The following is a 56315-nucleotide window of genomic DNA, read 5'->3' on the forward strand; positions in this document are numbered from 1 at the left end:
AAAATGCCAGCGCCGGATAACGCTCAATAACGCCATGTCGATCACTCCATAGCCCCCGCTGAAAACATGCGAGGGAAGGTTGGAACATGGGTCAATTCTCAATGGAAATATCAGGCCACGCCGGGTCAGTTCTCAGTGGCAATCAACAATTTAAGGGTTCCCAGGTCCTGACCTGCACGCATCAGAAAGTAAGCCAGCTTCTGCACCTCAATCTGACTCAATGGGTACATCATCTGCCGATAGATCGAGAGTACCTTGATAACCGCTGCCCGACCTGCGGTCATCTTCGGTTTAGCGGCTTCCGGAACCAATTCGCGCACGTTTTCGGCTGCGCTGGGTTCGAAAAGCTTGACCTCAACGTTCGGCACTTCTGCGAACGCCCCGAGAATCAGAGGCTTTACCGCACTCCACTCAAGTCCACCGTTGCCACATCCGAGTGGCGGCAGTGCGATGGATCTGATTTTCAGCCTCCGGATCTGCGGCCGCCTCGATCTGACGGAGGTAGGTGCGCGGGAAATGATACCGCTGTTCCGGGAGATCGTCATAGGTCGGATCGACCTTGGTGGTCAGTACGGCCTTCGCCATGTGATGGACGTGCTCTCTCGCTGGAAATCAGGCTCTCTTGAGCCTTGCTACCAGGCGGCAGGCTGACGCGAAACAGCCCGAGAGTGTCCTTTTACAGCCTCGTTTGCGTGGCATGAATGCACGTATTAATTGCACGAATTACTCGGCTCTCCGGTAAGCAAGATTCCTCATTTGTGCGGCATTGGCACCGTTTTTCTAAGTAATATAAGTATTTAATTTTGGTATTTACTTGGTTATATTTGTTTACCAAAACCATAGATTGGTTGTTTTGGGAGTTATTGCTTGAGATAATCGAGAGGTAAAGGCTGATGTGCTTTTACAATCATCAATCTTACATGGAGATACCCGTGACCGACACTCCCAACGCATCCGCTCTCCCTTCCGCCGCCCGCACGTTCTATGAAACCAACGCTGTCGCCGAAGACATCAAGAACCAGCTCGAAGAGACGGCCATCTTCCTCATCAGCGCTTCGCGCCGTTCGACCGAAGAGACCTTCAAGCTCGGCGAGCATCTTGAACGCGCAGCCGGGCTGCTCCCGGAAGGGACCTTGGAAAAGTGGGCGGTCGAGCGCTGCGGCTATAGCGCGCGTCACGTGCGGACCCAGCGCGCAGTGTTTCGCAACCTGGCTCCCTACAAGGACCTTCTGGTGGAGTTGGCCGTTGGTCCGACGGTCCTTGGAAAGTTGAGCGCTGCTGAACCCGAGCAAATCGAACAGGCCATCGGCTTCGCCGCCCAGAACGGCAAGCTCAGGGTGCAGGACGTCGCAGCGATTGTGGCCGGGTCGAAAAACGAGGCAGAGGCACTGCCGCAGATCGATCCGTACGATGTCGGCGGCCTTGACGGGCTCAAAGCGATCATTGCGATCAAGGTCCGGGAAGGCATCAAATCCTTCGTCGGACACCTGGAGGAGATCCGCACGCACGTCAGTGAGGCGTTGCCGAAGAAGAACATCGTCAAGAAGACGCTCTCTGGAAAGACACATCTGACGGCGCGCCTTGCCCATGAGGAACTGAAAAGTCTGGCGCAGTTCGTCAGACCCTATCCAACCGCGGCATACGTGATCTCGCCCACCTCCCTTCCGGGCAAGACGGGTTGGGCGGCGGTCAGCGCGCTGCTCTACAAGATGGGCAGCGAAACGACCTGGCCGGACAAAGGCGAGCTTCGGACCTGGTTGGAAACGGAAGTCCTGCCGATCCTGGAATGGACCACTTCCAAATCAAGCGCCCCGGCTTGGCTTGGCGCTGAAACCCGTGAGGCGCCGAGCGCGAGTGTTCCGGTCGAGGTTGGTGCGGACGAGCCAGTTCCTGCGGATGTCAGCGGCAGCCCCGACACGGTACTCACGCGTATCCCCTCGGTCGAAGAAAGGATGGAGTCTATCGCTGCGGCGTTTGGAGCCACTGCCACGATCGAGGCGCCCAAGTCCAAGCTCACACTGGGGGATGACGTTCCTTCCGTCGCTGAAGCACTGGCCAAGCCTGAAAAGCGCCCGACGCGAGCGGAACTCGTCGGCCGGATCAAGTCCGAGTCGGGCATCGTTACGAAATCTGTAACGCCACCAAACGCCGCCGCGTGATCGATTGACCCAAGACCGGGCGGCCGGAATCCCGGCCTTCCCACCAAATTCGAAGGGGCCGCACGTCGGCCCTTTTCTTTTTGCATTCGATGGCCAGTGGACACGCGCCGGCGAATGTGACGATCGCCGGAAGCGTTCATCGGTCCCGGACCTCGTGAGCCCGCCGTTAACTATGTACCGGCTTTGTTCTTTTTTGCTCTTCCGGGTCCTTGAGCCCGGCTCCCGGTCCTGCCAGGGTAAGGCCGTTCGGAAGACCGGACACAAAACGGCCCAAGCCGATGCTGGTAACATCGACAAGGGCCTGACCCTCAGCCTTCTTGCGAAAGGAAATGCTGCTGCCTGCCGGGCGGTGATATCCTCGAACTTCAACTGGATGGAGAACGATGTGGCGCCGCGACTGAAATCGCGGTCCTGAATCCGTATCCACTCCCCGGAATTCACGGAAAGCGCATAGCGCAGGGCATCAAGAAGCGCTGTCTTCCCGCTATTGTTCTCGCCGACGATCAAGTTGATGCTAGGATTCAATCGCACCCTGAAATCCGTAAGGGCGCGAAAATTTTTTATTGAAACGTCCGATAGATACATTCTGATTCCCCTTAGCAAATATTAGTTCCAGAGGGTTGGGCAATGCAATCGGAGGCTTCAGGATGCGGCGAAGCACTGCCAATGGCGAGAAGGATAATAAGCAACGCTGCAAAAGGCAGTAGTGCGTTCGCCGCCTTGTACCTTGGCTGAAGCCGGACCGCAGGCGTGTCGATTTTCTTAGTCCTAGCAGGAGCAGTACATAAAATCGCTGCCGTCACACGGGGGGATCATGAGTATGTTCGAGGACCGGCGGGGCTGACTCACGATGTCGCACTTGTCGGAAATTCGGGTGAAGGTCGGCCGCAATGCAGTCTGCAGGTTGTGTTCCGCAGAACCCCGACACGCTCAGACGACCGGTGCTCGGTCGACGGCGAACGGCAGTCTTTCGCGGGCCGATGCCTCCACGTCGCGATCGAATTCGGACTGGCTGTAGTCTCGTGGATAATAGGAAAAGCTCTTCAGCGTGAAATAGTTAGCCATGCTCATGAAACGTCTCGACACCTCGAGGCTCGCAAGCTCCGCCGCCTCCGCGTCGAACTCGTCGCTGAGATGCATGCGCGTGATGCCGGTCTCGATCGCGCTAGTAGGATCGACCGGACGAGCACCCGTATGCGACCACTCTTCCAGCAGGATATCGGCAGTCGCAGGCGGACCATAGGCGATGACAGGACCGACGGAGACGCCAGCGATGCAAGACGCGTGGGCATCCAACCATTGCGTGGTCTCCTCCAAGGTCCTTCGTGACTCGCCCGCGTACAGCAGCACATTGACCTTGGCCAGTACGCCGTTGTCGCTACAGGCCTGAAGCAGCGCGGACGCTTTGCTGAGATACCGCTCGGGATTGTTCGACTTCTTCATCGCTAGGATCTGGGTCGGCGACGCGGTTTCCAGGCCCAGATCAAGTACCTTTAGTCCGGCACCTGCCAGATAGGGTATAGCCTCCGGCAGCAGTGCGTCGACGCGGCTCTCCGTTCGCCACCGAATGTCGAGATTCTGCTCGTAAATCGCTGCCGCTAGTCGTGCACTCCAGCGGGGATTGGGCACGAACATAGATGCCTGCATGTAGGGATGTATCTCCGATCCGCCATATTGGTCCCGCACAAGGGCCATCGAGCGTGCGATCTCCTCGGGCTCCCTCAGCTTTTCCAGAGGGATATCGCGCTCCTCGCAGAACTTGCATCCCATGCCGCAGCCCCTGGATGCCTCGATGCTCGGCTGGAAGCGCAGGTGATCGACCACCAGCAAGTGGTTGAGGGTAAATGCCGGGGTCGGGGCTGCGAGACGACGCAGGTCCGGTTGATCGGTCAGGAGGCTCCCGATGGTGGGCTCGCCCAGGCCGGGGACGAGCACGTCTGCTTCGGGCAGCTTGCTTCTCAACCAGGCCACGTCGGGACCGACCACCCATCGGCCGCCGACGACGATGCGTGCGTCCGGGTCCGTTCCCTTCACGATCCGACAGAAGGCTTGTGCCCAGGGCAACGCGTAGAAACTCGGGACGGAGAGCATCACCGGGTGCGTCGTTGGGAAGGCACCCATCCCTGTCAGTCGTTCCAAGACGGCGTCGGGCGTTTCATGGTCGCCGTGGATTAGAAGGGTGCGCTGCCCGCCGAGGTCCAGCATGGTGGCCAGGGACAACGCGCCATAGTTCAGATAGAGTTGGCGACGGGCCAAAGGATGGTCCCGTTTCTTGGGGGCAAGTAAACCCGCCGAAACGAATGGAATTACATCCGATCTTTTCATATAAGGTGTTCTCCTGCCCCGGAGTGGGGAAGTCATATAGGAGCGATGATTGCCTTTTATAAGTATCGAGGGGATCGATGGTAGCGGAAAGACCGAACAGACCAGCCTTTTGGTAAACCGGCTGGCGGCTGCCGGCAAGCGCGTAATCCGCACCAAGGAACCGGATGGAGGTCACCTTGGAAGCGAGGTCAGGGCCATGATGGTTGTGCCCGATCGCACGCTTTCCCCCGTCGAGCAGATGCTTCTGGTGAGCGCCTCCCGATACGGACATGTCAGAACGGTGATCCGGCCCGCTCTGGCTGCCGGGGACTGGGTCGTTTCCGACCGATACGTCGATTCCACCTTCGCTTTCCAGGTGTATGGGCAAGAACACAGTCTCGTAGCGATGTTCGAGGCGATGAGGGAAGTGGTGGTCGCGGGCACGATGCCAGATATTACCATCATCCTCGACTTGCCCGCCGAAGTCGCCCTAGAAAGACGCTCCAAAAGGCAGGGCGACAAGGTTGACCCTGCGGAAGTCCACAGGAACTTTGGCGAGATTAGGCAAGGTCTCCTGGTGGCCGCCGCTCGTGCGCCCGGCCGTTGTAAGGTCGTTGACGCCGACGCGCCGTTGGATGAGGTCGCCGACCGGGTCTGGCGAGAGGTTGCGACCCCGTTTCGGCTCGAATGACTTCCGAGCCGCACCTACTTCCAGCTTCGACGGGACCCGGCCGCAGAGAGAAAGGCCCTTGCTACCTTGAATCCGCAGACCCGCAACCTTCTGGTGAAACACATTGCAGAGGCGGTGGAGGCCATGGGGCCCGCGCCGTTGTTCGAACGTTTCGCGGTGCTGCTGGTGGAGCACCTCCTCAACGTCGAACTTTTCCAAAGTGGGTCGTCCATATCCGGGAACCCCGTCGCTGGCACGCTCGACGCGACCTCGGCGGACCAGCGCGTGGTGGTCGAGGCTTCGGCGCTACAGACCTATTTCGGGCAGCAAATGGCGAAGGCGCGCAACGACCTCCGACATGCCTTGGAGCTCGCCCCAGGTGCCGAGCGCATTCTCTTGGTGTCGTCGCAGCGAGCGCCTGTCGGAACGATCGAGCATTTCGTTCAGGATGCGGCGCGCGATCCTGCCACGGCCGACCGAGAAATCGCCGTCTTCGACAGCCGCCGAATTGCAGAAGCGATAGTCGACGAGTTGGTGGTCAAGGACAATGCGATGGATGCCCTGTCCGAGCTGCTCCCGGCGTTGGACGAGGTCCGGGATCTGCATCCCTACAATCTCGCCGCGCCGGTGCTGGACAGCCGCTTTGTTCCTCGGCATGACGTCGACCGAGAATTGAGCCGCCGGGTGGCCGACAGCACTTGCGTGGAAGTCGCGGGCCTCGGTGGCCTGGGCAAATCGATGGCCGCAGCGGCGTTTCTGCGTCGGCATGGTGGCGAATTCGAATACCCATTCTGGGTTGATGCTCGCACCATCCGAGGTGTCGAGCAACTATCTGCCATACCGTTGCGCCGGGGTGGGGCCGACCGCAACGTGCTCGGATTACTGAAAAGGCACCGATGCCTGGTCGTGCTGGACGATGCCAACGAGGATTTGACCTTGGAAGCGCTGTTGGACGTATGCGGCCCAGAATCAAAGATCCTCGTCACGCGGCGAAGGCGGACGCCGGGATGCTACAATCTTCCCTTGATGGAGAGCGAGGAGGCACGCCTCGTTATCGATGCGGGTCTCAAGTCGCCGATTCCCGACCTTGCCTTCGCGGCCATCACCGCCGCCATCGGCGGGCATCCATTGAGCCTGCGGCTGGTGAACGCCGCCGTGCGATTCGGCGCCTCGTGGGACGAGATGATCGAGGATTGTCCCCGCGTGGGCAGCATGGCCGATGGCGAAGTGCTTCTTGCAGAAAGGGTCCTTGGGCGCTTGAGACCGATCCTCTCCCAAGAGCTGTCCGTGTTCGTATGGGCAGGACAACCCAACTGCGATCGCGAATTCCTCAAATTGGTCGTCGGTGCATTGGGCATACGAAAGCTCCAGGAGTTTGGGCTGACCGCACCCGACAGTCCCTCATCGGTTCGCCTGCATGACATCGTGTATTCGTCGTTGCGCACCTGCGACTGGCTCTCTCCGCAGCAGTCCAAGGAGCTCGACAATGCGCTCGAGCGATACCTGACAACTCAGATGCGAGGCGATGGGCATGGTCTGCAAACCACGGCGGCGCAGCTCCGCAACCGGGTCCTGAAGCTGGCGGTGGCGGGCGACCGGAGGCCGGCATTCCTGCATGCACTGCTCGCTGCCTGGTCACCTCACGAGATCGATCCTGCGTTGCTGCCTGTGCCTGCCGCCAAGGCGGCCGAGATCGCGGGCCGGGGCGCCACCGATTCCGACGCGGAGATCCTTCTTGTTCTCGAGACCATCGAGGCCTTGAATCGACACGAGAAGCACGTCAACGGATACGCGAGCGCGCAAGCGATGCTCCGAGAAGCACTGCCGGTCTACGCGATGCTAGGCGGCACTTCCGGCTTAAGCCCCCGTCAGTCGGCGGAGATCAAGCATCACCTTGCCAAGACGCTCAAGCTTCTCAGACGGGAGGACGAGGCGTTGGCGCTGTTCGAGGAAGTGGTGGCAAACTTCCCGCTGAACGAGGCCAAGCTGCAGCTTGTCCGCCTGCACGCCAAGCCCGGCGGTTACGAACGAGCCACCACGCTGGCGCTGGAGATAATAGAGGCGCATCGATCGGGAATGGGGGTCACGGCCTCCGTGCTCATGGGGCTGTCGGACACCCTGAATGGAGGTCGCGACCGATGGTCAGGCGAGATTCTCTCCGTGCATGACGAACACCTCATGTCGCAGGCCCTGTTCAGCGCCGCGTCGGGGGTCGCCCAAGGATACGATGCGCTTTCCGCATTCGCCCGGTCCTGGGCCTGGAATGCTCCGGAGCGCCTTCAGCAGCTGCTTTCGCAGTTGCCGGAACCCACGCCGTTCATGCTGAGCGACGAGAGGAGTCGTGCAGGCTATGCAGAGATCCTCTATCACGCGGCGCTGATGGAGACCGGCAGCGGCGGCGCGGACCGCGCCCTCGAGGCCTACGAGAGCCTGCGCTCCCCCGACGCATTTCAGCGGCGTCGTTGGGGAGAGGTCCTGAACATGCTGGGTAGATTCGAGGAATCCGAGATCCTGTTGCAGGGCATCGACGATCCAGATGGCCGCATATGGATTGCTAACAGCCTTTCGCAGACCAAACTGGGCTTGGGCAAGACCCAAGAGGCCCTCGCGCTTGCCGACGAAGCCATCGCCGGGGCCACGGGTCGCAACGAGATCTATCGGGGGAGTTTCCTGCTGCAACGGGCCAAGGCGCTCCTAGCGCTTGGGAAGGATCCGACTGCCGAACTCGAGGTGGCGCTCGCAGGAGGAATCAACCCCCGCCAGCGGACAGAGTTGCTCGACATGCAGGCCGCGCTGCGGAGCGACCACCCTCTGGCCGCTCGATAGTCGCGCGGCCCGCAAGCTGGTTTGTCGAGGCGGCGAGCTAATTTCTCTGCCAAGGCCGGGTACGTGCGTCATGTTACGGTGCTATACGTTTACGGCCGCCCGAGAACGGTGATTCTGCTTCCGGCCCCTTTCTGCCAGCAACGCGCCCCCAATTTTCCCGTTCTCTGCGTGGAGGGGCGATTCTGAAACCGGTCATTCCGTTGGGGCTCCCCCCGATCCCATTTGCCCTTGGGAATCATTGTCGTCAGTTCGAGGTCCCCAGCCACATTTTTTCTCTGCACGGACTGCAAGGTCCGTAACGACGTCGATTACGTCCAGAAGGCGGACATAGACGTATTCCAAGAGCAGTCGCATTTCAGTGAGTTCGAGGTTCTTGGAAGTCGTATAGAAGCTCGTTGGCGTTGCGTGGAGCAGGCGCGAGGTATACCGGTATATGTACTGATACTCCGGCTCCATCCCGACTGCCCTCGCGGAATCGAACCAATTCCATTTCGATACGCCACCCGCCTCGTCGATCAGCGTTTGACTAAAACGACTGACGAAGTCCAAGCGTACCTGTCGCTTGGCTTCGAGATCCGCCTGAGCGGCAGCCACCGCTTTCTTCCTGATCAAATGAGCTTGGAACCCATAGCCGCTGACCTTGGCATCTGCCGCGTAGGCGACAAAATGGCGTCGAGCCTCAAAATCGATCGCGTCCATCCGAGCCTTCTCAGCGTTCCGGACGATTTCCGCTGTCAGGTTTTCGCCATGCTCTTCCACGAGCGCCTTCATCCCCGGTACAGGATTGTCGCGCTCTGCCATCTCGTCGAGGAACTGAGCTTCGGCCTCCAGGTGGGCGATGTGCTGCGAGGTGTGATCCTCTCCGTCCTTCAGCGACAGCATAAGAAAACGAAGAGATTTCAGGGGTACTTGATGGATAGTCCTGAGCCATACAAGCAACTCGAAGACGTACCGAGTTAGAGAGATGACGCCGAGCGTTTCCAAGACGACAACGTTGTTTGCGACCAAGATCTGACAGCGACCAAGGGCTTCCGCTCCGATTTCGCAAGGTAGGAGGGTCTCCGCTCGCTCCCGTCCTTCTAGGGTGGCTATCTGCGGTTCGGCTGTCACCGCCCTGACTCGCCGCATTAGTTGCGCGATGTTCGGGGCAAGACCCTGAATCTCAGCGGCGACTGCTGCCACTCCGCTTTCGGCGTTTCCCGTCACTCCAGATTCTGCTGCCGTTGCTTGCATCATCTTCGTTCAATTTCCCAGTCTTTGCATCGGAGGTGCCGGCAAGCATTGATCGCGCAACTGTTGCTCCTTATGAGGTCGGGATAGCGCTGGAACAGGAAATATTCCAGGAGCACACCACAACCTCGCCTACTGCTGGTGATCAATCCCGTCCTGCAAAGCATGACGCTGGGTAGTATAGTTCCAGTCTCTTACGCCCGAATTGGTCCGGCAGGTATTTTGCGAGGCGGAATTCGACAATCAGATCTTTGAAGCTACCGGAGATGGCGGCGAGGCCATTGTAACAGCAGAGGGACACCTCATGGCTTGTCAGCTGGCTCCTGAGGAGATTTCCATAACGGTACTTCTGAGGTTGAGTCAAAACTGGATCCTCCTTGATTCGGAGAAGCAGAGTATAAAGTAGACGGTAGTATGGAGCGAAAGTGCTCTCATAGCGAGAGTGGACGTGATTAAGGTAGAGCTTCGCAGCAGTTTCGGCGGAGACCTCACCATCTGCCTGATTAGCTCGGCCAATCCAGTGTCGCATTTCCGTACTCGCACGTTTGAAGGCCTCAGTTCCTTCCACTCGTTCGCCAGAGTTTCGTTCCGTCGAAGCTCCATCTTGTAGATAATCTCTGCTGTATCGAAATTCGACGTCATTCCGCGCCTCACGGAGGAGGCGGAGAAGTTCGTAGAACGTCTGCTCAAATCGCTGAATGTGTTGATCCCTCTCAGTTCGAAATATCTGCTCCTGCTGCCGATTAAGGTCGTCCCGTTGCTGTTTCAGGGTGAAAAGAACTGCAATGAACGCGAGGGCGGAAAATAGAGCGTTCAACGCGCCGAACGTATCCCCTAATTGGCCGAGCAGTTCGCTCTTCCATGGGACGTCAAGCCACTGAAATATAAGCTCTTGGCTTATCCAAGCTGCCCACAAGGTCGCGACCGCAAAACTTGCGGCAATGATCGATCTTAACGCCAAGCCATCCCCCAGACGAACTGCACGAGTGCAACGTATAGGATATCCTTAGTTATGCATTCACGGGCGCTTTAAACGTCGCGGCCACGCGCTGCGGGGATGACGGTTGCGGTGCGGTAGGCCGATATGTCGTTCTTCGTGTTCGGATGTATATCAGCGAACTACCAGACGGAGGCGTCTTTACATTGGCAGTCCCAAGGCTCCGTCGGTCGATCCCTAGGATCGCTGCCGTTCCCCGCCTCGGGGCCGCGGACTAGTTCCAGAATTGTGATAGGTTTGCGCCGAGCGGGCAGACAACGTGCTCCCAACCGGTTAACTGCCAAGGTGAGGACGTTGGAGGACAAGTGCGGGAAGCGTACTCGTCGGGTCAGGCCGGGCTGCAAGTCGCTGAAAGCCGGCGACCTTGTGGCGAGAGGGTATGAGCGCCATGGCGCGCTTAGGCAGTCCGAGGCTGACAAGAAAGCTGCTCCAGGCCCTGCGACGAAGACGGAGGCTGAACAGTAGACTGCCCGTTCTGGGAGGCACCTAGGGCGCTTACTCCCTCGGCTTTCGAGCGCCATTCGCACCAGCGTGCATCTGATGTCGATGAATTTCCGCGCAGTCTTGACGAGCATGCGCGTCGTGGCATTGTTGGACGGCACGAGCGACGCCCAATGCTCCATTTAGAGGGTGTCTGGCACTGTCTTGGTACCGAGAGCCATCGCCATCTTCTTACAGTGTTGGACACATGGCTGCGCAAAGAGCTGCGCAGCCGCAGCCGTTAAGCCGAGAGGGCACTAATTCAGGAGGGCGCTCGCGACGACCACGATCCCGATCCCTACCAGTCCGTAAATCACGAAGAAGATGCCCGATGCGGCCCAACGCTCCCAGCCAACTTGGCCTTGTGTGAATGCTTCTCCGGCAACAAAGACCGCGGCTAGGGCAAGAGTTAGTGCAAGGAACCCGAAGAATAACATGACCGGCCATGCCAGCCACACAACCCAATCCTGGGGACTGGCGCCGATATACGCGGTCAACGCACCGGAAAAGATTGCGGCAGACCAAGCGGAATTGTTGAGAAGGCCCGCCCAATCGCCAAAATTGGTGGCGGCGTCGCGTTTCTGCTCGTAGCTGGATGTCGTGCTTAAAAATAGGTTGATGAATTCATCTATCGGATTACGGCGCATAGGTGCTCCAAAGGTTGTAACGACGCCCGCATTACCCGTCTAAACTTGACAACAGGTGAATGGACCCTATTCAACCTCATCCGACAGCATGGATGATTAAAGCGCCATCGTTGGCTTATTTCACGAAAAGACCCGAACGGGACGATTGATTGCAGAAACGTTGGGCAAGGACGCAAATGCCTCGGTCGGGACTCTCAAGAGGCTGAGAGGCGAAGGCGCTGATGGAGAAGATATCTAATCACTAGCTAACGGCCTGCGAGATCCGGAAAAGTGATGCGGAAAACTGTTCCGGTTGCCTTCGGCAAGGTTCGTCTAAGTGCTTGAAAAGTATGAAAAAAGAGAGATTGGCTGGGGAACCTGGATTCGAACCAAGATTAACGGAGTCAGAGTCCGTCGTTCTACCGTTGAACTATTCCCCAGCATGGCTGGTTCCGGTATGGCCGGGGCCTGTGAGGCGGGCTTATAAACAAACGGCGGCGAGATGCAAATGGTTTTTTTGAGAAAATTGCATCAGGTCCTGCATGCCGCTTGCGTCGCGGTTTCGTCATAAAAAGAATTTGGCGAACGGGCCGGGCGCTGGTAATGTCGCGCCAACGAAGATCGAGAGAGCGCCTGCTTGCAGCCCAAGGGCTTTGCGCGGCGCCATAGGCAGTAACGTGAACGACCCCGACAGCGGCGAAAAGCCGTCCGTTTCCGGGGCGCGAGTTGCGGACGATACGGGACGACCGAAGCGGTCGCGCCGTCGCAAGGGAAAACAGAAGGGCGCAAGCTCCGCTGCCGTTTCCCCGTCCGCAGGCCAGGCGGCCGGTTCAACCGCAGCCGCCGAGCGCCCCCAGTCCGCCCCGAGCGGCACCCATGCGCGCAGAAACAAGCGTCGCAAGCACGGCAAGAGCGCCGGCGGCGAAAATGTGCGTCCGCTTGCGCCCGTCGGTCAGCGTGAGGGCGCTCAACAGAATCAGCATTCGGCAGATGGCCACAAGGGCCGGCGCAAGCATCGCGGCCGCAAATCCGCAGCGCGCGCGACTCAGCCTGCCGCCGACGCGGCGATGGTGTCGCTCGTCGCGGAAACGATCACCGAACCGCGGCCCGTTTCCCATGAGCCGCGCCGCGAGGCTGCATCGCCGCGTGCTGTCGAGCGTGATGGTTACGATGCTCCGCTCTATGCCGCGCTCGATCTCGGCACCAACAATTGCCGCCTCCTCATCGCCCAGCCGACCCGGCCGGGGCAGTTCCGCGTCGTCGATGCCTTTTCGCGCATCGTGCGGCTTGGCGAGGGGCTTGCGGCAAGCGGCCGTCTTTCCGACGAGGCGATGGACCGCTCGGTCGAGGCCCTGAAAATCTGCGCGGCCAAACTGAAGAGCCGCAACATCCGTCGCGCCCGCCTGATCGCCACCGAGGCCTGCCGCGCGGCGACGAACGGCGAAAGCTTCCTCGAGCGGGTGAAGCTGGAGACGGGACTCGATCTCGAAATCATCAACCGGGAAACGGAAGCACGGCTTGCCGTGTCCGGCTGCTCGTCGCTGGTCGGGCGCGAGGCGAAATCCGTCGTGCTGTTCGATATCGGCGGCGGCTCCTCGGAAATCGCGGTCATCCGCATCGGCGACAACCGCTCCAGCCGGCTCGCCAACCACATCACGCACTGGACCTCGCTGCCGGTCGGCGTCGTCACGCTGTCGGAGCGCCACGGCGGGCGGGATGTCACGCCGGAGAGCTTCCAGGGCATGGTCTCGGAAGTCGAGGGCATGCTGGCGAATTTCGATTGCCCCGCCGAAAGCGCCTATGCGCCGGAGGATTTCCACCTCATCGGCACCTCGGGCACGGTCACGACGCTTGCCGGCGTGCATCTCGACCTGCCGCGCTATGATCGCCGCCGCGTCGATGGCGTGTGGCTGTCGGACGACGAGGTCACGGCCATGCAGGCGCGGCTGCTGTCCTGGGATTTCTCCGCCCGTGCGGCCAATCCCTGCATCGGGCCTGATCGGGCCGATCTCGTGCTGGCCGGCTGCGCCATTCTGGAGGCGATCCGCAAGCGCTGGCCCTCGCGCCGCATGCGCGTCGCCGACCGCGGCTTGCGGGAAGGCCTGCTCACCGACATGATGGCCGATGACGGCGTCTGGCGCCGTGGCCGCCACCGCCGCAACCATCGCGGCGGGCACCGCAACCCGGCAAAGCCCGAAGGACAGGCGTCATGACCAAGCCCCCCATCGGCCGCAAGCTCGGCCAGAAGGTCAAGAAGGGCAAGCTGAAGGCCTCCTCCCGCCGCTGGCTGGAGCGCCATATCAACGATCCCTATGTGCAGCGCGCCAAGCTGGAAGGCTACCGCGCCCGCGCGGCCTTCAAGCTGCTGGAAATCGACGAGAAGCACCACATTCTCGATGGCGCCCGGCGCATCATCGACCTGGGGGCCGCGCCGGGAAGCTGGTCGCAGATCGCCGCCAAGGTGACGAACTCGACCGATGCCGATCCGCGCGTTGCGGCCATCGATTTCCTGGAAATCGATCCGCTGCCGGGCGTGCGCATCCTGCAGATGGACTTTCTCGAGCCGGATGCGCCGGAAAAGCTGATCGAGGCCGTCGGCGGCACGCCGAACCTCGTCATATCGGACATGGCGGCGCCGACGACCGGCCATCGCCAGACGGACCACATCCGCACCATGCATCTGTGCGAAGTCGCGGCGCATTTCGCGATCGAGGTTCTGGCGGAGGGCGGCCATTTCCTGGCGAAAACCTTCCAGGGCGGCACGGAGCGGGAGCTGCTCAACCTGCTCAAGCAGAATTTCAAGCAGGTCATCCATGTGAAGCCGGGCGCCTCGCGCGCCGAATCGGTGGAGATGTTCCTGCTCGCCAAGGGCTTCAAGGGCCGCAAGGCGCGCGACGAGGCGACTGAAGCCGAGGAGGAGGCGTGATGCTGCTCTACACCACCGTCGGTACCAACGATCTCGAACGCGCCGGCCGCTTCTACGATTCCGTCCTGCCGCTCATCGGCTATATCAGGCAGAAACAGGGACCCGATGAAATCGGTTATGGTGCGGATGGGGACGTGCGCTGCCGCTTCTGGGTGGTGGAGCCGTTCAACCGCGAGCCCGCCACCTTCGGCAACGGCGTGACCATCGCCTTCGACGCGCCGACCCGCGCCTCCGTCGATGCGTTTCATGCGGCAGCGCTTGCGCAGGGCGGCACGGATGAGGGCGCGCCGGGCATCCGGCCGTTCCACGCCAATTTCTATGCGGCCTTCGTGCGCGACCACGACGGCAACAAGCTCGTCGCCATCTGCGAAAAGCCGGAATAGCTTCAGACGCTGCCCCTCATCCCCCTGCCGGGACCTTCTCCCCGTAAACGGGGCGAAGGGGCAGAACGGTGCGATCCCCGTTCCTCGCCCCGCTTGCGGGGAGAGGATGCCGGCAGGCAGGTGAGGGCGTTCCGTCCTACTTCACCGTGATCGTTTCCTCGTCCTCTCCCGCCATGCGATGGCCGGAGACGGAGGCGCCTGCGTTTTTCGCCATGGTGAGGAAGGGCAGCGCCGCAAGCAGGGTGATGGCGGAGATCACCATGAAGGCGATCTGGAAATCACGCAATTCGAGCGGGGAACCGGTCAGCGAGGTCTCGACTTCGAGGATGGCGCCAGCCACCGCCACGCCCATGGCAAGGCTGATCTGTTGAAGCACGGCGCTCATCGACGTGGCCTTGCTGGCATCCGCATCCGGAATGTCGGCGAAGGACAGCGCGTTGACGCTGGTGAAGAAGAACGAGCGCACGAAGCCCGCGATCAAAAGCACGCCCGCGATGAACCAGAAGGGCGTGGTGGGCGCGAAAAGCCCGTTCACGAAGGTCAGCGCCGCGCCGAAAATGCTGGCGACGATCAGCGTCGTGCGGAAGCCGGCGAACGTCAGGACCCGCTTGGCGATGACCTTGGTGGTGATCGCGCCGATCGCGCCGGTGAAGGTGACGAGGCCGGACTGGAAGGGCGTGAGGCCGAAGCCGACCTGCAGCATCAGCGGCATCAGGAAGGGCACCGCGCCGACCGAGATGCGAAACAGCGTACCGCCGATCGAGGCGGCACGGAACGCGCTGTCGCGGAAGAGTTTGAGGTCGAGCAGCGGCGTCGGATGGCGCTTTGCGTGGCGCACATAGAGCACGCCGCAGGCAAGGCCGACCACGGTGGAGACGATCCCGATGACAGGCGGAAGCGCCGGCAGGCTGATGACGGAAAGGCCGAACATCGTGCCGGAGGCCGCCACCGCGCTGAGGAAGAAGCCCGTCCAGTCGAGCGGCGGCGGGGCGGCGGCGCGGATTTCCGGCAGGTAGATGCCCGAGAGGACATAGCCGACGATGCCGACGGGCACGTTGATCAGGAAGATCCAGTGCCAGGAGAAATAGGTGGTGATGAAGCCGCCGAGCGGCGGGCCGGCGAGCGGACCCACGAGGGCGGGGATGGTCAGCAGCGCCATGGCCGAGACGAGTTCCGAGCGCGAGGTGGAGCGCACCAGCACGAGACGGGCGACGGGCGTCATCATCGCGCCGCCCATGCCCTGCAGGAAGCGTGAGACGACGAAGGCGACGAGGCTGTCGGCAACCGCGCACAAGATGGAACCGGCGACGAAGACCAGGATGGCGAGGCGGAAGATGCGCTTGGCGCCGAAGCGGTCGGCCATCCAGCCGGAAAGCGGAATGAAGGTGGCGAGCGATACCATATAGGCGGTCAGCGCCAGCTTCAGCGTGATCGGCCCTACGCCGAGATCGGCGGCGATGGCCGGCAGCGAGGTGGCGATGACGGTGGAATCCATCTGCTCCATGAAGAGCGCGACGGCGAGGATGAGCGGGACGATACGGTTCATCGGCAAATCGGAGTAGGAGGCCCTCGTGCAGGCCCACCCGTCTTCTGCGCCCCGCTTTGCCATCTGTCAAATCGCCGGGATCACAAGGCCGTGATGCGGCGGGACGGGATCGTGACAGCGCCCTAGATCGTCGCGTGTCATCCTCACGTCGATGCCGGTGCCTATAACGGCGACACGTTTTTCAGAAGGGAAGATCCATGGCAGACCATCCGACAATCTCGCGCCGGTCCTTGTTTCTCGCGGCGGGCGTGACGACATTGGCGGCACCGCTGCTGATGAACCGCGCGGGCGCCCTTGCACAAGCCGAAAGCGATGCCACCGATATGCGCGTAAGCCCCCTCGAAGCCCGCAGTTTCAAGCTCGGCAGTTTTCGCGTGCTCGCCATCCGCGACGGCATGCGCGCCTCCGACAAGCCGAACGAGACATTTGGTATCAACCAGTCCGCCGAGGCCGTCGCGGCACTTCTGGCGGAAAATTTCCTGCCGGCGGACAAGTTCGTCAACAGCTTCACGCCGACGCTTGTCGATACGGGGTCGGAAGTCGTGCTGTTCGATACCGGCATGGGCGAGGGCGGGCGCGACGCCGGCATGGGCCGTCTTCTCGAAGGTCTGAAATATGCCGGCTACACGGCCGACCAGATTTCCGTCGTCGTCATCACCCACATGCATGGCGATCATATCGGCGGTCTGATGGAGGGCGGCAAGCCGGCCTTCCCGAATGCCCGTTACGTCACCGGCCGCACGGAATACGATTTCTGGGTCAATCCGGAGCGCATGGGCACGCCCGCCGAGCAGGGCCATCAGGGCGTATTGGCCAAGGTGCAGCCGCTCGCCGAAAAGCTCACCTTCATCGAGGACGAGGGTCAGGTCGTGCCCGGCATTACCGGCCTCAACGCCTTCGGCCATTCGCCCGGTCACATGATCTTCCGCGTCGAATCGGAAGGCAAGGCGCTCATCCTGACGGCCGATACCGCCAATCACTTTGTGCTCTCCCTTCAGCGTCCGGACTGGGAGGTGCGCTTCGACATGGACAAGGCGCAGGCGGCGGCAACGCGTAAAAAGGTCTTCGACATGATCGCGACGGACAGGCTCGCCTTTCTCGGCTACCACATGCCGTTCCCGGCGGCGGGGTTCGTGGAAAAGGCCGGCGAGGGCTATCGCTTCGTGCCGGTGAGCTATCAGTTCGATCTTTGAAGCCACCGTTTTGGCTGAAGAGATCCCTCATCCCGCTACCGCGACCTTCTCCCCGCAAGCAGGGAGAAGGGATTTGTGGCAACGCCTTGCTCCATCCTCCTTCGCCCCGCTTGCGGGGAGAAGGTGCCGGCAGGCGGATGAGGGGCAGGCCTCCGCACTCGCTTGTCGACAAATCCCGCCCGGGCGGCATTCCGGGCGTTTTGCTATTTCCAAGCCGTCATGAACGTGTTACCAGCCCTCGCCAACTTCCAAGAATTTCTTGCAAGCGACCGAGGCGGACATCTCCCAATGTTCCCCTTGGTGCGTAAGCTTTACCCTGAAGGAACTTGGCCCCATGGCGCGCATCATTGAAACGGCAACCGGTCTCGAAGCTCTGACCTTCGACGACGTTCTCCTGCAACCCGGTCACTCCGAGGTTATGCCGGGCCAAACGAACATCGCGACCCGCATCGCCCACGATTTCGAACTCAACCTGCCGATCCTCTCTTCCGCCATGGACACGGTGACGGAAAGCCGTCTTGCCATCGCGATGGCGCAGGCCGGCGGCCTCGGCGTCATTCACCGCAACCTGACGCCCGCCGAGCAGGCCGAGGAAGTCCGCCAGGTCAAGAAATTCGAAAGCGGCATGGTCGTCAACCCGGTCACGATCGGCCCGGACGCCACGCTCGCCGATGCGCTGGCGCTGATGAAGTTCCACGGGATTTCCGGCATTCCGGTCGTTGAAAACGGCGGCAACGGCAAGGCCGGTCGCCTCGTCGGCATCCTGACCAACCGCGACGTGCGCTTCGCCTCCGACCAGAGCCAGAAGATCTACGAACTGATGACCCGTGAGAACCTCATCACGGTGAAGGAAAGCGTCGACCAGCAGGAAGCCAAGCGCCTGCTGCACACGCACCGCATTGAAAAGCTGCTGGTGGTCGACGGCGACGGCCGCTGCGTCGGCCTCATCACGGTCAAGGACATGGAGAAGTCGCAGCTGAACCCCAACGCGTCGAAGGATGCGCAGGGCCGGCTTCGCGCCGCCGCAGCCATCTCCGTCGGCGATGACGGCTTCGAGCGCGCCGAGCGCCTGATCGATGCCGGCATCGACCTGATCGTCGTCGATACCGCGCATGGCCATTCCCAGCGCGTTCTCGATGCCGTCGCCCGCGTCAAGAAGCTCTCCAACTCCGTTCGCATCATGGCCGGCAATGTCGCCACCGCAGACGGCACGAAGGCGCTGATCGATGTCGGTGCGGATGCCGTCAAGGTCGGCATCGGTCCGGGCTCGATCTGCACCACGCGCATCGTCGCCGGCGTCGGCGTGCCGCAGCTTGCGGCTATCATGTCGTCGGTCGAGGCCGCCCAGGCCCAGGACATCCCTGTCATCGCCGATGGCGGCATCAAGTTCTCCGGCGACCTAGCCAAGGCGATCGCCGCCGGCGCCTCGGCCGTCATGGTCGGCTCGCTGCTGGCCGGCACGGATGAAAGCCCGGGCGAAGTGTTCCTCTACCAGGGCCGTTCCTTCAAGGCCTATCGCGGTATGGGCTCCGTCGGCGCCATGGCGCGCGGCTCCGCTGACCGCTACTTCCAGGCGGAAGTGCGCGACACGCTGAAGCTCGTGCCGGAGGGTATCGAAGGCCAGGTGCCGTACAAGGGCCCGGTCTCGGGCGTGCTGCACCAGCTCGCCGGCGGCCTCAAGGCTTCCATGGGCTATGTTGGCGGCAAGGACCTCAAGGAATATCAGGAGCGCGCCACCTTCGTGCGCATCTCCGGCGCGGGCCTGCGCGAAAGCCACGCGCATGATGTGACGATCACCCGCGAGAGCCCCAACTATCCGGGCGCCGTCTGATCGCCTCGTCAAAAATGGATGTTTCGAAATGCCCGGTTCTGCCGGGCATTTTCATTTTAAACGCTTTATCCCTGTTCCGTTTTTTCAAGCATGCGCTAAGATTACCGTACCGGCAATTTCGCCGGTTATCTGGGGGATATCATGAAGAAGTTTTTGGCTGGCGCCCTTCTGGGCTTGGGGCTGGTCACGTCCGCGCACGCACAGACGGTCACCGCCGGCACCTACGCCGTAGAGGGCACGAATCTCGATGGTTCCGCCTATGAGGGCACAGCGACGATCGAACTGACCAGCGAGACGACCTGCTCGATCGAGTGGCATACCGGCTCGACCACCTCGAACGGCATCTGCATGCTCTATGGCGATGCTTTTGCGGCCGGCTACGTGCTGGAAGATGCCGTCGGCCTCATCGTCTACCACGTCAAGGGTGACGGCGTGCTGGAAGGCGCCTGGACGCTCAGCGGCAAGGACGGCTCGGGTACCGAGAACCTGACGCTGCAGCAGTAAGCCTCTTTCCTTCGGCTTGCGGCAAGGGCCATTTCCGGTTGAGCCTTCGACCGGAAACCCCTATCAAGGGGCCCGAAACGACAAGCCGAAGGATAAACATGTCTCCCACGGAAGCCACGATCTGGCCTGTCATCGCGCATGTCGCGCTGGTCTTCGCCCTCTATTTCCTTTTGTCTTCGCGCCGCATGGGCGCGGTGAAATCGGGGCGGGCAAAACCCGAGCAGTTCCGCGAGAACCGCGACGAGCCGGCGGAAAGCGTGACCGTCAAGAACGCCATCGCCAACCAGTTCGAACTGCCGGTTCTGTTCTATGTGGTCAGCGTCTTTCTCTATCTCGTCGATGCCGACAATCCGGTGACCGTTGCCGGCGGCTGGGTGTTCGTGGCGCTGCGCTACGCTCACGCCTATGTCCATGTCACCAGCAACCGCCTGCGCTATCGCCGGCCGCTGTTCATCGCGGGGCTCGCGGTCGTCGGCCTCCTGTGGGTCTGGCTTGGCGTCTGGCTTGCCTTCACCTGAAATTTATTGACGCTGAATAAAGCAAGACACTGATCCGTTTGAGAAAACGGGGCCGGGTTCTGACGGATCCGGCCCCGTTCTTTTAGGGGCAACAGCACCATCGCAATCCGAAGGCCAAGCAAAACATTGCGGCTTCAGGCGCGCGATATCATCACTCATTACGGGATCATTTTCGTGACATCTCTCGCGACCAGAACGTTCGCCGCCCTTGCCGCGGCGGCCATGCTCACCTGCGTGCCTGCCGCTTACGCTGCCGGCCAGAAATTCGATATCAAGAACGACTCCGAATACATCATCGACGGTTTCTATACCGGCGAGGGCGGCGAATGGAGCGCCAACTGGATGAACTTCAAGCTGAACGGCGGCGAAAGCGCCAATATGGAGTTTAACTACGACGGCCCGTGCGACGTCGAATTCTACGTCACCTGGGAAGGTGAGGACGGCTCGAGCATCAAGGGCGACGAGACGACGATCAATATCTGCGAAGCCAACACGATCTATTTCGACGGCAAGCAGGCGACCTACGACTGATCTGTCACTGACGGAATGGAAATGGAGGGCCCCGGCGTGGCAACATGCCGGGGTTTTCTATGGCGCGGTGATGTCGAGCCGCATGGCGCAGCGCGTGTCGCGCCGCAGCCCGTGGCTGTCCTCAAGGTCGAGCAGCTCCCGCAGGCGCGGGGAAAGCGCGTCCTCGTCCAGCACGCGAAACCCGAGCCGTTCGTAAAACGGGCAGTTCCAGGGAATGGTGCGGAAGGTGGTGAGCGTCACGGCGTCGAGACCGCGCGCCGTTGCGATGTCCACGGCGTGCTCAATGAGCTTGCGGCCGATGCCGAACCCCTGGTGCAGGTGATCGACGGAGATTTCGCAGATATGCAGCTCCCGGCCGCAAACCTCCGCGCTGAGGAAGCCGAGCGGATGATCGCCGTCATCGACGGCCACCCAGTTCGTCCCGGCCGCAAGGAGCGCGGTATGCACCTCCGCACTCTGCCCCTCGCCGACCGACAGCCAGGAAAAGGCCTCGATTAGCCGGAAAGCCTGCGCGGCCGAGCGCTCGATCTGACGCAACGTTTCCACGTCATCGTCACGCACAGGGCGGATCGTCACGCCGGAGGGGCCGGTCTTGACGAGGGGAACGCCGTCGAGCGGCAGCTGCGTCACCATCCCGGCAGGATATTCGCGGTCCGCAGGCGTGCTACACGCGGGAAGACTTTTACATCCGCCTCAGGCAGATCATCGGCCGCCGTCAGCGGCGTGATGTTGTCGAGGCAGGCGGTGATGTGGCTGGTGATGGCGTTCGAGAGCGAGGGCGAAAGGCCGGGCCGGCGCATGATGCCGATCTGCACGGGGGCGAGCGGCGGGAAGCCGTCGGCCTGCGTCAGCACCTTCATGCCGGGGCGCAGCGCGGATTCCGGCAGCACCGAGACGGCCATGCCGGCCATGACGGCGGCGGCGACGACGGTGGAGGACCAGCTGGTGAACAGCACTTGATAGTCGCGCCCGACGGAATCGAGCGCGGCGCAGGCGATCTGCCGCCACTGGCAATCCCGACGGCCCACGGCAAGCGGCACCGGTGCGTTTTCCGGCAGCGGATGGTTGGCTGACATGACCCAGCACAGCGGCTCCGTGCGCACCACGTCCGACTGGCGCTGGCGCGGATTGTGCGTCACGAGCGCGATGTCGAGTTCGCCCTTGGCCATCTTCTCTGCGAGATCCACCGAGGGCTCGCAGACGATGTAGAGCTCGACATTCGGGTGCGTCTTGGCAAACCGCATGATGATCTCGGGCATGTAGCGGTCGGCGTAATCGTCCGGCGTGCCGATGCGCAGCATGCCTTCTAGGCGATTGTCGTCGAAGGCGGCGATGGCCTCGTTGTTCAGGCGCAGCATGCGGCGGGCATAGTTGAGCAGGCGCTCGCCCTCGGCCGTCAGCCGGTTACCGCGGCCGTCCTTCATGAAGAGCTGCTTGCCGATGCGCTCCTCGAGGCGGCGCATCTGCATGGAAACGGCCGACTGGGTCTTGAACACCCGCTCGGCCGCGCGCGTGAAACTCCCGGTATCGGCAATCGCGACGAAGGTCTGCAGCTGGTCGATGTCTAGCGGAGCGGACATAAAGTCACCCATAAGATTGTTTGATTGATACTATTAGAAACATTCGTTGGACTGATCAATGAGATTCTGCGAAAAAGCAATTGTTGAACGATAGGTCTTACGTTGATCCCTCGCTCGACGGGATCTGCCGTTTTGCTTCGACCTCCGCAGGCGGCTCTTCTTCAACTCTTACTTTTTGAACCGCCGCTCGAACCCTGTGAGCGGCGAACGATCACGGGCGTCGTGCGAAACCCCATCGAAGGACGATGGATCGCCGAGCCGGAAAGGAGAAATGCCATGCGCATGATCGACCGCAAGATGGAAATCGATATCCTCGCAACGCGCCGTCCGGCCCCGAACCTCTTTGCCCGCGTCAGCACTGCCGCCGCCAAATTTGTCCGCGCATGGCAGAACCGTCGCGTGATCAACCGCCTGAACGAACTCGACGACCATCAGCTCTATGACATGGGGCTGTGCCGCAACGATGTTCAGGACGTCCGCGCCGCATCCTTTTTCGCGGATGCCGGCCTGCATCTGACGATCGCCTCGCGCGAGCGTGCCCGTCGTCACCTGCGCAGCGGCCGTCTGGATTGATTTTCGAGGGTGCCGGCCTGCCTCCCGGGGCGGCACCGCAGCATTGACGCAATTCCGGACGCAAAACCGCCTCGCGCGTTTGCTGGAATTGTCTGCCTTCCCCGCAGGGTGAGAGCCAATAACCCTGCCGCTTGCCCGGCGTGCGACTCCCAAGGTCCGCGTCGGGCATTTTTCATTCATTTCTCGCCAGATCCGCTTTACCTAAGGTAAACCACCCTCGGCTACCTTGCCGCTGGCAGCCGCGAACACGACGTTCGCGGGCATGACGCTGTCTGCCGTTCCGGATGAGCCGGACCAACACCTTGTTGCTGGACGGATCGCCATGCGGATTTCGCGTAAACTGCCCATTGCTGCTGCCGTGCTCACGCTTCTTTCCATTGGTGCCGCCAGTGCCGTGTCGCTGGTCGTGTCGGGTGAAACCGTCACCGAGCAGGTGATGCAGAAGCTGGAGGCGACGGCTGATGGCCGGCGCAACGAGGCGCGCGCCTATCTCGACGGCATGAAGCTCGATCTGATCAGCCTCGCCTCGGCCATGCCGACGACGCAGGCCTTCTACGGCTTTGCTGGCGCCTGGGGCGCTCTCGGCAAGGACCCGGCCGGCGAACTGCATGACCGCTACATCAAGAACAATCCGAACCCACCAGGCGAGCGCGCGCTGCTCGATACCGCAAAGAAGGACAATTTCGACCGCTCGCACAAGCAGTATCACGTCAGCTTCCGCAAGCACTTGGAATCCCAGGGCTATGCCGATCTCTACATGATCGATCCCAAGGGCAACGTGCTCTATTCCGTGTCGAAGGCCGAGGATTTCGGCACCAATGTGCTGACCGGCCCCTACAAGGACAGCGGCCTGACGGCTGCCTTCAACGATGCCATGGCGCTGAAGGAGCCGGGCATGATCGTCTTCTCGGACTTCGCGGAGTACGCCGCGCTTGGCGGCGCACCGGCTGCCTTCGCCGCAGCACCGATCACCATGAACGGCCGCACGCTCGGCATCATGGCGATCCGCGTGCCGAACGCCAAGATCGACGCCATCTTCGGCAACAGTAAGGGCCTCGGCGAGACGGGTGAAACGGTGCTGGTGCGCGGCGACGGCACGGTGCTCACCGATTCCGTCCGCACGCCGGAAGCCGATGCGCTGAAAACCCGTCTCGATATTGCCGGACTGCCGGTGGGCAGTGAGACCTACGGCGTCATCAGGGATGCCGCCGGCACGGATCTCTATGCCGCAGCCTCGCCGCTATCCTTCGGCGGCGCTGAATGGTCTGTCATCGCCAAGATATCGAAGACGGAGGCGACGGCCGGCCTGATGCGCGGCACGTTTATCGTGCTGGGGCTCACCGCCGCGATCATCGGCCTTGCCATCCTGGCGGCCATTCTCTTCTCCCGCGCCTTGACGCGGCCGATCCACCAGCTGGTGAAGGCGATGACGGAGCTGGCTGCCGGCAACACCGATATTGCCCTGCCGAAGGAAAACCGCGCCGACGAGATCGGCGACATGGTGCGCTCCGTCGCCGTCTTCCGCGCCGCCGTGCTGGAAAAGGAGGCGCTGGAACGCGCAACCGCCGAAAACCGCGACCGGACCGTGCGCGAGCAGCAGGCGCAGGAAGCGGCCAAGACCGAGCAGCAGAGGCAGGTGCAGGATGCCGTCGAAACGCTGGGAGCCGCGTTGGAGCGTCTCTCCGCCGGCGATCTCTCAACCGTCATCCAGCACGAATTCGCCGAAGGGCTGGACGAGCTGCGCGTCGATTTCAACACCTCGGTCCGCCGCCTTGCCGAAACCATCGCCGCCGTCTCGTCCAATGCCCGCTCGATCGACGGCAAGGTGGCGTATGTCGATGCCGCTACGCGCGACATTGCCGACCGCACGGAAAGCCAGGTCGAGGCGCTGGAGCGCACGACGGCAGCGGTCGGCCAGATGATGCAGGCGATCCGCAGCTCCACGGAACGCGCGGATCAGGCCTCGCGCATGGCGACGGAGGCCAAGGGCAGCACGGATCTCTCGAGCCGCGTCGTCTCGGATGCAGTTTCCGCCATGGAGCGCATCGAAGGCGCGTCCCGCGAAATCTCCAGCATCATCAACGTCATCGACGAGATCGCCTTCCAGACGAACCTTCTGGCGCTGAATGCCGGCGTCGAAGCCGCGCGTGCGGGCGAGGCCGGCAAGGGCTTCGCCGTCGTTGCGCAGGAAGTGCGCGAACTGGCGCAGCGTTCGGCCAGCGCCGCCAAGGACATCAAGGCGCTGATTACCAAGTCGGGCGTCGAGGTGGCCAAGGGCGTGGACCTCGTGCAGCAGACCGGTGCGGCGCTGTCGGGCATCGCCGAGCAGGTGACGCGCATCAACGACCACATCCATTCGATTGCCGCCGCCGCCAACCAGCAATCGTCCAGCCTCGGCGATATCAGCCGCTCGATGAACGCAATGGAGCAGGTGACGGCGCAGAATCGTCAGGCGGTCTCGCAAACCGCAGCCGGCATGTCAGGTCTCGCGGGAGACACACGGTCGCTCGCCGCCATCGTCGCACGGTTCAACGTGCCGGAGGAGGCCGGGACCACACGGGCTGCGGCGTAAGTTTCAGCTTTTGTTGCCGGCGGTGTCCATGCCGCCGCGCATCGTCTCGAAGATCGATTCGATATTGCGCTGATAGTCTTTCTGCATGTCGAGGCCGGTGTCGAACATCGTATTGACAAGGGTCTTCAGCGAATCCGCCGGTGTCGCTTCGGGGGCAGCAGCTTTTTCGCTCGCCGCCGGCTGGCCGGCCATGCTGCCCATCATGTCCTGAAACGCCTTGGCGAAGGGATTATCGGTGAAGGGATTGGCGGGGGCTTCGTCCTTCTTCTTGCCGAAGAATTCCTGTGCGGCCTGCGTGAACGGATTGTCGGTGAAAGGGTTCACCGGCTCGGGTTTCTTGGCAAAACCCGTCGCTTGCGCCCATTGCTGCATCATATCGGCAAAGGGATTGGCCTGCGCGAGGCCAGCCGCACCGCCGGGAAAAAACGGCGCAAACGACTGCTTGAAGATGCCGCCCATCAGCGTGCTCGCCATGACCGGCAGCATCTGCTTGTAGATTTCCTGGCCGATACCGGTCATCTGCGCCGCCTGGTCGGCGATGGCGCGGGAGACATCCTTGTTGCCGAAGAGATGGCCGAGAATGCCGTTGCCTTCGGCCAGGCCCTGCGGGGTGAAGGCCTTCGAGACGTCCTCGAAATATTGGGCGTGCCCGCCCGTGGTCAGCGCCTTCATGAAGGCGGCCATGTCATAGGGATTGGCGGCGTTGCGCTTGAAACCCTCGGAAAAGGCCGGCATCAGCGCGGCGACGGCCTTCGCGGCCTGTTCCTGCGCAAGGCCGAACTGGCGCGCCATGGTCTCCACGGCATTGCCGTTCTGCGCCTGCATCATCATGTCGTAAAGCGAAAGCATTTTGTGTCCTTCCCCCAGAGCATTTCCGCGGCCCGCGGAAATGCTCTAATTTTTGTTATCGCATTGTCCGACGCCGAAGCGGTAACGCTTCGGCTGGAAATGCTCTGCAGGCACATGCATGTGCCTGCACTATAACGGGAATTTCATCCACGCAAACCGCTTTTTGACGGCGTTCTCAGTACTGGTAATCGGTGAACACCGGCTCGACGGAACCGTTCCAGCGGCCGTTGTAGAGCGCCAGCATGTCCTCGGCGAGCGTCGCCTTCTTGGCCAGAACCTCGTCGAGCGGGGCCAGGAAGATCGTTTCGTCGACGCCGTCGCCATTGAGGCGGGCGCGGGCGGCGAGGCCCTGGCGCGAGATCGACACCACTTCGCGGGCGGCATCAAGCAGCGGCTTGCCGCGGAAATCGGCCTTGAGGCCCTGCGCGGGCACCGCATCGCGCAGCGCCGAGACTTCCTCGACCGTCCAGTCGCGCGTCAGGCTTTCGGCGGCATCGAGCGCGCCGTCGTCATAGAGCAAGCCGACCCAGAAGGCCGGCAGCGCACAGATGCGGCGCCACGGGCCGCCATCGGCGCCGCGCATTTCGAGGAAGCGCTTCAGGCGCACATCCGGGAAGAGCGTCGAGAGGTGGTTGGTCCAGTCACCGATATTGGGCTCGTAGTCGGCGATCTCGCCCTTCAGCGCGCCGTTCATGAACTGGCGGAAGGTGACATGGGTGCAGTCGTGATACTTTCCGTCGCGCACGACGAAATACATCGGCACGTCGAGCGCCCATTCGACATAGTCGGTGAAGCCGAAATCCGGCTTGAAGGCGAAGGGAATGAGGCCGGCGCGGTTGTTGTCGGTATCGCGCCAGATATCGCCGCGCCAGGAGAGCAGGCCGTTCGGCTTGCCGTCGGTAAAGGGCGAGGAGGCGAAGAGCGCGGTCGCCATGGACTGCAGCTTCAGCGACACCTGCATCTTGCGACGCATGTCCTCTTCCGAGGAGAAGTCGAGGTTCACCTGGATGGTGCAGGTGCGGTACATCATATCGAGACCCTGACTGCCGACCTTCGGCATGTAGCGGGTCATGATGTCGTAGCGGCTTTTCGGCATGCGCGGGGTTTCGGCCAGCGTCCATTTCGGGCTGCCGCCCATGCCGAGGAAACGGATGCCGAGCGGCTCGGCGATCTCCCGCAGGGTGGCGAGATGCTGGTTGGATTCCTTGCAGGTCTGGTGCAGCGTCTCGAGCGGCGCACCCGAAAGCTCGAACTGGCCGCCGGGCTCCAGCGAGATCGCGCCCATGCCCGAGGGCTCGGCAAGACCGATGATGTTGCCGGCATCCATGATCGGCTCCCAGCCGGTCTTTTTCTGCATGCCGTTCAAGAGCGCGGAAATGCTGGCATCGCCGAAATAGGGGACGGGACTGTTGTCGGCCGTAAAGAAGACGAATTTTTCGTGCTCGGTGCCGATGCGGAACCTTTCCTTCGGCTTGTTGCCGTCGGCGAGGTACTCCGCCATGTCCGCGACAGTGCGGATCGGCGTCTGGTCGGTGGTATCACGGGCCATGGGCGTCTTCTTCTGAACGGATGGCGCTCGGCTGAACGCCGGGCATGGGAGGGTGCTTGGACCGGAAATAGATGCGGTGCAAGCGAATTCCTTTCAAGGCAGATTCAAAAAATCCCATTCGACTTTTCAGGAAAAATCTTCCTTGTGCGTCGGCCCCGAAGCAAAATGGCTAATGCCAATCGCCGATCGCCGCCTGGATGACTGCCATGGCCGCGACCGCCGCCGTATCGGCGCGCAGGATGCGCGGGCCGAGCGGAATGGGCGTGACGAAATCGAGATTGCGCAGAAGCGTGCGCTCCTCATCGGAAAACCCGCCTTCCGGCCCGACGAGCAGCGCCAGCTTGCGCTCCGTAATCCCTTGCAGCACCGGCAACGGGTTCTGGCTGCCATGGCCCTCGTCGCAGAAGATGATACGGCGCTCACGCGGCCAATCGGCAAGCAGGTCCTCCAGCTTGCGGGGTGCTGATACGGTCGGGATGGCGAGGATGCCGCATTGTTCGGCCGCCTCGGTGGCGTTGGCCTCCAGCCGCTCGATGCTGGTTATCTTGCCCTGGACATGCTGGGTCATGACGGGTTGCAGCACGCCGGCGCCCATCTCCACGGCCTTCTGCACGAGATAATCGAGCCGGCCGACCTTCAGGGGCGCGAAGAGATAGTGCAGGTCCGAGGGCGCCGGCTGCGGCCGGGTCTGCTCGGTGGGCGTCAAGAGCAGCCGCTTGCGGGTCGGCAGCGACAGCGTGGCATGCCACTCGCCGTCACGCCCGTTGAACAGCAGCACCGCGTCGCCGTCGCCCATGCGCAGCACGTTGGTGAGGTAATGGAAGTGGTCCTTGGAAGCCTCGAAGGCCAGGCCCTCGGCAAGAGCGTCGCCGACGAACAGGCGCTGCATCCGGTAATTGGCACGCATGATCTGGATCTCAGGTGAAGAGCGCATTGAGCGCGAGGAAGATGAGGGCCGAGAGCATGGCCGAGACGGGCAGCGTCACGATCCAGGCCGAGATGATCGTCATGAAATGCGAGCGGCGCACGAGATAGCGCCGGCGCGTCTCGTCAAGATTGGCCGGCGGCTCCTCCGGCGCGATACCGTTGCCGCGGCTGCGGATATAGTCGATGCGGCGCTGTGAATTGCGCGTGTACCACTCGCGGAACAGCCCGACACCAAAGACGGCACCGACGGCGATGTGCGTCGAGGAAACGGGGATGGCGAGGGCCGAGGCGGTCAGCACGGCGACGGCGGAAGAGAGCGCCACGCAGAAGGCGCGCATCGGGTTGAGTTTGGTGATCTCGTTGCCGACGATGCGGATGAGGCGCGGGCCGAAGAGCAGCAGGCCGAGCGAAATACCGAAGGCGCCGATGAGCATCACCCACAGCGGGATCACGACGCCGCCACCGGTGTCGCCGGAGCGCAGCGTCGAGACGATGCCGTAAAGCGGCCCGACGGCGTTCGACACGTCGTTGGCGCCATGTGCGAAGGAGAGGAGTGCTGCCGAACAGATCAGCGGAAGGCGAAAGAGCACGCGCAGCGACTGGTTGCGGTTGTCGAGACCTTCAGCCGCGCGTCGTACAATCGGGCGGGCGATGACATAGGTGGCGATGCCGAAGCCGAGGCCGACGAGCAGCGCCTTGCCGAGCGGCAGGTCATAAAAGCCGTTCGTGCCGCCGTTGGCGAGAAAGGCCGCGAAGGCGCCGGCCATGACGGCGACGAGCACGGGAACCCAAGTCTTGGCCGCTTCGATCTTGTCGTCGCGATAGATGATGAATTCCTTGATGAAATAGAGGAAGGCCGCCGCGATCACGCCGCCGAGGATCGGCGAGACGGTCCAACTGACGACGATGACGGCGATGGCATCCCACTGCACGCTCTGAAAGCCGCTGGCGGCCGCACCCGCGCCGATGACGCCGCCGATGATCGAGTGGGTGGTGGAGATCGGCGCGTTGGCGATCGTGGCGATGTTGATCCACAGCGCCGCCGAGATCAGAGCCGCCATCATCGCCCAGGCGAAGACCACGGGGCTGGGGAAAATGGCACGGTCGACGATGCCGGATGCGACCGTCTCCGCCACGCCTTGGCCGGCAAGCAACGCGCCGGCAATCTCGAAGATCGCGGCGATGACGAGCGCCACGCCCATGCTCATGGCGCGCGCGCCGACGGCGGCACCCACATTGTTCGTCACGTCGTTGGCGCCGATGTTCATGGCCATATAGGCGGCAAGGGCGGCAGCGACGGCAACGACGAGTACGCCCGGCGTGCCCGTGGCGAAGGTGCTGGCGACGGCCATGGCGATCAGAAGGAAGATCAGGGCGATGCCGACACCCGTCCAGGACCGCAGCACGAAATGCGTGGCCTGTTCGGTGAAGGTCAGTTTTTCCAGATCCTTGTCCAGCGTCGGCTTGCGTAGCTGGACCTGAGAATTCGCCATTCATGCTGCTCCGTTATTGCCAGAAGGCAGTATCGCCTCCCAGCATCGGCGGCAATATGACGATGGACGCTATCAGGCGCCAGTCGTGCCGTTTTTGGCCGGAGGAGTGAGGTCGGAGAGGATCTTCTGCTCGAAATTCAAAAGCAGCGTCTTGAGGCCGGGCTCCTGCACGCGGGCGGCGGCCTCGGTGCAATCGACCCATTCGGCGCGGCGCTCGCCCTTTTCCGGAAAATTCTTGGCGATATCGTCGACTTCGAGGGCGAAGACACGCACGCGGCAATCGAGCTTCAGCCCTTCCGGCATGCCCTTCATATAGCGGTAGCTGCCGATCGACTCGTCGATGACCTTGCCCTTCACGCCGGCCTCTTCCCAAGCCTCGCGCGCCGCGGCGGCGCTGGCGCTCTTGCCGTCCATCGGCCAGCCCTTGGGAATGACCCAGCGGCCGGTATCACGGCTGGTGATCAGGAGAACTTCGACCGCCGAACCCTTCTTCTTCAACCGGTAGCACAGCGCGCCATACTGCTCCTTGCAGGGTCTGCGGAACATGAGCTGGACGTCACTGGCGAGGCGGTTGAGAATGTTCAAGGTCTTTTTGTTCCTCTTGCGGCATTGGGTGCCGAGTCGTTTATCGATTATCATGCTTGCGCGAGATTTACGGCGCAAGTCAGGCTTGTGGGGGAATACCGCGTTTTTGCATGCGCAGCTGTGCAATTCTCTGCCACTCCCCGCTGCGCTCGGCGTCGCGAATTGCGACGGCAATATAGTCCATATGCGCCTGTGCGGCATTTCGTGCGCCATTTCCGTCGCCAGCCATGATCGCTGCGTAGATCGCCTCATGCTGGGCGAGCAGGTGACCGCGCGCCGTCTCGGAGGCGAAAACGAGGTGGCGGTGGAAGAAGATGCCTTGTGCCAGCAGCCGGTAGCACGCGCGCAGCGTGTGCAGGAGGACGATATTGTGTGCGGCCTCGCCGATCGCATTGTGCAACTCGACATCGGCCTCGAGCTCGGCATCGAAGGAGCCGCCCTCATGGGCTGCGCGCATCGACTGCATGATGCGGGTCAGCATCTGCCGGTCGTAATCCGTGGCGCGGCGGGCGGCGAGTTCGGCGGTAATGCCCTCGAGCTCCCGGCGATATTCGATATAATCCTGCGTCGCACGCTGATGGCGGGCGATGAGATCGACGACGGGGCGGGAAAACACCTGGCCGATGATATCGGCGACATAGGTGCCATCGCCATGCTGGCTGACGAGCAGGCCCCGGTTTTCCAGTTCCTTCAGCGCATCGCGCAGGATCGGACGGGACACGTCGAGGCGCTTGGAAAGCTCGCGCTCGCCGGGCAGCCGCTCTCCGTCGCGCAACACGCCCTCGAGCAGCAAAAGCTCGATCTGCCGCACGACCTCATCGGCGGTGCGGCTGGGGCTGATGCGGGAGAAAAGGTCGAACGGCGTGTCTGTCACGCCGCAAGTCTATCAAGTCGGGCGGAAACTGGTCAATAATCTTGTCCACTGCCTTTGAAAGCGCCTGCGTCAATGCGCCCTATCTCTCGGCGCCTGACATTTGTTAAGACTATGCTGTTGCACGAAGGGGGACGGTGCAGAATGGGTAACGGAAGCTTCGCTTTTCCGCAGGCGACTGCGCGTGCGCAGGCGCTGGGGGAAATCCACGCAAGGCCATATGCGCTGGTGCCATCGCCCCGCGTCATCTTCCAGCTCGCCTTCCTCACCGAGGGTGGTTCGGCGGTCGATCATGCGGTGATGGGAGAGCTGTCGCGCTCGCGCGGGATCTCGCCGCCGGGACGCGATTCCAGCCACCATGCACTGAGCTGGGGCCAGGGCACGCTGCGCTGGGAGCGCCACACCGAGTTCTCGACCTATTTTTGGGATGGCCCGGTGCCGGAGAAGTTCGGCGGCGAGGTGGCGGTGCATCCGTTCGGCGACAGCTTCTCTCCACCTGGCACGCTGATTTCGGGCATCCGCCTGGAAATCCGTCCGGATTCGCCGGAGACGCGCGAGGCGATCGCAAGCTTCGATCCGACCAGCCTCTGCTACAGCGAGATCAAGAACGGCCAGGGCGTCGTGCTCACCGATTTCCGGCAGAACGGCGACGGGCTGACGCAGATCCTCGTCATCGATCGCGGCATGACCGAGGCCGGGCGCGGCGCGCTCGTCCAGCGTCTGCTCGATATCGAGACCTATCGCACGCTCGCCATGATGGGCCTGCCGCTCGCCCAGTCGCTGTCGCCGGATATCCGCCGCATCGAGGACGGCCTGACCGGCATCACCAATGCGATGAAGCAGCACGCCCGCGACAAGGCCGACGAACTCCTGACCGAAATCACCCGCCTGGCCGCCGAACTGGAGGCCAACGCTGCCCTCAGCCTTTACCGCTTCGGGGCCAGCCGCGCCTATTACGGCATCGTGCAGGAGCGTATCCGCACGCTCGCGGAAAGTGCCGTGCCCGGTTACGAAACGCTCGGCTTCTTCCTCGAGCGCCGCTTGGCGCCGGCCATGCGCACCTGCCAGTCGATTGAGGAGCGGCAGGCCAACCTGTCGCGCAAGCTCGCCCGCGCGACGGCGCTGCTGCGCAGCTGGATCGACGTGGAGCTGGAGCAGCTCAACACGACGCTGCTCAACTCGATGGACCGCCGCGCCAAGCTGCAGCTGCGTCTGCAACAGACCGTCGAAGGCCTGTCGGTCGCCGCGATCTCCTATTATGTCATCGGCCTGTTCGGTTACGTGGCGAAGGCGGCGCACGGCCTCGGGCTGGAGGTGAAGCCGGAAACGCTGACCGGCATCGCCGTGCCCTTCGTCATCGTCGGCATGTGGCTGCTCGTCCGCGCGATCAAGCACAAGCATGCCGAGGAAGACAAGCATTAGGTCGAGAGATCGCACTCGTAGCGTGGTGCGCCGTCGCGCACGGCAAAGCCCGTCTGCCAGCCGAAGCCGCTGTCGTCCTGTTTGGTGAGTTTCTTCTGGGCCGCCGCGCCGCGCGCCTTGAAGGCCGCTTCCGCCTGCTTCAGTGCCGCTGTTTTGAAGACCACGGTATGCGAGCTGAAGCCGCTTTCCAGTTCGGTGATATAGACTTCGATCTCCTTCACCGGGACATCGCGCCAGGTGCTGTCGATGACGGGCAGGGTGATGTGGAGATAGTCTTCTTCCTTCACGACGGCCGGCTTGCCGAAGGCGGCCTCGTACCCCCCGGGGATTTCGACCGAACCCTCCTTGCGCGCGAAGGCATAGCTCGACTGGAGCAGCCCACCGAGTGCATCGGTATAGTCGCAGGCGTCGTCAAAACCTTTGAGCAGCGGATCGAGCGGCTGGGCTGCTGCCGGAAGCGCAAGGCCGAGAAATGCCGCGACCAGGATGGTTCTGCCGTTCATGGAAATCCCTCCGTTACCGTCCTTCAACGTTCCCAATAGGGCAGGGGGCCGTAGAGGTCGGCGAGATAGTCGATGAACAGCCGCACCTTGACCGGCAGGAACTGTCGGCTCGGATAGACAGCAGACAGCACCACGTTGCGCGAGCCCTCGTAATCCGGCAGCACCTGCACGAGATCGCCGCTCTTCAGCGCCGGGCCGACATCCCAGGTGGAGCGCAGCGCGATGCCCATGCCGGAAAACACCGCCTCGCGCACCACTTCGCTCGAATTGGTGTAGAGCGAGCCGTGCGGGCGGTAGGTGACGCTGCCGTCCGGGCCTTCGAGGCGCCAGACGTCCTGCGTGTGCGGCGGCAGGCAAAGATGGTCGGCAAGGTCCTCCAGCGAGGCCGGCGCACCGCGGCGGGCGATGTAATCCGGCGATGCGCACAGCACGCGCCGCACCGACGCGAGCCGGCGGGCGACGAGCGAGGAGTCCGACAATTCGCCGATGCGGATGGCGATGTCGAAACCGCCGCCGACGATATCGGAGAAATCGTCGGTGAGGACGAGGTTCACGACGAGTTCGGGATAGGCATCCATGAAGCCCTTGAGATTGGGGGCGATATGCATGCGGCCGAAGGAGGTGGGAGCGGAAATGCGCAGCGTGCCGCGCACCGCGCCGGAGCGGCCGGAGGCAAAGGCCTCCGCCTCCTCGATGCCCGAGAGAATGCCGACGATGCGGTCGTAGAAGCCTTGTCCCGCCTCGGTCAGCGAAATCTGCCGCGTCGTGCGCTGGAAGAGCCGCGTGCCGAGCCGCTCCTCCAACCGCTTGACGCGTTTGGAAATCACGGCTGGGGATAGACCCAGCGCCCGCCCCGCTGCCGACATACTTCCCATGGAAATGACGCGGGAGAAGATTTCGAGGTCACCAAGATTTGTCACGCGTCATGTCCTTGCAAGTGGGTAGGCAAGCTTGTGGTTTGGTTGATCGAGCCGGCGACCGCCAGGGGTTTCAAAGTGGTCGCGCCCGAATTGTGATCGGGCGGGTCCATGGTGAACGTGAAGGCGGCCGCAAGGGGTTCGTGATCGTTCCACCCTTCGACCGGGACTGTCGCATCCACGTCAGGGGCGGTCAATCCGATGTTCTTGCCGGGCTCCGGTTTGTCAACGAAAGCGGAGCGGCGCTGGCCGGTGGGAAGGCATGCTTAGGATTTGCACCGCTCAGAGCTGAGTGGTAAAGAAAAAAGACCACTTGAGGACGGAGACGACGAAATGGATCAGATCGGCTTTCTCGAACCGCGGCCATCGGTGCTGTCGCGCCGTCGCGAAATCGTTGCCGATCTCGTCGATCTCCTGCCGCCCGGTTGCCTCGTGCACGAGCCGCGCGAGTTGGTGCCGTTCGAGACGGATGCCTTCGTCTCCTACCGCCGCCTACCGCTCGCCGTCGCCCTGCCGGAGACGACGCAGCAGGTCGCGGCCGTCCTGAAATATTGCCACCGCTACGGCGTGCCCGTCGTGCCGCGCGGCGCGGGCACCTCACTGTCCGGCGGGGCGATCCCGCAGGAGGATGCGGTCGTCATCGGCCTTTCCAAGATGTCGCGCATCCTGGACGTGGATTTCGCCAACCGCACCGCGACGGTGCAGGCCGGCGTCACCAATCTCGCGATATCGGAGGCCGTCTCCGCCGACGGCTATTTTTATGCGCCCGATCCGAGTTCGCAGCTCGCCTGCACGATCGGCGGCAACATCGGCATGAATTCCGGCGGCGCGCACTGTCTGAAATATGGCGTGACGACCAACAACCTGCTCGGCGTCAAGCTCGTGCTGGTCGATGGCACGATCCTCGATCTCGGCGGCAAGGCGCTCGATGCCGGCGGGCTCGATCTTCTCGGCGTCATCTGCGGCGGCGAGGGGCAGCTCGGCATCGTTACGGAGGCGACGGTGCGCCTCATCGCCAGGCCGGAGGGCGCGCGCCCGGTGCTGTTCGGTTTCGACAGCTCGGAAGAGGCGGGCGCCTGCGTGGCCGATGTCATCGCGGCCGGCATCATTCCCGTCGCCATTGAGTTCATGGACAAGCCGGCCATCGAGATTTGCGAGGCCTTCGCCCATGCCGGCTATCCCATGGATGTCGAAGCGCTGCTGATCGTCGAGGTCGAGGGCTCGGAAGCAGAAATGGAGGCGATGCTGGCCAGCATCATCGAGATCGCCGGCCGCCATGGCGTCAAGGTCGTCAAGGAAAGCCAGTCGGCCACCGAGGCGGCGCTGATCTGGAAGGGCCGCAAATCCGCCTTCGGCGCCACCGGCCGCATCGCCGACTATATTTGCATGGACGGCACCGTGCCGCTCGGCCAATTGCCCGCCGTGCTGCGCGGCACCGCCGAGATCGTCGAAAAATATGGCTTGCGCGTCGCCAATGTCTTCCATGCCGGCGACGGCAACATGCATCCGCTGATCCTGTTCAATGCCAACGATCCCGAGGACGCCGCGAAAGCCGAGGCTGCCGGCAACGAGATCTTGAAACTCTGCGTCGATGTCGGCGGCTGCCTCACCGGCGAACATGGCGTGGGCATCGAGAAACGCGACCTGATGCGCCATCAATACAGCGATGCCGATCTCGCCCAGCAGATGGCCGTACGCGCCGCCTTCGATCCGCAATGGCTGCTCAACCCGTCCAAAGTCTTCCCGCTCGAAGGGCGCTCCGCCTGATGACACCGATCCACGAACCGCTTTCCGAGGACGCCGCAAGCCGTCTCGTCCAGGTCGCCAGCCTCTCGAAATCCCCCTTCGTCATCAAGGGCGGCGGCACGCGCAGCCTGCACGGCACGCCCGATGGTGCCGATGTGCTCTCGGCCCGCGGCCTCAACGGCATCGTCGCCTACAACCCCGCCGAAATGACCATGACGGCCCGCGCCGGCACGCCGCTGGAGGTGGTGGAAGCAGCCCTCGCCGAAAAGCGCCAGATGCTCGCCTTCGAGCCGAACGACCTGCGCGGCGTGCTCGGCTCCTCCGGTATCCCGACGATCGGCGGCGTCTTCGCCACCAACGCCTCCGGCCCGCGCCGCCTGACGGCGGGTGCGGCGCGCGACAGCCTGCTCGGCGTGCGCTTCGTCAACGGCAAGGGCGAGATCGTCAAGGCCGGCGGGCGGGTGATGAAGAACGTCACCGGCCTTGATCTCGTCAAGCTGCTTGCCGGTTCGCATGGTTCGCTGGCGCTGCTGACGGAAGTCACCTTCCGCCTGCTGCCGGTGCCGGAAACGTCGGCCACCATCGTCGTCTCCGATCTCAACGATGCCGAAGCCGCCGCCGCCATGGCGACGGCCATGTCGCTCCCGGTGGAAGTCTCGGGGGCGGCGCATCTGCCGGAAAGCGTGCGGGGCCGTTTCATCGGCGGCGCATTGCCGCCGGGCGCCGCCACGGTGCTGCGTCTCGAAGGCCTTGCCGCCTCCGTTACGGTGCGCAGCGAAAAACTCGTGTCCGCCATGGCCCGTTTCGGTGCCGTTTCCCGCCTGGAGGCCGAGGGTACCAAACGGCTATGGCGCGAAATCCGCGACGCCGCGCCCTATGCCGACGGCACGCCGCGCCCGCTCTGGTGCGTCTCGGTCGCGCCCATCGCCGGCCAGCAGCTCGTCGCAGCGCTACGCCTGGAAACCGGCGTCGATGCCTTCTACGACTGGCAGGGCGGGCTTGTCTGGCTGCGCATGGAATCCGATCCCGAGGCCGCCTTGCTGCGCCGCTACGTCAAGGCCGTCGGCGGCGGGCATGCGACGCTTCTCAGGGCCCGTCCCGAGGTGCTGGCGGCAACGCAGGCGTTCCAGCCGCAGACCGAAGGGATTGCCGCCCTGCAATCCCTTGTGAAGGCGAGCTTCGATCCCTCGGGTCTGTTCAAATCCCCGATGCTCGGCTGGGAAGGATAATCCATGCAAACCAACTTCACCGCCGAGCAGCTTGCCGATCCGCATGTCGCGACGTCTGAGAAGATTCTGCGCAAATGCGTGCATTGCGGCTTCTGCACCGCCACCTGTCCGACCTATGTGACGCTCGGAAACGAACTCGACAGCCCGCGCGGCCGCATCTATCTCATCAAGGACATGCTGGAAAACGGCCGCCCGGCCGATGCGCAGGTGGTGACGCATATCGACCGTTGCCTGTCCTGCCTCTCTTGCACGACGACCTGTCCGTCGGGCGTCGATTACATGCATCTCGTCGACCACGCGCGCATGCATATCGAAGAGACCTACAGGCGCCCGTTCTGGGATCGGCTGACGCGCGGCGTTCTTGCTGCGACGCTGCCCTATCCGAACCGTTTCCGCCTGGCGCTGAAGGCCGCAAACCTCGGCCGCCCCTTCGCCGGCCTCCTGAAGCGCTTCAAGCCGCTCGAACCCTTCGGCGCGATGCTCGACCTTGCGCCGCGCAAGCTGCCAAAACCCTCCGACAGCGCAAAGCCGGGCACGCATCCGCCAACTGGTGCGCGCCGTGGGCGGGTCGCGATCCTCTCCGGCTGCGCCCAGCCGGTGCTGAAGCCCGAAATCAACGCGGCGACGATCCGGCTCCTGACACGGCTCGGCATCGAGGTGGTGGCGCCGGCCGGCGAGGTCTGCTGCGGTTCGCTCGTGCATCATATGGGCCGCGAAGCGCAGGCGCTGGAGGCGGCGCGGCGCAATGTCGATGTCTGGCTCAGCGAGATCGAGAAGGGCGGGCTCGATGCGATCATCATCACGGCCTCCGGCTGCGGCACGACGATCAAGGACTACGGCTTCATGCTGCGCCTCGATCCTGACTATGCGGAGAAGGCGGCGCGTGTCTCGGCGCTTGCCAAGGACGTAACGGAATATCTTGCGATCCTCGACCTGCCGCAGCAGGAGGCGAAGGGTCTTACGGTCGCCTATCACTCGGCCTGCTCCATGCAGCATGGCCAGAAGATCACCATGGCGCCGAAGGCGCTGCTCAAGGCGGCGGGCTTTGTGGTGCGCGATCCGGCCGAGGGCCATCTCTGCTGCGGCTCGGCCGGCACCTACAACATCCTGCAGCCGGAAATCTCCGGCAAGCTGAAGGCGCGCAAGGTCAAGAACATCGAGGCGACCAAGCCGGACCTGATCGCGACGGGGAATATCGGCTGCATCACGCAGATTGCGACGGGCACCGATATCCCCATCCTACACACGGTCGAACTGCTCGACTGGGCCCATGGCGGACCGAAACCGGCCGTGCTTTCCTGATCCTGTCACGTGCGGAACTGCCGGCTCTCTGGCGCTTTGCTAGAGGATCGGCATTCCAATACACACGGAGATCCCGATGCGTCGCCTCCTGTTTTCGCTCGCCGCCCTTGCCGCTTTGTCCTCGCCCGCCTTCGCCACCGGCGGCTTCAGCTGCGCGATCAAGGATGCCAACATCACCTTCGATGCGGAGGGCGGTTTCAGCTATGGTCTGGGTGGCGGTTTCCTGAATTTCCGCGGCGAGATCGTCCTGCCGAAGGAGATCGCGCCGAAGGGGCTGGAGCGCGTGACGCTGACGCCGGCGCATCTCGGGCATGACTGGCTCTATGACGGCGAACTGCGCCTGCTCATGCATGCGGAAACCGAAGGCGACCTGCCGTTCGGCTCGATCGACCTCATCGTCAAAACCGCGATGGGCGAGGACGAGATCAGCTATGACGGCGATTACCGGATGATCGTGCACAACGCGGAAGGCGAGGGGATCGAGCGCACCGGCAAGGTCTCCTGCTCGGTCGGCTGAAACGACGATGCCGGCGCGAGGCCGGCATCCGAACGCGTGTATGGCGGCGGATCAGCCGCCGAAGCCGAACAGGTTGCCGAAGAAATCGACCCCCTTGTCGTTGTAGCTCACCGCGCCCTGGCGGTTGCCGGGGCCGACCACGATGACCTTGGTGCCGATGTCGGCGCGGGCGTAGAGATGCTCGACGTCCTTGTTCATCATGCGGATGCAGCCTGACGACATGTTGAGGCCGATCGTCCAGGGCTGGTTCGTCCCGTGGATGCGGAAGATCGTGTCTCGGCCGCCCTTGTAGAGATACATGGCGCGCGCGCCGAGCGGGTTGTCCTCGCCGCCTTCCTGCACGACGGGCAGGATGCGGCCCTTCTGGGCCTCGCGGCGGCGCATTTCGGCCGGCGGCGTCCAGCTTGGCCATTCCGCCTTGCGGCCGACCTTCACCACGCCCGACCAGCCGAAGCCTTCACGGCCGACGCCGATGCCGTAACGCGTCGCGCGGTTGTTGCCTTCGACATAGTAGAGGAACTTGTTGTTGGTATCGACGATGACGGTGCCGGGCGCCTGGTCGGTGACGAACCGCACCTTGGTCCGCTTGAACTTCTGCGCGACCTGCTTCTTGCTCTGCTGCTGGGCAACGAGCGTGACGCCGGATGTCGTCTGGCTACCCTGGACGGTGCCGGGGAAGGCGTTTGCCGACGTCGCCGGAAGGATCGCCGTGGCGGCGATGGTCGCCGCCAGCAAGATCGAAGCGTATTTCCGCATGTGTAGTCCCTCTCAATCCCTGAATTGTGCGAGGCTAACCGAGTCTTGACCGATTTCAAGTCGGCTTGCTGCCAGCAAGACGCTTCTGGCGGCGGTTTTCTTCGTTCTGTTGTCGAAGAGACGCCCCAAACGCAAACATCTCCGGCCGCAGGGCAGCCGGAGATGCTTTGATAATCGTCTCGCCGGTCGTCAGATGACGATGACCTTGGTGCCGACATTCACGCGGTCGTAGAGATCGACGACGTCCTCGTTGCGCATGCGGATGCAGCCCGACGAGACCGCATAGCCGATCGTCCAGGGCGCGTTCGTGCCGTGGATGCGGTAGAGCGTCGAGCCGAGATACATGGCGCGCGAACCGAGCGGGTTTTCCGGGCCGCCCTCCATCGAGGCCGGCAGGTAGTGGCCCTTGGCGGCCTCGCGGGTGATCATTTCCTGCGGCGGTGTCCAGGTCGGCCATTCCGCCTTGCGGGTGATCGTGTGGGCGCCCGCCCATTCGAAGCCCGGCTTGCCGACGCCCACGCCGTAGCGCCGCGCCTGACCGTTTCCGAGCACGAGGTAAAGGAAGCGGTTGTTGGTGTCGATGACGATGGTGCCGGCCTTGTGCTCGGTCTCGTAGGACACGGTCTGCGGCAGGTACATCGGGTCGAATTTCGACTTGATGACATTGCGTGCCTGGCCGGTCGCGGAGACCTGCTCGATGCGGGCGACATTCTCGCGGCGGATCACGCGGCGCTGCTGCACCTGCTGGCGCCGGATGATGCGGCGCGTGTTGACGGCGGGCTGAACGCCTTCGCCGGTCAGCTGCATCACCCAGGGGGCGGTGAGATCGGGGCTGATGATGATGGGCGGCTGGCTGATATACCGGTCGTTGGCCTGGGCTGCCGTCGTGGTGGCCAGAAGGGTGGTGGCCATAAAGGTCTTGGCTAGAAGGGTGCGTATCAACATCGGACGTACTCGCTACTGATCGTCGCCGGTCTGCGCCGTCAGAGAAGATGCGGCGCCGGTTCGGGAAGAATGCTTGCACCGTCTGATGAAGCGAATGGTAAACGGCCGTTCATGAAACATCGAACGATCCGATAAAGCTTTGAGTAGGGTTATTGCCACCTTTCCAAATGTGGTTGACGAGTGGTAAAGCGGAACAAAAAGAAAACGGAGACCGCGATGACGATACGGGGACTGCTGGACGGCGACGACGGGCGCACGCGCTGTGCATGGCATGGCAATCTTGAGGATTACCGCCGTTATCACGACGAGGAGTGGGGCCAGCCCGTTACCAGCGATATCAGGCTCTTCGAGAAGATCTGCCTGGAAGGGTTCCAGTCCGGCCTCTCCTGGCTGACCATCCTGCGCAAGCGGGAGGCCTTCCGCGCCGCTTTCGCCGGCTTCGATTTCGACAAGGTCGCAGTGTTCGATGAGGCCGACATCGCCCGTTGCCTTGCCGATACCGGCATCGTGCGCCATCGCGGCAAGATCGTCTCGACGATCAACAACGCCAGGCGCGCGCAGGCGCTGCGTGAGGAGTTCGGTACGCTCGCGCGCTACTTCTGGAGCTTCGAGCCGACGCCGCAGGAGCGGCCGGAACGGGTCGAGTGGGATATCATCGTTGCCAATCCCACGACGCCCACCTCGGTGCGCCTTTCGAAGGATCTGAAGAAGCGCGGCTGGACCTTTGTCGGTCCGACGACCGTCTATGCCTTCATGCAGGCCATGGGCCTCGTCAACGATCATGTCGAGGGTTGTTTCTGCCGCCCGGAAGTCGAAGCGAAGAGAAATAGCCTGGCGCGTCCCTAATTCTAGGGATGCCGACACAAATAGATCTTTGATTCTACAACGAATCATGTAGCTTGATCTCAAGCGGCATTATCATACATCGGAAAGTCTGGGGACGACCTGCGCGTGCGTAGTCGTGATGGGCCGCTTTGTGCTGAATGATTTGGCATGAGGGGACACATGGCGCCAAAAGCATCCGCATTCGACGATAATCGTCTTGAACACTGGGCCTGCGACAAGGCCCAGGAAATCATGCTCCGGGAAGGCTTCCGCCTCATCCGGACCGCCCGCAGCGGCAGCAACACCGAACTTCGCGAAACGAGTCTCCTGATGGCCCGCGCCATCGCGGCCTCGCTCGTCGAGGCCTCGGTGGCCCAAAGGGCGCTTCCCGCTGGCGAATAGGGGCTGCCCATGTCTGAGTGATCGGACGGAAAGGCCCGCCGGTTTCCCGACGGGCCTTCATGTTTAGACTTGGCTTTTGGCAGGTTTTACTTGGCGTTCTTTGCCAGCCATTCCTTCATCATCGCGATCTCGCCCTCCTGGGCGGTGATGACGTCCTCAGCCAGCTTGCGGATGTCGGCATCCTTGCCATGCTCCAGCTCCACCTTCGCCATGTCGATGGCGCCTTGATGATGGGCGATCATGCCGCGCACGAAATCGACATCGGCATTGCCGGTGAAGTCGATTTCCATGGCCGCATGCATTTTCGCATTGGCGTCGATGAAGGCCTGCGTGGAGGGGCTACCATCCGCGGGCGCGTCCATCGTCATGCCCTGATGGGCGGAGTGGTCGGCCTCCTGGGCGAGGGCTGGCAGGGTGAAGGCGAGCGAAAGGGCTGCGCCGAGAAACAAGGTCTTTGCGTTCATTGTCTTTTCCAGTTCTGAACAGAGTGAGGAATTGTCTTTGTCTGTTCAGGACCGGGGAGGGGGATCGAGCGGGCGCAAGACAAGGCCGGCAAGGGCCGGCGGTATGGCGGGCGTACGCTCCGACAGCACAAGCAGGCGTTCGGTGGGTTCGATCCGTTCGGCCTCTATCGCAAAACAGGCGGAACAGGCGACGGGATGGGCCATCGGCTTGGTCTTGCCATGATCGCCGCCACTGTCCTTGCCGGTCGTGTCATGCATGGTATGCACGCCGGCAGGCTGGCCGACACTGAGCGTTGCCGCCATCGCCGGCAGCCAGCCGGAGAAAAGCGCGCCCAGAATGGCGAATAGGAAAAGAACCTGCCTCATGAGACAAGAGATAGGTGGCTGCCGTATAAAAGGGAAGAGGTCAGTTCAAGGCTTTCGGTTTCGTGCTCATGGCGAAGCACAGCCGAGCAATGGCGAAGGTCCCGCAAATGGTGCCGGTCGTGCCATCGGTTTCCGACAGGCCGGAACAGAAGACCGGTCGGTAAAGGCCCGGCGCCGGACGGATGCTGGTGGAAAAGACGAAGGTGGATGCGCGCGTTGCCGCATCCTCCAGCGCCTGCAAAACCGTCGTCAGGTCGGCCGAATCGTAGAGTCGGATGAGATCCATGATGCCGCAAGTCGGGCCGGTCACGCCATGCAGTGCCGCCGTCTCCGGTCCCAGGCTCAGAATCCCTGTTGCCAGTTCGGCGCTCCATTCTTCGCAGATGAAGGCAGTTTCGAGCGTGCGCGGATCGATGCCGATGATGTCGGCCACCGAGGCCGGATGGAGGGGAGGGGTGATCGCTTTCAATATCATTCGGTCAGGTCCGCATAGAATGCCCGCCATGCCGATCCGGGCATGGCGTGACGAGGCGCAAGGGGCATTCTGGCCCCCACCTCCGGAAAACGCCGTTATTCCCCATCGAGCCGCTTGCCAAACGGCAATCCCGGACGTTTACCTATCCTTAAGGGTAGCCGACATCGAAACCCGCCGAAAGCGGATCGACTGGTCGTTTGCTCCACTTTTGGGTGCGGCTTTGTCTTCATGATGCGCAAGGGTTGAATTTGCGGGATTTCGTCCTCAGCACCGGCCATGATCTTGTCGATCAGCTGCGCGCCTACCGCATCAAGGTCGGGCTCACCCAGGACGATATCGCATGGAAGTTGGGCTTTTCATCGACCACGGTTTCGCGTTGGGAGCGCGGTACGGCGGCACCCGATCTGCGTGCGACGGGCGCCATCGTCGATTTCCTGCGCCGGGCGGATGCCCAGACTGAACGCCGCCTGCTTGCCTCCATCTTCGCTTCGGGCGAAAGCCGCAATCTCTGGGAGGGGCGCGACATCCGCTATCTCGGCGGCTCGCAGCAGGAATATCGCGAAAGCCCCGAGATGCGCGCCGTCGTCGGCACCAGCATCCGCCGGTATCTCACCGGCCACTATCGCGCCTGCATCGAGAATCAGGCGCTGGTCGCCAGCCTCTATGCCCGCGAGGTGGCGAGCATCGAGGTCTACGGCGGCCCCGCTTTGTCGGTGACCTCCATTCCCAACGGCTATGTGCAGATGAAGCGGCTATGCTTCCAGTCGGAGATGCGCGGCATCATTCGCGGCGACACCCATTCGATCCTCATTCCGGAGAAGCAGGCCAAAACCGCCTCCGCCGTCATCGTGCACAGTTGGGATACGCTGTCGCGGCGGCCGTAAGGGGGCTTTTGCGCCTTGCCGCTGCCCGTCCAATCCGCTAGGAAACCGGCAACGGAAATACAGGAATTTCGGGTATCCCGATGAGCGAAAAGCAGAAAAAACCGCAGAAGCTGAAAGCCCGCCTGCCGCGCGGCTTCGTCGACCGCGAGGCGATGGACATCCGCGCCGTCAACGAGATGACCGCGAAAATCCGCGAGGTCTATGAACGCTACGGCTTCGATCCTGTCGAAACCCCGCTCATCGAATATACCGACGCGCTCGGAAAATTCCTGCCAGACAGCGACCGTCCCAACGAAGGCGTCTTCTCCGTGCAGGACGACGACGACCAGTGGATGTCGCTGCGCTACGACCTGACGGCGCCGCTCGCCCGCCATGTCGCGGAGAATTTCAACGAGATCCAGCTGCCCTACCGCACCTATCGCGCGGGCTACGTCTTCCGCAACGAGAAGCCCGGTCCCGGCCGCTTCCGCCAGTTCATGCAGTTCGACGCCGATACGGTGGGCGCTGCCGGCGTGCAGGCCGATGCCGAGATGTGCATGATGTTCGCCGACACGATGGAAGCGCTCGGCATTGCCCGCGGCGACTATGTCATCCGCGTCAACAACCGCAAGGTTCTCGACGGCGTGCTGGAAGCGATCGGTCTCGGCGGCGACGACAAGGCGGGTGCGCGCCTCACCGTGCTGCGCGCCATTGACAAGCTCGACAAGTTTGGTCCCGAAGGCGTCAGGCTGCTGCTCGGCGCCGGCCGCAAGGACGAATCCGGCGACTTCACCAAGGGCGCCGGCCTTGCCGACGATCAGATCGAAAAGGTCCTGTTCTTCGTCGGCATCAAGGATTATGCCGAAAGCGCTGCCGATCTCGCCAAGCTGCTGGAAGGCAGCGCGCGCGGCGGCGAAGGCGTCGAGGAGCTGAACCAAATCGGCCACCTCGTCACCTCGGCGGGCTACGGCTCCGACCGCATCAAGATCGATCCCTCCGTCGTGCGTGGCCTCGAATATTACACCGGCCCCGTTTTCGAAGCCGAACTCCAGTTTGCCGTCACCAACGAGAAGGGCGAGAAGGTCGTCTTCGGTTCAGTCGGCGGCGGCGGCCGTTACGATGGTCTCGTGTCGCGCTTCATGGGCCAGCCGGTGCCGGCCACCGGCTTTTCCATCGGCGTCTCGCGCCTGATGACGGCGCTGAAGAACCTCGGCAAGCTCGGTGCTTCAGAGGTGGTCGCACCGGTCCTCGTCACCGTCATGGATGGCGATATCGAGAGCATGGGACGCTACCAGCGCTTCACGCAGGAACTGCGCAATGCCGGCATCCGCGCCGAAATGTACCAGGGCAACTGGAAGAAGTTCGGCAACCAGCTGAAATATGCCGACCGCCGCAACGCCCCCGTCGCCATCATCCAGGGCGGCGACGAGCGCGCCGAAGGCCTCGTGCAGATCAAGGACCTGATCGAGGGCAAGCGCCTGTCCGGCGAGATCGAGGACAACACGACCTGGCGCGAAGCCCGCGTGGCGCAGGTTTCCGTGCCTGAAGCCGAGCTTGTCGCGAAGGTGCGGGAAATTCTGGACGCACAGGCCGAAGACCGGGCGCGTCAAGGGTGATGGCTGCCGTATTGCGAGCCCCCCTCATCCGCCTGCTGGCACCTTCTCCCCAAGGGGAGAAGGGAGATGCCGCGACGTTTCGTTTCCCCTTCTCCCGTCGGGGAGAAGGTGGCCCGAGGGGCCGGATGAGGGGGACTGCATCCCTGCGGCCGGAGTTTTTCCCATGCCGCTGATCAATCTCCCCGCCTTCGCCCCCGATCTCATCGCCGATCTCGAAGCGCTTGGCACGGAGCGCGTCGATACGCCGGTCATCCAGCCGGCCGAACCCTTCCTCGACATGGCGGGTGAGGACCTGCGCCGGCGCATCTTCATGACGGAGAGCGAGACGGGCAAGAGCCTGTGCCTTCGCCCGGAATTCACCATTCCCGTCTGCCTGCGCCACATCGAAACCGCCACCGGCACGCCGAAGCGTTATGCCTATCTCGGCGAAGTTTTCCGCCAGCGCCGCGAGGGCTCCAACGAATTCTACCAGGCCGGCATCGAAGACCTCGGTGAGCCCGATGTCGCCCGCGCCGATGCGCGTGCCGTGCATGATGCACTCGCCGTGTTGAAGAACCGCCTGCCGGGCCGCAAACTCTCCGTCATGCTCGGAGACCAGTCGGTCTTCGAGGCGGTCGTCGCCGCCTGCGGCCTGCCGGCCGGCTGGCAGAAGCGGCTGGTCCATGCCTTCGGCAACCAGGCGCAGCTGCAGAAGCTGATGGCCGATCTCTCCAATCCCGCCCCATCCGGCACCTTCGGGCCGGAGGTCGAGCGCCTGGCAATCTTCGGCACGCTCGACGACGAGGCGCGGCTGATCGCCCATATCGACGAGACGATGGAAGCGACCGGCTATTCCACCAATGCCAGCCGCAGCCCGGCCGATATTGCCCGCCGCCTGCGCGAAAAGATGGAGCTTGCGAGCACCCGCCTCGATAGCCGCACGCTTGCGCTGCTCAAGGAATTCCTGGCGCTGGAACTGAGCCTTGCCGAAGCGCCCAAGGCGCTGGCCGCCTTTGCGCAAAAGGCTGGCCTGTCGCTCGGTGCGGCACTCGCCCGCTTCGAAAGCCGTGTGACGGCGCTCAGCGAAACCGGGGTCGATCCGGCCGAGATCACTTACCGCGCAGCCTTCGGCCGTCCACTCGATTATTATACCGGCCTCGTCTTCGAGATCGCGCCGGCGGGTGACGCGCTGGTGCTGGCCGGCGGCGGCCGTTTCGACCGGCTCTTGACGCTGCTCGGCGCCAGGGAGCGCATCCCGGCCGTCGGCTTCTCGCTCTGGCTCGACCGCATCGCAAGCATCAAGGGGCAAGCCGCATGACCATCACCATCGGCCTGCCCTCCAAAGGGCGCATGAAGGAAGACAGTTCCGCCGTGCTCGCCCGCGCCGGCTTCACCGTCACCGCCGTCGGCAACGACCGCTCCTATCGCGGCCGTGTCGAAGGCCGCGACGATATCGAGATCGCCTTCCTCTCGGCCTCCGAGATCTCCCGCGAGATCGCCAACGGCACCGTCGATTTCGGCGTGACGGGCGAGGACCTCGTACGCGAGGGGCTGGCGGAAGCCGATGCCCGCGTCGAATTCTGCGCCCGCCTCGGCTTCGGCCATGCCGATGTCGTCGTTGCGGTGCCGGAGATCTGGCTCGATGTCGATACCATGGCTGACCTCGGCGACGTTGCCGCCGATTTCCGCGCCCGCCACGGCCGGCGGCTCACCATCGCCACGAAATACTGGCGCCTCACGCAGCAGTTCTTCTCCGGCAATCACGGCATCCAGCTTTACCGCATCGTTGAAAGCCTCGGTGCCACCGAGGGCGCACCGGCGTCCGGCTCGGCCGATATCATCGTCGACATCACCTCGACGGGCTCGACGCTCGTCGCCAACCACCTGAAAATTCTGTCTGACGGCGTGATCCTGAAATCGGAAGCCTGCCTCGTGCGTGCCCGCAAGGCCGAGCATGAGGGGAACCCGGATGTGGCCGAGATCATAGAATCGGTGCGCGGCGCGCTCTGAGGCGGTCAGGAAAGTTTTCGTCGGCACCTGACATCGTCATGTGTCGCGCCCTATCTGTGGGGTCCTACATCGAGGAGCTTTCATGTCCGATCTGTCCGCCTTCCCCATCACCCAGAAATGGCCTGCCAAGAACCCCGACATTCTCCAGCTCTATTCGCTGCCGACGCCGAACGGCGTGAAGGTGGCGATCGCGCTGGAAGAGCTCGGCCTTGCCTATGAGCCCCATCGCATCGAATTCGGGCACGATGGCGTGAAGTCGCCGGAGTTCATGTCGCTCAATCCGAACGGCCGCATTCCGGCGATCATCGATCCCAACGGTCCCGACGGCAAACCGATCGGCCTCTTCGAATCGGGCGCGATCCTCGTCTATCTCGCAGAAAAGACCGGCAAGCTGATCCCGGCCGATGCCGCCGGGCGCTATGAAACGCTGGTCTGGGTGATGTTTCAGATGAGCGGCATCGGGCCGATGTTCGGCCAGTTCGGCCATTTCCACAAATTTGCCGCCGACAAGGTCGCCAACAATCCCTATCCCGCCGAGCGTTACCGCGAGGAATCGCGGCGCCTGCTTTCCATTCTCGAAGAGCGGCTGAAGGACCGTCCGTGGATCATGGGCGACGAATACACCATCGCCGACATCACGACCTTTCCTTGGATCCGCGGTGCCGACATCTTCTATGGTGGCCGCGAAGCGCTGGGTTATGCCGATTTCCCAAATGTCATGGCCTGGCTGGAGCGTTGCATCGCCCGGCCGGCAAGCCAGAAGGGCCTAGAAATCCCCGCCAAGGCCTGACGCAAACGAAAAATCCGGCGGCGGCGGCCATGTTGACGCCGCCCGCCGACGCGGGCTACGTCTGGGAAAACAGGCAAGGGACGGAAATATCGTGACGGGAAGACTGGTTGTTGTGGGCGGCGGTCAGGCCGCATTCGCCCTCGTTGCCAAATTGCGTGCGCTGAAGGACGAGCGACCGATCACCATCATCGCCGCCGAAGCGAGCCATCCCTACCAGCGACCGCCGCTTTCGAAGAAGTACCTGCTCGGCGAAGCCGATCTCTCCCGCCTGATGTTCCGCCCGGAAAACTGGTATCCTGAAAACAATGTCGACATCCGTCTCTCCACCGAGGTGACGGCGATCGACCGCGATGCCAAGACCGTGAGGCTCAGCGACGGGTCGACGCTGCACTACCAGTTCCTGGCGCTGGCGACGGGTGCAACGCCCCGCCGCCTGCCGGCCGAGATCGGCGGCGACCTCGATGGCGTCTTCACCGTGCGCGACTACCGCGATGCCGACCGGCTTGGTCTGGAAATGCAGGAGGGCCGCCGGGCGCTGGTGATCGGCGGCGGCTATATCGGGCTGGAAGCGGCCGCCGTTGCGCGGGGCAGGGGACTGCATGTCACGGTCATCGAGATGGCCGACCGTATCCTCGCCCGCGTCGCCTCGCCAGCCACCGCCACCATTTTGAAGGCCATCCACAATGCCCGCGGTGTCGATGTGCGCGAAAAAACCGGTCTCGTGCGCCTGCTCGGCGAAAACGGCCGCGTCACCGGCGCGGAGCTGACCGACGGCTTCGTGCTGCCCGTCGATGTCGTTATCGCCGGCATCGGCGTGACGGCCAATGACCAGCTTGCCCGCGCTGCCGGCCTCGAGGTGACCAACGGCATCGTCGTCGATGCCCATGCACGCACCTCCGATCCTGCGATCTTCGCCATGGGCGACTGCGCCGTGCTCCCCTTCGAGGGCAATCGCGTCCGGCTCGAATCCGTGCAGAACGCCGTCGATCAGGCCGAGGCCGCTGCCGCCGTCATCGCCGGCGGCGATGCGCCCTATCAGCCGAAGCCATGGTTCTGGTCGGACCAGTATGATGTGAAGCTGCAGATCGCCGGCTTCTGCATGGGCTTCGACGATACGTTCGTCCGCCCCGGTCCGCGCGAGGGCAGCGTTTCCGTCTGGTATTTCCGGGACGGCAAGCTGATCGCGGTCGATGCGGTCAACGATGCAAAGGCCTACGTGGTCGGCAAGAAGCTGATCGAGATGGGGCGCACACCGGAACGGGCGGCACTGGAGGATCCGGCGACGGATCTCAAGGCATTGACGCTATAAGGGTTTCACCGCTGGAGTGTGGTGCGCGATTGTTACATACTAGAACAGTTGTATCGTTTTGATATTCGTTAAGTATGATAAAACGCGCGGCCTCCGGGCGGCGCCTGATATTTTCTGAATTCACTCATTTTTCAATCTTCTCCGGCTGAGTGGCTCCTATAGCAGCTCCCACCCGGTGAAATTCTCCATGCTCCGTATCTTGACCTGCCTGACTGTCGAGCACGACCTGCGCCTCGTACTTCTCGCGGCGCTGATCTGCTTCCTCTCCTGCTATGTCGCGGTGACGCTGACGCAGCGGGCGCTGGTCTCCGATGGCACGGCGCGCAATCTCTGGCTCGGCGCGGCGGGCACGTCGAGCGGTTTCGGCATCTGGGCGACGCATTTCATCGCCATGCTCGCCTATGATCCGGGTGTGGCTATGGGCTTCGATATGGAGCTGACGCTGATCTCGCTCGGTGTTGCCATCGTCGTCACAACGATGGGGCTTGCCATTGCCACCTATGTGAGCGGCCGCAGCGCCGTGCTTGCCGGCGGGCTGCTGCTGGCGGCCGGTATCAGCTCCATGCATTACATCGGTATGTCCGCCGTTGAACTGCCGGGTGTGCTGGCCTGGGATATGCCCTATGTCGTGGCCTCGCTCGTCTGCGCAGGACTGTTCGGCGTGCTGGCGCTGGTGTTCTGCATTCGCCCGCAGCAGAGCGTCCGTGATCGTGCGGTGGCGACCGGCCTGATGGCGCTCGGCGTCGTCTCGCTGCACTTCACGGCCATGGCCGCCGTCCGCGTCGAACCGGGCCTGATGCCGGTCAGCGACGATACGATGCTGTCGACGAGCCTCATGGTGCCGTTGATCGCGGTGGTCGCCTTCTCGCTGCTCTTCACCGGCCTGACGGCGGCGGTCTTCGCCCGCCAGGCGGAGCTTGCGGCGAATGAAAGCACCCGCCAGTTCGCCATGCTCGTACAGGGCGTCAAGGATTATGCCATCTACATGCTCGATCCGGACGGCCGCGTCGCCAACTGGAACGAGGGGGCCGAACGCAACAAGGGCTACAAGGCGCACGAGATCGTCGGCCGGCATTTCTCGCAGTTCTACAGCACGGAAGATCTCGCCGCCGGCTTGCCGGACAGGGCGCTGCGCATCGCCCGCGAGGAGGGCAAATACGAAAGCGAGGGCTGGCGCTACCGCAAGGACGGTTCGCGTTTCTGGGCCCATGTCGTGCTGGATGCCATCTATGATGCCGGCGGCGTGCTGATGGGCTATGCCAAGATCACCAAGGACGTGACGAAGGACAAGGCCAATGCCGACCGGTTGGCCGACGTCACCAAGAACCTCGACCTTGCGCTCGAAAACATGTCGCAGGGCCTGTGCCTGTTCGACAAGGACGAGCGCCTGCTGCTTGCCAACAAACGCTACAGCGAAATCTTCGGCTTTCCGGAAGGCCGTATTCAGCCGGGCATGACGTTGCGCGACATCGTCGATCAGGGCGTGGCCGACGTTTTCGTCGATCCGGATATCTGGAAGCCGCGGGCGCGCGACATGTATGCGCGCCGCCGTGCCGCCATCCAGGCCAATGACGGTGGCGCGATCGTCGAGAAGCTGTCCAATGGCGTGTCGGTGCAACTGCGCTACCGCACGCTGCCGGATGGCGCCTGGGTTGCGACCTACGAGGACATTTCCGAGCGCCTGCGCTCGGAGGAGCAGATCTCCTTCCTCGCCCGCCATGACAGCCTGACCGGCCTGCCGAACCGTGCGAGCTTCAACAACAATCTGGAGGCCGATCTCGTTTCCGCGCGCCGCTCCGGCGGCCTCGTCGCGGCCATCGCGATCGATCTCGACAAGTTCAAGGAAATCAACGACACGCGCGGCCACGCTGCGGGCGACGAGGTTTTGACCACGCTCGCCAAGCGCATGCAGGCCTGCCTGGAGGCCGACGAGACCGTGGCGCGCTTCGGCGGCGACGAATTCGCGGCCGCCAAGCGCTTCGAGGACATGGCGGATCTCGCCGATTTCCTCCAGCGCCTCGAAACCTGCCTCAAGGATGAGATCCGCATCGACGGCTATGACATCAAGCCGGGTGCGAGCTTGGGCGTCGCCATCTATCCGCAGGATGCCGACACTGTCGAAACGCTGCTCAACAATGCCGACCTCGCCATGTACCGCGCCAAGGATGCGCTGACCGAAACCGTCTGCTTCTACGAGGTCTCGATGGACGAGGCCGCCCGCAGCCGTCGCCTGATCGCCAACGATCTCTGGCAGGCCGTCGAGCGCAAGGAGCTGCAGCTGCACTATCAGGTGCAGAAAGCCGTCACCTCGGGCGAGACCATCGGCTACGAGGTGTTGCTGCGCTGGCACCATCCAGTGCGCGGCACGATCCCGCCGTCGGAATTCATTCCGATTGCCGAAGCGTGCGGCGCCATCCTGCCGATCGGCGAATGGGTGCTGCGCGAAGCCTGCCGCGAGGCCGCGACCTGGGACAATGACTACAAGATCGCCGTCAATCTTTCGCCCGTGCAGCTCGGCAATGCCGATGTCGCCGATCTCGTGCATCGGGTGCTCCTGGAAACCGGTCTCAGCCCGCGCCGGCTGGAACTCGAAATCACGGAATCGACGATCATCGGCGACAAGGAGCGCGCCCTCAACACGCTGCGCCGCATCAAGGCCTTCGGCGTCACCATCGCCATCGACGATTTCGGCACGGGCTATTCCTCGCTCGAAACGCTGCGCGCCTTCCCCTTCGACAAGATCAAGCTCGACCGCAGCTTCATGAGCGAGGTGGAGGCGAGCCCGGAGGCGAAGGCCATCATCCGCGCCATCCTGGCACTCGGCCAATCGCTGCGCGTGCCGGTTCTGGCCGAAGGCGTGGAGACCCGCAGCCAGCTCGATATCCTTCTCGACGAAGGGTGCGACGAGGCGCAGGGCTATTTCCTGGGACGTCCGGTGCCGGTGGAACGCATCCGCGTCGACACGGAGAAGAGCGCGGCGGCCTAAAGGCGCCTTTTACTGCCGCTTGAAGCGCCGCCCGACCAGATCGATCTGGAAGCGCGGGAAAATGAAGACGCCGATGATCGTGCCGGCGTATTTCTCCTCGAGACCAGTCGATTCCCCGACGCAGAACACTGGCTGGCGCGGCGCGCCATCGAGATGGATCGTCGTGGAGAAGCAGAACGAGGACGAGGAGGCCGCCGCCTGCTCGAAGAGTTCCAGCACGCGGGTGCGGTCCAGCGGCTCGTAGCACCGGATGAGGTTGAGCAGCCCGCAGGTGCGCTGCGTCAGGCCATGCGCCTGCGTCGCCTTCTCGCCGAGCGTGAACAGGCCATTGGAAAGGTCGCCGGTCCAACGCTCCGTCACGCAATATTGCGTCAGCAGCTCGTTGTCCGTCTCGTCGAACTCCATCGAGCCCGGCAGAAAGGGCGACGAGAGATCAGTCTTGATTATCTTGAACACCTACGACCTCAGGCAGTTGCTCGAATTTGACCGACACGTCGCGGCTCGCAGGCACGCAACATGCTAAAAAGCAGTGTCGGCTGACCTCGTCGAAGTCTGCCGCCCCCACTTTCTCATGAACTGAACTGCATCCGGTTCCGTCTGTGCATGCGGATCGGACGTACGCGAGAAAACCACCGCTGCCTCTCCATCAGGTCGCCGGCGGTTTCTGTCAAAATCTTTTGGGATATTCGGCTGCACGATCAGCGGCAAGAATGATGCCGTTCCCCAGCGCCTGAACCCCTTGTGAATCTTTAAAGTTCACTTGGAGCGCCTTTATAGTTGGTTTTTTGATGCCATCAACGGCTTTTTGATAATTATTGTACAAATGGTCAAAATCTTTTTCCGGAAACGATACAGTCTCCGGAGAACCTGACAAATGAAAAGGGCGGCCCGAAGACCGCCCTTTCCAGAACTGAACCGGATGGCTCAGATATAAGACCCGAAGGTCTTACATCATGTCCATGCCGCCAGTTCAGCGCGCTTGGCGCGCTGAACCGACTTTAGTGCATGGGCGAAGCTTGATGGTCACGCTGCGATAGGCTTATGCCTATCACATCATGTCCATGCCGCCCATGCCGCCCATGCCGCCAGGCATGCCGCCCGGTGCATCCTTCTTCGGCAGTTCGGCGATCATGGCTTCCGTCGTGATCAGCAGCGAAGCAACCGAAGCGGCGTTCTGCAGAGCCGTGCGGACAACCTTGACCGGGTCGACGATGCCGAGAGCGATCAGGTCGCCGTATTCGCCGGTCTGGGCGTTGTAGCCGTAGTTGTCTTCGTTCTTGTCGAGGATCTTGCCGACGACGATCGAAGCTTCGTCACCTGCATTTTCCGCAATCTGGCGAACGAGGGCCTGGAGGGCGCGGCGAACGATGTTGATGCCGGCTTCCTGGTCTGCGTTTTCGCCCTTGACGGAGATCTTCGTGGACGAACGGAGCAGCGCTACGCCACCGCCCGGTACGATGCCTTCCTGAACGGCAGCGCGCGTCGCGTTGAGGGCGTCGTCGATGCGGTCCTTCTTTTCCTTGACTTCGACTTCCGTCGAGCCGCCGACGCGGATGACAGCAACGCCGCCAGCGAGCTTGGCAAGACGTTCCTGCAGCTTCTCGCGGTCGTAGTCGGAGGTGGTTTCTTCGATCTGGGCCTTGATCTGCGCGACGCGGCCTTCGATTTCAGCCTTCTGGCCGGCACCGTCGACGATCGTCGTGTTTTCCTTGGAGATCGAAACCTTCTTCGAACGGCCGAGCATGTCGAGCGTTACGTTTTCGAGCTTGATGCCGAGGTCTTCGGAGATGACCGTGCCGCCCGTCAGGATGGCGATGTCTTCCAGCATGGCCTTGCGGCGGTCGCCGAAGCCCGGAGCCTTGACGGCAGCGATCTTGAGGCCGCCACGCAGCTTGTTGACGACGAGCGTCGCAAGCGCTTCGCCTTCGACGTCTTCAGCGATGATGACGAGCGGCTTGCCGGTCTGGACGACGGCTTCGAGAACCGGGAGCATCGCCTGGAGGTTCGAGAGCTTCTTCTCGTGCAGGAGAATGAAAGCGTCTTCGAGGTCGGCGACCATCTTTTCCGGGTTGGTCACGAAGTAGGGCGACAGGTAACCGCGGTCGAACTGCATGCCTTCGACGACTTCGAGTTCGGTTTCGGCGGTCTTGGCTTCTTCAACCGTGATGACGCCTTCGTTGCCGACCTTCTGCATGGCTTCGGCAATGTCGAGACCGACCTGCTTGTCGCCGTTTGCGGAGATCGTGCCGACCTGGGCAACTTCTTCCGAGGTGTTGATCTTCTTGGCCTTGGCCTGGAGATCCTTGACGACTTCGGCGACGGCGAGATCGATGCCGCGCTTCAGGTCCATCGGGTTCATGCCGGCGGCAACGGCCTTGTGGCCTTCGCGAACGATGGCCTGGGCCAGAACCGTTGCGGTCGTCGTGCCGTCGCCGGCGATGTCGTTGGTCTTGGAAGCGACTTCGCGAACGAGCTGGGCGCCCATGTTCTCGAACTTGTCGTCCAGTTCGATTTCCTTGGCGACGGAAACGCCGTCCTTAGTGATGCGCGGAGCGCCGAAGGACTTGTCGATGACGACGTTACGGCCCTTCGGGCCGAGCGTTACCTTGACTGCGTCTGCGAGGACGTCGACGCCACGCAGCATCTTTTCGCGCGCGGTGCGGCCGAATTTGACTTCTTTGGCTGCCATTGTGAGAGCTCCTGAATAGGTATCAGCGAATTGCGGAAAGAGTTATCGGCTAATCAGCCGATGACGCCCATGATGTCGGCTTCCTTCATGATCAGAAGGTCTTCGCCGTCGAGCTTGACTTCGGTGCCCGACCACTTGCCGAACAGGACGCGGTCGCCAACCTTGACGTCGAGAGCGACGATTGCGCCCTTGTCGTCACGGGTGCCGGTGCCGACGGCGACGATTTCGCCTTCCTGCGGCTTTTCCTTGGCGGTGTCCGGAATGATGATCCCGCCCTTGGTCTTTGCTTCGGATTCAACGCGACGAACGACGACGCGGTCGTGAAGCGGGCGGAAGGTGGTGCTTGCCATTGTCTAATCCCTCGATCGAATGACATTGCGGATCCCTAGTGGATCCGATGATTGATGTTAGCACTCACCGTTTAGGAGTGCTAGCGGCTCCGAGATAGGCGGCGGCGGCTTTCGAGTCAAGAACGCGGCCT

The 56315-nt window shown here is 62.7% G+C and carries 53 protein-coding genes, 1 tRNA gene and 1 pseudogene; 28 read left to right on the plus strand and 27 right to left on the minus strand.

From position 1 onward, the window contains the following. Window positions 1-125 precede the first annotated feature (125 nt). Window positions 126-368, minus strand: a complete 243-nt coding sequence (locus tag ACOZKU_RS02055; protein WP_421577453.1) for a hypothetical protein — start codon at window positions 366-368, stop codon at window positions 126-128. Between the two features lie 82 nt (window positions 369-450). Here ACOZKU_RS02055 and ACOZKU_RS02060 point away from each other — a divergent pair, with 82 nt between their 5' ends. Beyond that, window positions 451-651: a hypothetical protein gene (locus ACOZKU_RS02060; RefSeq protein WP_421577454.1), complete on the plus strand. Its 201-nt coding sequence runs from the start codon at window positions 451-453 to the stop codon at window positions 649-651. A gap of 281 nt (window positions 652-932) precedes the next feature. Next, a complete protein-coding gene (locus ACOZKU_RS02065) occupies window positions 933-2159 on the plus strand; it encodes a hypothetical protein (protein WP_421577531.1) in 1227 nt (408 codons plus the stop codon). 258 nt (window positions 2160-2417) lie between these two features. Here ACOZKU_RS02065 and ACOZKU_RS02070 read toward each other — a convergent pair. Further along, window positions 2418-2744: pseudogene (locus ACOZKU_RS02070) on the minus strand (ATP-dependent nuclease); the annotation flags it as partial. A 345-nt stretch (window positions 2745-3089) separates the two neighbouring features. Next, window positions 3090-4484, minus strand: a complete 1395-nt coding sequence (locus tag ACOZKU_RS02075) for a B12-binding domain-containing radical SAM protein (RefSeq protein WP_421577455.1) — start codon at window positions 4482-4484, stop codon at window positions 3090-3092. A 49-nt stretch (window positions 4485-4533) separates the two neighbouring features. Between ACOZKU_RS02075 and tmk the strand changes: the two genes are divergently transcribed. Both tmk and ACOZKU_RS02085 read left to right on the plus strand, forming a co-directional pair. Then, on the plus strand, window positions 4534-5154 hold the full coding sequence (gene tmk, locus ACOZKU_RS02080) for a dTMP kinase (protein ID WP_421577456.1): 621 nt from the start codon (window positions 4534-4536) through the stop codon (window positions 5152-5154). Window positions 5155-5220: 66 nt separating this feature from the next. Beyond that, complete coding sequence (locus ACOZKU_RS02085) at window positions 5221-7959, plus strand: hypothetical protein (RefSeq protein ID WP_421577457.1); 2739 nt, start codon at window positions 5221-5223, stop codon at window positions 7957-7959. Between the two features lie 192 nt (window positions 7960-8151). Here ACOZKU_RS02085 and ACOZKU_RS02090 read toward each other — a convergent pair whose 3' ends face one another. The 4 genes from ACOZKU_RS02090 to ACOZKU_RS02105 all read right to left on the minus strand — a co-directional run bounded on the left by ACOZKU_RS02090 (window position 8152) and on the right by ACOZKU_RS02105 (window position 11732). Next, complete coding sequence (locus ACOZKU_RS02090) at window positions 8152-9195, minus strand: hypothetical protein (protein WP_421577458.1); 1044 nt, start codon at window positions 9193-9195, stop codon at window positions 8152-8154. Between the two features lie 139 nt (window positions 9196-9334). Continuing rightward, window positions 9335-10150 (minus strand): putative phage abortive infection protein, encoded by an 816-nt coding sequence (locus tag ACOZKU_RS02095; RefSeq protein ID WP_421577459.1) that lies wholly within the window; start codon window positions 10148-10150, stop codon window positions 9335-9337. Window positions 10151-10923: 773 nt separating this feature from the next. After that, on the minus strand, window positions 10924-11313 hold the full coding sequence (locus ACOZKU_RS02100; RefSeq protein WP_421577460.1) for a hypothetical protein: 390 nt from the start codon (window positions 11311-11313) through the stop codon (window positions 10924-10926). Window positions 11314-11658: 345 nt separating this feature from the next. After that, window positions 11659-11732, minus strand: a tRNA-Gln gene (locus tag ACOZKU_RS02105). A gap of 237 nt (window positions 11733-11969) precedes the next feature. On the opposite strand from ACOZKU_RS02105, the gene ACOZKU_RS02110 reads away from it, so the two are divergent. From ACOZKU_RS02110 to ACOZKU_RS02120, 3 genes are read left to right on the plus strand one after another with little or no spacing between them, the layout of a single operon-like run. Then, the gene (locus ACOZKU_RS02110) at window positions 11970-13505 is read left to right on the plus strand and encodes a Ppx/GppA phosphatase family protein (protein WP_421577461.1); all 1536 of its coding nucleotides are present in this window, start codon (window positions 11970-11972) and stop codon (window positions 13503-13505) included. Further along, window positions 13502-14218 (plus strand): RlmE family RNA methyltransferase, encoded by a 717-nt coding sequence (locus ACOZKU_RS02115; RefSeq protein WP_244760035.1) that lies wholly within the window; start codon window positions 13502-13504, stop codon window positions 14216-14218. The genes ACOZKU_RS02110 and ACOZKU_RS02115 overlap by 4 nt, the downstream gene beginning before the upstream one ends. Further along, complete coding sequence (locus tag ACOZKU_RS02120; RefSeq protein WP_421577462.1) at window positions 14218-14601, plus strand: VOC family protein; 384 nt, start codon at window positions 14218-14220, stop codon at window positions 14599-14601. Before ACOZKU_RS02115 ends, ACOZKU_RS02120 begins: the two co-directional genes overlap by 1 nt. 136 nt (window positions 14602-14737) lie before the next feature. On the opposite strand, the gene ACOZKU_RS02125 is transcribed toward ACOZKU_RS02120, so the two are convergent. Next, window positions 14738-16147, minus strand: coding sequence for a DHA2 family efflux MFS transporter permease subunit (locus ACOZKU_RS02125; RefSeq protein ID WP_421577463.1), 1410 nt, complete (start codon window positions 16145-16147; stop codon window positions 14738-14740). Between the two features lie 197 nt (window positions 16148-16344). Here ACOZKU_RS02125 and ACOZKU_RS02130 point away from each other — a divergent pair, with 197 nt between their 5' ends. The 5 genes from ACOZKU_RS02130 to ACOZKU_RS02150 all read left to right on the plus strand — a co-directional run bounded on the left by ACOZKU_RS02130 (window position 16345) and on the right by ACOZKU_RS02150 (window position 20724). After that, window positions 16345-17340, plus strand: a complete 996-nt coding sequence (locus tag ACOZKU_RS02130) for an MBL fold metallo-hydrolase (protein WP_421577464.1) — start codon at window positions 16345-16347, stop codon at window positions 17338-17340. A gap of 334 nt (window positions 17341-17674) precedes the next feature. Beyond that, the gene (gene guaB, locus ACOZKU_RS02135; protein WP_421577465.1) at window positions 17675-19171 is read left to right on the plus strand and encodes an IMP dehydrogenase; all 1497 of its coding nucleotides are present in this window, start codon (window positions 17675-17677) and stop codon (window positions 19169-19171) included. A gap of 141 nt (window positions 19172-19312) precedes the next feature. Beyond that, window positions 19313-19675 carry a hypothetical protein gene (locus ACOZKU_RS02140; RefSeq protein WP_314093419.1) on the plus strand — a complete coding sequence of 121 codons (363 nt, stop codon included), beginning with the start codon at window positions 19313-19315 and terminating at the stop codon, window positions 19673-19675. A gap of 98 nt (window positions 19676-19773) precedes the next feature. Next, window positions 19774-20193, plus strand: a complete 420-nt coding sequence (locus tag ACOZKU_RS02145) for an MAPEG family protein (RefSeq protein WP_421577466.1) — start codon at window positions 19774-19776, stop codon at window positions 20191-20193. A 174-nt stretch (window positions 20194-20367) separates the two neighbouring features. Beyond that, the gene (locus ACOZKU_RS02150; protein WP_314093422.1) at window positions 20368-20724 is read left to right on the plus strand and encodes a hypothetical protein; all 357 of its coding nucleotides are present in this window, start codon (window positions 20368-20370) and stop codon (window positions 20722-20724) included. Window positions 20725-20781: 57 nt separating this feature from the next. On the opposite strand, the gene ACOZKU_RS02155 is transcribed toward ACOZKU_RS02150, so the two are convergent. Further along, window positions 20782-21357, minus strand: coding sequence for a GNAT family N-acetyltransferase (locus ACOZKU_RS02155; RefSeq protein WP_421577467.1), 576 nt, complete (start codon window positions 21355-21357; stop codon window positions 20782-20784). After that, complete coding sequence (locus ACOZKU_RS02160; protein ID WP_314093426.1) at window positions 21351-22304, minus strand: LysR substrate-binding domain-containing protein; 954 nt, start codon at window positions 22302-22304, stop codon at window positions 21351-21353. Before ACOZKU_RS02160 ends, ACOZKU_RS02155 begins: the two co-directional genes overlap by 7 nt. A 276-nt stretch (window positions 22305-22580) precedes the next feature. On the opposite strand from ACOZKU_RS02160, the gene ACOZKU_RS02165 reads away from it, so the two are divergent. Together ACOZKU_RS02165 and ACOZKU_RS02170 are read left to right on the plus strand one after the other, a co-directional pair. Further along, window positions 22581-22877 carry a DUF1127 domain-containing protein gene (locus ACOZKU_RS02165; protein ID WP_314093427.1) on the plus strand — a complete coding sequence of 99 codons (297 nt, stop codon included), beginning with the start codon at window positions 22581-22583 and terminating at the stop codon, window positions 22875-22877. A gap of 322 nt (window positions 22878-23199) precedes the next feature. After that, window positions 23200-25449, plus strand: a complete 2250-nt coding sequence (locus ACOZKU_RS02170) for a methyl-accepting chemotaxis protein (RefSeq protein WP_421577468.1) — start codon at window positions 23200-23202, stop codon at window positions 25447-25449. Window positions 25450-25452: 3 nt separating this feature from the next. Here ACOZKU_RS02170 and ACOZKU_RS02175 read toward each other — a convergent pair whose 3' ends face one another. From ACOZKU_RS02175 to ACOZKU_RS02200, 6 genes are all read right to left on the minus strand, one after another. Then, window positions 25453-26298, minus strand: coding sequence for a DUF937 domain-containing protein (locus ACOZKU_RS02175; RefSeq protein ID WP_421577469.1), 846 nt, complete (start codon window positions 26296-26298; stop codon window positions 25453-25455). 175 nt (window positions 26299-26473) lie between these two features. Next, entirely contained in the window at window positions 26474-27847 is a 1374-nt protein-coding gene (locus ACOZKU_RS02180; protein ID WP_421577470.1) for a glutamate--cysteine ligase, read from the minus strand. A 169-nt stretch (window positions 27848-28016) separates the two neighbouring features. Continuing rightward, a complete protein-coding gene (locus ACOZKU_RS02185; RefSeq protein ID WP_421577471.1) occupies window positions 28017-28754 on the minus strand; it encodes a 16S rRNA (uracil(1498)-N(3))-methyltransferase in 738 nt (245 codons plus the stop codon). A 10-nt stretch (window positions 28755-28764) separates the two neighbouring features. Continuing rightward, window positions 28765-30267 carry an inorganic phosphate transporter gene (locus ACOZKU_RS02190; RefSeq protein WP_421577472.1) on the minus strand — a complete coding sequence of 501 codons (1503 nt, stop codon included), beginning with the start codon at window positions 30265-30267 and terminating at the stop codon, window positions 28765-28767. Between the two features lie 72 nt (window positions 30268-30339). Continuing rightward, complete coding sequence (locus ACOZKU_RS02195; RefSeq protein WP_421577473.1) at window positions 30340-30852, minus strand: NUDIX hydrolase; 513 nt, start codon at window positions 30850-30852, stop codon at window positions 30340-30342. A 79-nt stretch (window positions 30853-30931) separates the two neighbouring features. After that, the gene (locus tag ACOZKU_RS02200) at window positions 30932-31726 is read right to left on the minus strand and encodes a FadR/GntR family transcriptional regulator (RefSeq protein ID WP_421577474.1); all 795 of its coding nucleotides are present in this window, start codon (window positions 31724-31726) and stop codon (window positions 30932-30934) included. Window positions 31727-31867: 141 nt separating this feature from the next. Between ACOZKU_RS02200 and ACOZKU_RS02205 the strand changes: the two genes are divergently transcribed. Further along, on the plus strand, window positions 31868-33145 hold the full coding sequence (locus ACOZKU_RS02205; RefSeq protein ID WP_313527755.1) for a DUF3422 family protein: 1278 nt from the start codon (window positions 31868-31870) through the stop codon (window positions 33143-33145). Here ACOZKU_RS02205 and ACOZKU_RS02210 read toward each other — a convergent pair. Next, a complete protein-coding gene (locus tag ACOZKU_RS02210; RefSeq protein ID WP_421577475.1) occupies window positions 33142-33648 on the minus strand; it encodes a hypothetical protein in 507 nt (168 codons plus the stop codon). The two genes, ACOZKU_RS02205 and ACOZKU_RS02210, sit on opposite strands and share 4 nt — an antisense overlap. A 23-nt stretch (window positions 33649-33671) precedes the next feature. After that, the gene (locus ACOZKU_RS02215) at window positions 33672-34568 is read right to left on the minus strand and encodes a LysR family transcriptional regulator (protein WP_314093445.1); all 897 of its coding nucleotides are present in this window, start codon (window positions 34566-34568) and stop codon (window positions 33672-33674) included. A gap of 330 nt (window positions 34569-34898) precedes the next feature. Between ACOZKU_RS02215 and ACOZKU_RS02220 the strand changes: the two genes are divergently transcribed. From ACOZKU_RS02220 to ACOZKU_RS02235, 4 genes are all read left to right on the plus strand, one after another. Then, on the plus strand, window positions 34899-36332 hold the full coding sequence (locus tag ACOZKU_RS02220; RefSeq protein WP_421577476.1) for an FAD-linked oxidase C-terminal domain-containing protein: 1434 nt from the start codon (window positions 34899-34901) through the stop codon (window positions 36330-36332). Beyond that, complete coding sequence (locus ACOZKU_RS02225) at window positions 36332-37540, plus strand: FAD-binding protein (protein ID WP_421577477.1); 1209 nt, start codon at window positions 36332-36334, stop codon at window positions 37538-37540. The genes ACOZKU_RS02220 and ACOZKU_RS02225 overlap by 1 nt, the downstream gene beginning before the upstream one ends. 3 nt (window positions 37541-37543) lie before the next feature. Further along, complete coding sequence (gene glcF / locus ACOZKU_RS02230; RefSeq protein WP_421577478.1) at window positions 37544-38842, plus strand: glycolate oxidase subunit GlcF; 1299 nt, start codon at window positions 37544-37546, stop codon at window positions 38840-38842. Window positions 38843-38918: 76 nt separating this feature from the next. Beyond that, entirely contained in the window at window positions 38919-39359 is a 441-nt protein-coding gene (locus ACOZKU_RS02235; protein WP_421577479.1) for a hypothetical protein, read from the plus strand. A 51-nt stretch (window positions 39360-39410) separates the two neighbouring features. Here the strand turns inward: ACOZKU_RS02235 and ACOZKU_RS02240 are convergent, their stop codons facing one another. Together ACOZKU_RS02240 and ACOZKU_RS02245 are read right to left on the minus strand one after the other, a co-directional pair. Next, window positions 39411-40115, minus strand: a complete 705-nt coding sequence (locus tag ACOZKU_RS02240) for a L,D-transpeptidase (protein ID WP_421577480.1) — start codon at window positions 40113-40115, stop codon at window positions 39411-39413. 189 nt (window positions 40116-40304) lie between these two features. Continuing rightward, window positions 40305-41027 (minus strand): L,D-transpeptidase, encoded by a 723-nt coding sequence (locus ACOZKU_RS02245; RefSeq protein ID WP_421577528.1) that lies wholly within the window; start codon window positions 41025-41027, stop codon window positions 40305-40307. A 249-nt stretch (window positions 41028-41276) separates the two neighbouring features. Between ACOZKU_RS02245 and ACOZKU_RS02250 the strand changes: the two genes are divergently transcribed. Beyond that, complete coding sequence (locus ACOZKU_RS02250) at window positions 41277-41906, plus strand: DNA-3-methyladenine glycosylase I (RefSeq protein ID WP_421577481.1); 630 nt, start codon at window positions 41277-41279, stop codon at window positions 41904-41906. 159 nt (window positions 41907-42065) lie between these two features. Then, window positions 42066-42287 carry a hypothetical protein gene (locus ACOZKU_RS02255; protein WP_421577482.1) on the plus strand — a complete coding sequence of 74 codons (222 nt, stop codon included), beginning with the start codon at window positions 42066-42068 and terminating at the stop codon, window positions 42285-42287. A gap of 86 nt (window positions 42288-42373) precedes the next feature. Here the strand turns inward: ACOZKU_RS02255 and copM are convergent, their stop codons facing one another. From copM to ACOZKU_RS02270, 3 genes are read right to left on the minus strand one after another with little or no spacing between them, the layout of a single operon-like run. Next, complete coding sequence (gene copM / locus ACOZKU_RS02260; RefSeq protein ID WP_421577483.1) at window positions 42374-42751, minus strand: CopM family metallochaperone; 378 nt, start codon at window positions 42749-42751, stop codon at window positions 42374-42376. A gap of 45 nt (window positions 42752-42796) precedes the next feature. Further along, window positions 42797-43117: a hypothetical protein gene (locus ACOZKU_RS02265; RefSeq protein WP_421577484.1), complete on the minus strand. Its 321-nt coding sequence runs from the start codon at window positions 43115-43117 to the stop codon at window positions 42797-42799. 40 nt (window positions 43118-43157) lie between these two features. After that, complete coding sequence (locus ACOZKU_RS02270; protein WP_421577485.1) at window positions 43158-43592, minus strand: hypothetical protein; 435 nt, start codon at window positions 43590-43592, stop codon at window positions 43158-43160. Between the two features lie 248 nt (window positions 43593-43840). Between ACOZKU_RS02270 and ACOZKU_RS02275 the strand changes: the two genes are divergently transcribed. The 7 genes from ACOZKU_RS02275 to ACOZKU_RS02305 all read left to right on the plus strand — a co-directional run bounded on the left by ACOZKU_RS02275 (window position 43841) and on the right by ACOZKU_RS02305 (window position 53145). After that, window positions 43841-44476 carry a helix-turn-helix transcriptional regulator gene (locus tag ACOZKU_RS02275; RefSeq protein ID WP_421577486.1) on the plus strand — a complete coding sequence of 212 codons (636 nt, stop codon included), beginning with the start codon at window positions 43841-43843 and terminating at the stop codon, window positions 44474-44476. 80 nt (window positions 44477-44556) lie between these two features. Further along, window positions 44557-46071 carry a histidine--tRNA ligase gene (gene hisS / locus ACOZKU_RS02280; protein ID WP_421577487.1) on the plus strand — a complete coding sequence of 505 codons (1515 nt, stop codon included), beginning with the start codon at window positions 44557-44559 and terminating at the stop codon, window positions 46069-46071. A 163-nt stretch (window positions 46072-46234) separates the two neighbouring features. After that, the gene (locus tag ACOZKU_RS02285) at window positions 46235-47368 is read left to right on the plus strand and encodes an ATP phosphoribosyltransferase regulatory subunit (protein ID WP_421577488.1); all 1134 of its coding nucleotides are present in this window, start codon (window positions 46235-46237) and stop codon (window positions 47366-47368) included. Then, the gene (hisG, locus tag ACOZKU_RS02290) at window positions 47365-48060 is read left to right on the plus strand and encodes an ATP phosphoribosyltransferase (RefSeq protein ID WP_421577489.1); all 696 of its coding nucleotides are present in this window, start codon (window positions 47365-47367) and stop codon (window positions 48058-48060) included. Before ACOZKU_RS02285 ends, hisG begins: the two co-directional genes overlap by 4 nt. Window positions 48061-48142: 82 nt before the next feature. Then, window positions 48143-48850 carry a glutathione binding-like protein gene (locus ACOZKU_RS02295; RefSeq protein ID WP_421577490.1) on the plus strand — a complete coding sequence of 236 codons (708 nt, stop codon included), beginning with the start codon at window positions 48143-48145 and terminating at the stop codon, window positions 48848-48850. Between the two features lie 91 nt (window positions 48851-48941). Beyond that, complete coding sequence (locus ACOZKU_RS02300) at window positions 48942-50159, plus strand: NAD(P)/FAD-dependent oxidoreductase (RefSeq protein ID WP_421577491.1); 1218 nt, start codon at window positions 48942-48944, stop codon at window positions 50157-50159. A 187-nt stretch (window positions 50160-50346) separates the two neighbouring features. Then, window positions 50347-53145: a bifunctional diguanylate cyclase/phosphodiesterase gene (locus ACOZKU_RS02305; protein WP_421577492.1), complete on the plus strand. Its 2799-nt coding sequence runs from the start codon at window positions 50347-50349 to the stop codon at window positions 53143-53145. Window positions 53146-53154: 9 nt separating this feature from the next. On the opposite strand, the gene ACOZKU_RS02310 is transcribed toward ACOZKU_RS02305, so the two are convergent. The 4 genes from ACOZKU_RS02310 to groES form a co-directional block, all read right to left on the minus strand. Further along, entirely contained in the window at window positions 53155-53601 is a 447-nt protein-coding gene (locus ACOZKU_RS02310; RefSeq protein WP_314093478.1) for a hypothetical protein, read from the minus strand. Between the two features lie 211 nt (window positions 53602-53812). Next, entirely contained in the window at window positions 53813-53968 is a 156-nt protein-coding gene (locus ACOZKU_RS02315; RefSeq protein WP_314093480.1) for a hypothetical protein, read from the minus strand. A 225-nt stretch (window positions 53969-54193) separates the two neighbouring features. Continuing rightward, window positions 54194-55834, minus strand: a complete 1641-nt coding sequence (gene groL, locus ACOZKU_RS02320; protein ID WP_421577493.1) for a chaperonin GroEL — start codon at window positions 55832-55834, stop codon at window positions 54194-54196. Between the two features lie 53 nt (window positions 55835-55887). After that, entirely contained in the window at window positions 55888-56184 is a 297-nt protein-coding gene (gene groES, locus ACOZKU_RS02325; protein ID WP_117368581.1) for a co-chaperone GroES, read from the minus strand. Window positions 56185-56315 lie beyond the last annotated feature (131 nt).

The sequence above is a fragment of the Shinella sp. M31 genome, assembly GCF_049199205.1.
In the GTDB taxonomy this organism is placed as follows: domain Bacteria; phylum Pseudomonadota; class Alphaproteobacteria; order Rhizobiales; family Rhizobiaceae; genus Shinella.

Excerpts from the sequence above, each read along its gene's own strand:
- ACOZKU_RS02060 (WP_421577454.1), top strand. The coding sequence starts at position 451 with ATGGATCTGATTTTCAGCCTCCGGATCTGCGGCCGCCTCGATCTGACG.
- ACOZKU_RS02075 (WP_421577455.1), bottom strand. The coding sequence starts at position 4,484 with ATGAAAAGATCGGATGTAATTCCATTCGTTTCGGCGGGTTTACTTGCC.
- ACOZKU_RS02090 (WP_421577458.1), bottom strand. The coding sequence starts at position 9,195 with ATGATGCAAGCAACGGCAGCAGAATCTGGAGTGACGGGAAACGCCGAA.
- ACOZKU_RS02100 (WP_421577460.1), bottom strand. The coding sequence starts at position 11,313 with ATGCGCCGTAATCCGATAGATGAATTCATCAACCTATTTTTAAGCACG.
- ACOZKU_RS02115 (WP_244760035.1), top strand. The coding sequence starts at position 13,502 with ATGACCAAGCCCCCCATCGGCCGCAAGCTCGGCCAGAAGGTCAAGAAG.
- ACOZKU_RS02120 (WP_421577462.1), top strand. The coding sequence starts at position 14,218 with ATGCTGCTCTACACCACCGTCGGTACCAACGATCTCGAACGCGCCGGC.
- ACOZKU_RS02125 (WP_421577463.1), bottom strand. The coding sequence starts at position 16,147 with ATGAACCGTATCGTCCCGCTCATCCTCGCCGTCGCGCTCTTCATGGAG.
- ACOZKU_RS02130 (WP_421577464.1), top strand. The coding sequence starts at position 16,345 with ATGGCAGACCATCCGACAATCTCGCGCCGGTCCTTGTTTCTCGCGGCG.
- guaB (WP_421577465.1), top strand. The coding sequence starts at position 17,675 with ATGGCGCGCATCATTGAAACGGCAACCGGTCTCGAAGCTCTGACCTTC.
- ACOZKU_RS02140 (WP_314093419.1), top strand. The coding sequence starts at position 19,313 with ATGAAGAAGTTTTTGGCTGGCGCCCTTCTGGGCTTGGGGCTGGTCACG.
- ACOZKU_RS02145 (WP_421577466.1), top strand. The coding sequence starts at position 19,774 with ATGTCTCCCACGGAAGCCACGATCTGGCCTGTCATCGCGCATGTCGCG.
- ACOZKU_RS02155 (WP_421577467.1), bottom strand. The coding sequence starts at position 21,357 with ATGGTGACGCAGCTGCCGCTCGACGGCGTTCCCCTCGTCAAGACCGGC.
- ACOZKU_RS02160 (WP_314093426.1), bottom strand. The coding sequence starts at position 22,304 with ATGTCCGCTCCGCTAGACATCGACCAGCTGCAGACCTTCGTCGCGATT.
- ACOZKU_RS02165 (WP_314093427.1), top strand. The coding sequence starts at position 22,581 with ATGCGCATGATCGACCGCAAGATGGAAATCGATATCCTCGCAACGCGC.
- ACOZKU_RS02170 (WP_421577468.1), top strand. The coding sequence starts at position 23,200 with ATGCGGATTTCGCGTAAACTGCCCATTGCTGCTGCCGTGCTCACGCTT.
- ACOZKU_RS02175 (WP_421577469.1), bottom strand. The coding sequence starts at position 26,298 with ATGCTTTCGCTTTACGACATGATGATGCAGGCGCAGAACGGCAATGCC.
- ACOZKU_RS02180 (WP_421577470.1), bottom strand. The coding sequence starts at position 27,847 with ATGGCCCGTGATACCACCGACCAGACGCCGATCCGCACTGTCGCGGAC.
- ACOZKU_RS02185 (WP_421577471.1), bottom strand. The coding sequence starts at position 28,754 with ATGCGTGCCAATTACCGGATGCAGCGCCTGTTCGTCGGCGACGCTCTT.
- ACOZKU_RS02190 (WP_421577472.1), bottom strand. The coding sequence starts at position 30,267 with ATGGCGAATTCTCAGGTCCAGCTACGCAAGCCGACGCTGGACAAGGAT.
- ACOZKU_RS02205 (WP_313527755.1), top strand. The coding sequence starts at position 31,868 with ATGGGTAACGGAAGCTTCGCTTTTCCGCAGGCGACTGCGCGTGCGCAG.
- ACOZKU_RS02210 (WP_421577475.1), bottom strand. The coding sequence starts at position 33,648 with ATGAACGGCAGAACCATCCTGGTCGCGGCATTTCTCGGCCTTGCGCTT.
- ACOZKU_RS02220 (WP_421577476.1), top strand. The coding sequence starts at position 34,899 with ATGGATCAGATCGGCTTTCTCGAACCGCGGCCATCGGTGCTGTCGCGC.
- ACOZKU_RS02225 (WP_421577477.1), top strand. The coding sequence starts at position 36,332 with ATGACACCGATCCACGAACCGCTTTCCGAGGACGCCGCAAGCCGTCTC.
- glcF (WP_421577478.1), top strand. The coding sequence starts at position 37,544 with ATGCAAACCAACTTCACCGCCGAGCAGCTTGCCGATCCGCATGTCGCG.
- ACOZKU_RS02235 (WP_421577479.1), top strand. The coding sequence starts at position 38,919 with ATGCGTCGCCTCCTGTTTTCGCTCGCCGCCCTTGCCGCTTTGTCCTCG.
- ACOZKU_RS02240 (WP_421577480.1), bottom strand. The coding sequence starts at position 40,115 with ATGCGGAAATACGCTTCGATCTTGCTGGCGGCGACCATCGCCGCCACG.
- ACOZKU_RS02245 (WP_421577528.1), bottom strand. The coding sequence starts at position 41,027 with ATGGCCACCACCCTTCTGGCCACCACGACGGCAGCCCAGGCCAACGAC.
- ACOZKU_RS02250 (WP_421577481.1), top strand. The coding sequence starts at position 41,277 with ATGACGATACGGGGACTGCTGGACGGCGACGACGGGCGCACGCGCTGT.
- ACOZKU_RS02255 (WP_421577482.1), top strand. The coding sequence starts at position 42,066 with ATGGCGCCAAAAGCATCCGCATTCGACGATAATCGTCTTGAACACTGG.
- copM (WP_421577483.1), bottom strand. The coding sequence starts at position 42,751 with ATGAACGCAAAGACCTTGTTTCTCGGCGCAGCCCTTTCGCTCGCCTTC.
- ACOZKU_RS02265 (WP_421577484.1), bottom strand. The coding sequence starts at position 43,117 with ATGAGGCAGGTTCTTTTCCTATTCGCCATTCTGGGCGCGCTTTTCTCC.
- ACOZKU_RS02270 (WP_421577485.1), bottom strand. The coding sequence starts at position 43,592 with ATGATATTGAAAGCGATCACCCCTCCCCTCCATCCGGCCTCGGTGGCC.
- hisS (WP_421577487.1), top strand. The coding sequence starts at position 44,557 with ATGAGCGAAAAGCAGAAAAAACCGCAGAAGCTGAAAGCCCGCCTGCCG.
- ACOZKU_RS02285 (WP_421577488.1), top strand. The coding sequence starts at position 46,235 with ATGCCGCTGATCAATCTCCCCGCCTTCGCCCCCGATCTCATCGCCGAT.
- hisG (WP_421577489.1), top strand. The coding sequence starts at position 47,365 with ATGACCATCACCATCGGCCTGCCCTCCAAAGGGCGCATGAAGGAAGAC.
- ACOZKU_RS02295 (WP_421577490.1), top strand. The coding sequence starts at position 48,143 with ATGTCCGATCTGTCCGCCTTCCCCATCACCCAGAAATGGCCTGCCAAG.
- ACOZKU_RS02305 (WP_421577492.1), top strand. The coding sequence starts at position 50,347 with ATGCTCCGTATCTTGACCTGCCTGACTGTCGAGCACGACCTGCGCCTC.
- groL (WP_421577493.1), bottom strand. The coding sequence starts at position 55,834 with ATGGCAGCCAAAGAAGTCAAATTCGGCCGCACCGCGCGCGAAAAGATG.
- groES (WP_117368581.1), bottom strand. The coding sequence starts at position 56,184 with ATGGCAAGCACCACCTTCCGCCCGCTTCACGACCGCGTCGTCGTTCGT.